Consider the following 54,978-nt stretch of genomic DNA (forward strand, 5'->3'; position numbering starts at 1 on the left):
TCATCGGCGTCCCCGGGCCAGCAGGCAATGCCAATGCCAGCGCTCAGGTCCACCGTCTGGTCCTCGAACGCCAGCGGCTCTTCGAACGAGTGCGTGATGCGCAGCGCCGTGGCGTGGGCGGTGGCGGCATCGGCGCCCTGCAGCAGCACGGCGAATTCGTTGCCGCCCAGGCGGGCCACCATGTTGTCGGGCGATGGCACCTGCTGGCGCAGCCGCTCGGCCACGGCCTGCAGCAGGCGGTCGCCAAACGCATAGCCGAGCACGTCGTTCACGTGTTTGAAGCGGTCCAGGTCGAGCGTGAGCACGGCCAGCGGGTGCTGGGGCGCCGCGCCGCCGGTGCTGTGCGCAATGGCCAACACCACCGCCTCGCGAAAGCGCTCCCGGTTGGGCAGGCCGGTGAGCCGGTCCCAGTAGGCCAGGCGGCGGATCTCGGTTTGCTGCGCACCGATGTCCACCCGCATGTGGTCGAACGAGCGCGCGAGGTTGCCGATCTCGTCGCTGCGATCGGTGTGTTCCAGAGGCACGTCGTATTCACCGCGCGAGAGCCGCTGCGTGGCGGCCAGCAGAGAGCGCAGCGGCGTGGTCAGACGCTGGGCCACCAGCCCCGTGCCCACGGCGAACAGCAGCACACCTGCCACGGTGATGATGGCCAGGAGCACCTGCAGCTGCCTGTAGGGGGCGAGCACTTCGTCCACCGAACGCAGCAGCAGCGCCTGCACCTCGCCCCCCACGCTATCGAGGCGGATGGCGCGGGCCAGCAAAGTGCCCTCGGGCGTCTGCAGCTCCCCGGAGGGCACCCCCTGGCGCTGCAGCAGCGCCAGGGGGCCCGGCGGCAGCGTGCTCACAGGTACCTTGGCGGTGCCGTCCGCGCCCTGGACGACCAGCGCCACGTGCACCGACAGCAGTTGCCGCATCTCGTCGGCCAGCGGCTGGTTGACCGGGAAACCCATCAGCACCCAGCCAATCACCACCGGCGCGCGCAGCGGCACCATCACGAACTGGTAGGGCACACCGTCCATCACCGCGATCTGGCTGCCTTGCGGCTGGGCGGCCAGTGGCGGCACCAGCGCGCGCAAGGTGGCCGGAAACGCCTCCATGTTGCCCGCCAGGCTGACCGCGCGCAGTTCCAGGTCGGTGCCCAGCAGCGCGGTGACCGCCGCTCCGATGCGGCTGCCGTGGTTCTCGAGCACCGACTGGATGGTCTCCTCGTCGCCCGAATTCACGGCCGAGCGAAAACCGTAGTCGGCCGCCAGCAAGGCCGAGCCCTGGCGCAGCTTGTCGGCGTTCTGCTCCAGCAGGCGGCGCCACACGTTTTCATCCAGGTCGAGGGCCTGGGCAATCTGCGCGCGTGCATTGCGGTCGATGGTGGCTCGCACCACCGCAAAGCCCGCAGCCTGCACGATCAACAGCAGCAACAGCGAGAGCCCGACCAGCCGCAGGATCAGGCTGCGCCGCAGCAGGCGCAACTGCATCAAGGCTGCAGCCCCGCCAAACGAACCGATGCGGCAGCGGCCCCCGTGGCGGGCACGGTGAGTGCCTGCTCCTGCGCGGGCGCGCCCACGGGCAACCGTGTGTGCCAGGTGCGCAAGGTGTACGCGCCGGGCGGCACGTTGTCGATCTGCGCCCGGCCCGGTGCGGCAGGTGTACGGGCGTAGTACGGGGTGTCCACCACCAGAATCCAGCCGACCATCTGGTCATGGATGTTGCAGCCCAGCACGGCCACGCCCGGGCTGTCGAACAGCACGGGATTGGAGGGTGTGCCGGTGTAGAGCTTGAGCTCGAACTTCTTGGTCTGCGAGAACGAATAGACGTGGTGGCGCACTGAATCGTGGTTGGGGAAACGCACCTCGGTGCCCACGGGGACCACCAGCACGCCGGGCACGAACTGCCGTTTCTCCTGCGCCATCTCCGCGCCGGCCAGCGGCTTGACCGCCTTGCGCGCATCGGCGGATTCGAGAAACACCACGGCATCGGCCAATGGCTTGCCTGCCGCATCCAGCACCTCCACCTGCACCGTGGTGGCCTGCGCAGCGGTGGACAGGCCTGCCAAACACACCATAGACACCACAGACAACACAACCACGCCGGTCAGGGCCGGCGAAGCCCCGGCGTGCTGGGCATGGCCGCAGGTTGTCATGGTTCGATGGCCATGCCCAGCAGGGGGGCACCTTCACCCACTTTGCCCAGCGGCTTGGCAGCCCCCGTGCGCAGGTCCACGAGGTGCAGCCGGGTCTGGCTGTCCGCGGACGTGCGCACGGCGATCAGGGCAACGTTGCCCACGTCCGAAATATCGAACGCCACGTCGATGAGTGGCGGCAGGCCCAGCGGCCCCACGGTGCGCAGCTGGCCCGTGTTGGGCGATACCACGGGGGTGGTGCCTTCCCGCGAACCCTGCATCACCAGCACGCCGAGCGCGCGGTCGATGGCGTAGTTGGTGGTGATCTTGCTGTCCTGTGTGTTGTAGGTGTAGGCGGCGCCTGCGATGTCAGGTGCGCGGCCGGCGTTGGTGTCGCTCCATGCATAGCGCAGGGTCGGATCGGGCTGCACGCCCTCGACGGCCGGGTCGCCGTCCACGGCGGCACCGGTGTCGGGGTGCAGGCGCAGGTTCTGGCCCGTGTTCGACACCACCCGAATCCGGTCGGCCACGGGATTGAAGTCAAAGCCGAAGGCCGTGCCCCGCAAGCCCACGACGGCCGGTGCGGGGCCCACGGGGCGCAATGCGCCGGTGGGGATGTCGAGCGTGTACAGGCGGCCCGCCTGCGAGAGCGCATAGAGCACACCGCGCGCCACGCGAAAGTCGATGCCCACCAGCCGCTCACCCGCCGGCAGGCCCGTGACGGGACGCCGCTCCAGGATGCGCTCCGGCTGGCCGGCGTGGAAGGTGATGAGTTCGTGCGAGGCCGTCACCGCGACGACCTGTTCGCGCAAACCCGACTCGGGGGACGGCGCCGTGGCACAGCCTGCCAGCAAGGCGCCCATCAGCGCAACGGCAGCCATGGGGCGCACCAGGGAGAAGGAAAACGATTTCATCGGAATGCCTCACATCTGTAACGGGTTTATACCTGATGGGTTGCACCCCTTGGGGGCGATGGGCCACTGTCAAACCATCGATTTGCTATTATTTATATAGCACAATAGCCTTTAAATAAAAGCGCGAAATCCAGTTTTTACCCATAATTCAGCGATACAACTGTCGCCAGCCAGGCAGTAGTTGCGCCATGCAGCCATCCGGGTATTTGTAACAAATGGGCCATGCACATCGGGCATACCACTATCCGCAAGCGTCATGACACATTTTGTAATTTTTGCCTACACTGCCTTGGGACTGCGCACAAAGCAATGCCGGAAGACAGGCAGCTGACACGGGCACCGTTATTGCTTCGCACTTCCCACCCGATTCACTGTCCCCAGAGACACCAAGGAACACCATGCAGGCCGCAACGTCACTGAAATCCCTGTCGATCTCCAGCCGGCTGGGCCTGGGCTTTGGCTGCATGCTGGTGCTGCTGGTGGCGGTGGCCGCCGTGGGCCAGCTCTCGGTGGGCAAGGTGCATGACCAGATGCTCCAGATCACCGGCATCGGCGCCAACAAGTCCAAGCTGGTCAACGGCATGCTGGAGAGCGTGAGTGCCATTGGCATCCAGAGCCGCTCCGCCGCCATGCTCAACGACATCGACCCCAAACAGGCGCGCGGGCAGATCGATGCGGTGGCCAAGACGCTCAAGGACTACACCCGCCAGGAAACCGCCCTGGCCGAACTGCTGACCCCCGCCAGCGCCACCCCCGCCGAGCTCAAGCTGCTGGGCGAGGTGCAGGCGATGGGCAAAAAAACCCGCCCCGAACTCGACGCCGCCATCAAGGCCACCGACGATGGCGACACCGTGAGCGCCACCCTGACGCTGATGACCCGCGTGGCCCCCGCCGAAACCGCGTGGCGTAGCAAGCTCGGCGAGCTCGTCGAACTGCAGAACACGCTGAACGCCGAAGCCACGGCGTCGGCCGAAAACACGCAGAGCCAGGCCCGCGTGGTGGGCGGTCTGCTCGTGCTGCTGGCCATCGGGCTCGGCGCGCTGATTGCGTGGCGCATCACCACCAGCATCACGGCGCCCATTGGCCGTGCCGTGGTGGTGGCCGAGCGCATTGCGCGCGGCGACCTCACCTCGCAAGTCGAAGTGCGCATCCAGGATGAAACCGGCCGCCTGCTCGAAGCCATCGCCGCCATGCAGGAGCGGCTGCGCACGCTGGTCGGCGAGATCGGCCAGACGGCAGACTCCATCCTGGTCGCCAGCTCTGAAGTGGCGTCGGGTAACCTGGACCTGAGCCAGCGCACCGAACAAACATCGCACAACCTGCAAAGCGCGGCCAACTCGCTGGTGGACCTGACCGGCACGGTGTCGCAAAGTGCCGACTCGGCCCGCCAGGCCAACCAGCTGGCCTCCACCGCATCGGACGCCGCCACGCGCGGCGGCGAGGTCGTGTCGCAGGTGGTCCGCACCATGGACACCATCAGCGCCAGCTCGCGCAAGATCGCCGACATCATCAGCGTGATCGACGGCATCGCCTTCCAGACCAACATCCTGGCGCTGAATGCGGCGGTGGAAGCCGCCCGCGCCGGCGAGCAGGGCCGGGGCTTTGCGGTGGTGGCGGGCGAGGTGCGCAACCTGGCGGGCCGATCGGCCAACGCCGCGCGCGAGATCAAGGCCCTCATCGGCGCCAGTGTGGATCAGGTGCAGGAGGGCAGCACCCTGGTGAACCACGCGGGCAAGACCATTGGCGAGCTGGTGCTGTCCGTGCGCCGGGTGTCCGACATCATGGGCGAAATCACGGCTGCCACACAGGAACAGAGCCAGCGCATCGGCCACGTGAGCCACGCCGTGGGCGAGCTGGAGGAAATGACCCAGCAGAACGCAGCCCTGGTGGAAGAAGGCGCTGCCGCCGCCGACAGCCTCAAGGACCAGGCAGGACGCCTGACGCAGATGGTGGGCACCTTCCGCCTCACCCGCGAAGGCAGTGCAGAAAACAGCTGGAGCGCGTCGGCCCCGGCAGCATCCCCCGTCCCGGCGCCTGCACAGCGCGCCAGCCTGCAGGCCTCGCACCAGCCCCGCGGCAAGCTGCCGTCCCTGCCCCGCTGAGCTTCAGCGGCACCCCGGCAGCGCCCCGGTCAGCCGCCGCCTTGGAGTTGAAAGATGCTGGAGCGCAGCGCGGCCAGGTCCAGCACGCGCAGGCCGCCGTATTCCACACGGATGGCGCCCTGCGCCTCCAGCGCGGCCAGCGCCTCGTTCACGCGCTGGCGCGACAGGCCCACCAGGTAAGCAAGCTCCTGCTGCGTGATGCGCAGCACCTCGCCCACCCCCGGGTACAGCACGGGGTTGAACAGCGACGCCAGGCTGCGGGCCACGCGCACATCGGGGTTGTTCAGGCGGTCGATCTCGCGGGCCGCGATGAACTGGCCCAGCCGCTCGTTGAGCTGGTTCATCACAAAGCGGTTGAAGCCGATGGAATGGTCCAGCAGCCAATGGAAGCTGTCGATGGGCAAGCCCGCCACCACGCTTTTGCGCAGTGCCTGGATGTTGTAGCGGTAAGGCTCGCGCTTGATGGTGGTGCCCTCGCCAAACCAGCCACCCGGGGGCAGGCCGGCGTAGGTCATGGTCTGGCCCTGCGCGTTGTCGGTGCTCATCTTGAGCAGGCCCTCGACCACACCAAACCAGTAGGTCACCGGGCGCCCCACGCGGCACACATAATCGCCCGCCTTGGCATCCCCCACCAGCAGCGAGGCGACGGCCCGCTCGCGCTCGACAGGCAGCAGCAGGCGCAGCCAGGGGATGCCGTCCAGCTCGTCCGCCGTGGGGGGGCGCCGCCGCTGGTGCAGTGACAAATCCTGGTTCATGCGTGAGTCCATGGCAGTGCAATATCAACAAGGGTTGGGGGTTCGGGCCCTGAGAATCTGCTCAAAAGGGCGAAGGGGATGCGGGAATACCACGACCCAGATTGTCGTCAGAATGACAAAAAAATGCCAATCGTGACGGGATGATGTCGCCTCCCCAGGCAGCCCATGTGCTGGCCCGGGCCCTTTGAGGAGACCCACATGCCCGCCGACCTTGCCCACACTGCCCCCCGCCCCCCATCCCGCATTGCCCGGCGCCAGCTGCTGGCGGCCGCTGCCATCGGCCTGCCCTGGCTGGGCCTGGGCAGCGCCCGCGCGCAGGAAGGGGCCATCCGGATTGCGCAGTCCACCGCCCTCACCGGCCCGCTGGGCGATCTGGGCTCGGCCATGCACCAGGGCGCCAAGGCAGCGTTTGCGGGCATCAATGCACGGGGAGGCATCCACGGCAAGGCCATCGAACTGGTCACGCAGGACGACACCTACGACGTGCCCAAGGCCCTGGCCAACGTGACGCAGTTCCTGGCCGACCCGGGCACCTTCGCGCTGTTCAACTGCATGGGCACGCCCATGATCGACGCCATGCTGCCCAAGGTGATCGACAGCGGAATCCCGTTCTTCGCGCCTTTCACCGGAGCGCAGCTGAGCCGCACCAAAAGCGCCCGCAACGTGTTCAACATCCGCGCCAGCTATGCGGACGAGGCCGAAAAGCTCGTGCAGCACCTGTCCACCATCGGCATCCAGCGCATCGGCATCGTCTACCAGAACAACTCATTCGGCAAAGAGGTGTTCAGCTCGGCCAAGCAGTCGATGGACCGCCTCAAGCTGCCCGAGGCGCTGACGGTGACGGTCGAGAACAACGCATCGGATGCGGGCGCCGCTGCCACCAAATTGGCGGGCGGCGACCTCGAAGCCATCGTGATCGGCCTGGCGGGCAAGCCCACGCTGGAATTCGTGAAGGCGTTTCGCGCCATCAAGCGCGGCGTGACGCTGTATGCGCTGTCGGTGATGGGCACCCCCGCCACCGTGAAAGCCCTGGGCGCAGATGCCACGGGCATGGCCATCTCACAGGTCGTGCCCCTGCCTTCCAACGTGGTCATGCCGGTGGTGCGGGACTTCCAGGCCGCCTGGAAGGCGTCGGGCGCCACGGCCGACCCATCGCACCTGGCGCTGGAGGGCTACATCAACGCCCGCGTCTTTGCCGAGGCCCTGCAGCGCGCAGGACGCAACCCCACACGCGCCGCTTTCATCGACGCCACCTGGAACCTCAAGAAGTGGGACCTGGGCGGCTTCGAGGTCAACGCCAGCACCCCGGACCGCAATGCGTCACGTTTTGTGGAGCTGACGCTGGTGGGGCGCGACGGAAGATTCCTGCGCTGACATGCTTCCCCGTGCCGCCCTTCCCAGGGGCGGCGCCCGCTGCGTCACTGCGGGGCGTGCCTGGCTTGTGCGGGGCCGGCACCACGTTGCGGGACGCTCGCACTGCCATGAAAACCCGAGATGACAGCGCGGAGTGGACCCTGCGCGCGCAGGCCCGGAGATTCAGCTCAAACGCTATATCTTCAATAGCACACAAATAAAAACAGAAAAGCGCTGGAGCCTTTTTTGGCTTCAAATCCTGGCACCCAGGCGCCTACTGCGCCGCCACCCCATACCGGTAGCCTCGGAACGACCAGACCGTGCGGCCCGGTTCGATCCGCTCCAGCACCAGGCCGGGAGCCGCCTGATCGCCTTCGTGCAGCACCTGCCCGTTGACGATGGCCATGCGGTACGCCGGGTTGTTCGAATGGGTGGCGCCCGTCACTTTGAGCGCGGGCAACTGCGTGCGCAAGGCTTCGGGCAGGTCTGCCTGCGCAAACACGGGGCTGGCGGGTGGCGGTGCCACGCCGGCCTCCGGCGCCGGGCGTGGCGCGGGCGCCAGGGGCGCTGGCGCAGCCACCGGGCTGCGCGGGCGTACGGGCGGCTCGGCCGCAGGCGCTCGGGCGGCCGGGGGTGGGGCCACCACCACGGCAGCGACCGACCGCTCGCGTTCACGCTGGGGTGCGGCACCGGACTTGTCTGCCGGGCGCTTGCTTGCGCTGCGGGGCTCGGAGGGAGCCAGCGGCGCAAGGGCCGGGCTTGGGGCGGGTTCGGGCACGGGTGATGGGGGCGGCAGCGTTGCCGGTGCCGGTGGGGGCAACGTGGCGGTGGCGGGTGCCATGGCGGCGGGCGCAGGCGCAGCGGGGGCCGCAGCCACCACCACATCCGCCACCGGGGCCTGGGGCCGCAGGGCCCACCAGGTGCCACCAGCCGCCAGCACGGCCGCGCCCACCACGCCCGCAGCGACCAGCCACAGGTTGGTCGGCCCGGCCCGGCCGGGCAAAGGGGAGGCGCCGGTGGCCGGCGCCGCCTGCGTGTGCAACCCCGGCACGGCGCCTCGGCCGCGTTCGGCATCGGCACGCCGCAATGCATCAAGGATGTAGGACATGGTTAAGGCGTGTTCCGCAGGCGCGGCTCGTTCACGCCAGTGGCGCGGTTGAGCAGCATGAGAGTGAGGGGGCCCGCGCGGCCGTCGGGCGTCACGCCCTGGGCCAGCTGGAACCGGTGGATGCGCGACTGGCGCTGGGCGGGTGTCACCGGCTTGCTGCCAGGGCCCGAGCCACCCGCGGCTTTGCTGGCCAGCCGCTGGTCCAGCCAGGCGGCGCCTGCCGGTGAGTCGGTGATCTCGCCACGGTCGGGCATGCCCACCGGTGCGCGCCACAGCGTCGCAATCTCGCCGCGCCAGACCTGGGCCAGCTCGGCCACCGGCACCCGCAAGGTGCGGCCGCCGCCTTCGAGCGCGGCGTTGTCGCCGTCCAGGCCGCGCAGCACCACCAAGACGGGGACCTCTGCGTCTTCCGAAGGATAAAGCGCCAGCAGCACAGGCCGGTCGATCTGGCGCACCAGGTTCAGGCCCGCACGGCGGTTGCGGTAGCACCGCAGGCCTTCACGCGGCAGGGTGGTGCAGGCGTCAGCGCCCGCAGGCAACGCCGCCCCCCAGGCCGAGGCCAGCGCCTGCCAGGCCGGTGCATCGGTCGCGGGCTGGGCCAGCACAAACTGGTCCAGCGCGGAAGGCGGCGCCACCTGCGCAGCGGGCACAGCGGGCGTGCCCGATGGGGTTGGGGTCACCGACGCAGCAGCCACAGGGGCCATGGCCACAGCAGCGGATGACGCTGCGGACGCAGGCAGCACCGCGGCAGGCGCCACGGCTGCCGGGGGTTTGGTGGCCGGGCTGGATGCCGTACGCTGCGCCACGGTGGCGCCAGGACCTGTGGCGGCCACCTGCGCGCCACGGTGCGCGGGCCAGACCCCCATGCCCCATCCCGCAGCCGCCACCGCCGCAGCGCCTGCGACGGCGCCCAGGCCCGCCAAGGCCCAGCGCGGCAGCGTCCCCGGCCGCGCACTGCGCGCTGCAGCGGCGGATGCCGGTGCGTCAAACACCTCGCGCGCGGCGCGGTTAACGATGGCCCGGGTCACCTGCCGTGCCCCGGCCGCATAGGCTCCCAGCAACGCCCGGTCGCACAGCAGATTGATGCGCCGTGGCACGCCATGCGAGAGCGCATGCACACGCTGCATGGCCCGCCGGTCAAATGGCAGCGGCCCGGTGAGCCCGGCCACGGCCAGGCGGTGGGCGATGTACTGCTGTGTCTCTTGCGGGCTCAGTGCGCCCAGGTGAAAACGCGCAATCACGCGCTGCGCCAGCTGTTCCATTGAAGGCGTCGCCACCATGGCGCGCAATTCGGGCTGGCCGATCAGGATGATCTGCAGCAGCTTGCGCTCGCTGGTCTCCAGGTTGGTGAGCAGACGCAGCTGCTCCAGCACGTTGGCCGAGAGGTTCTGTGCCTCGTCGATGATGAGGACCGTGTTGCGCCCCGCCCCGTGCGCCGCCAGCAGCGACGCATTGAGCGGATCGATGTAGTCCTTGACCGTCTCCACCCCACCCGGCACGGTGGGCTTGTGCGGCACCCCGAACTCGTCGCAGATGGAGCGCAACAGCTCCCGCACCGTGAGCTTGGGGTTGAAGATGTAGGCCACGTTGCAATGCGACGGGATCTGCTCCAGAAAGCAGCGGCACACCGTGGTCTTGCCCGCCCCCACCTCGCCCGTGAGCAGTACGAAGCCACCCCCCGCATCCAGGCCATAGAGCAGATGCGCCAGAGCCTCCCGATGCCGCTCGCTCATGAAAAGATAGCGCGGGTCGGGTGCTATGGAGAACGGCGGGTGCTGGAGACCGAAGAACGGGGCGTACATGCCGTGAGGATACCGCCCCCGCGTGAAGGGCCCGCCGATACCCTGCCCGCCACTGCTGCCAAGCCGGCCCCGGCCAGGGATCAGGGTTAGACCCGAGGAGTAGTTTCCCGTAAATTGTCGTCGGCAAGACAAGATGGCGTCAAAGTCAGTCCTAGCATCCGATCCATACACCCATACGCAGCCACAAGGCCGCGATCCCGGCAGTCACCGGACGGACACCTCTTATCTTTAGGAACCTGCAATGTTGACCACGTTCCCGCAATTGCTGCTCAAGCATGCCGCCGAGCGCCCCACGGCTCCGGCCCTGCGCGAAAAAGAATACGGCATCTGGCAGGCCCACAGCTGGGCCGACCTGGCACGCCTGGTGGAACAGGTGGCCGCCGGCCTGCACCTGGCCGGCCTTGCGCGCCACGAACACATGGTGGTGATCGGCGCCAACCGCCCGCGCCTGTACGCCACCATGCTGGCTGCCCAGTCGCTGGGCGCCATTCCGGTGCCGCTGTACCAGGATGCCGTCGGGGCCGAATGCGTGTTCCCGCTCAACAACGCCGAGGTGCGCTTTTGCCTGGTGGAAGACCAGGAGCAGGTCGACAAGCTGCTGGAGATCCGCGAGCAGTGCCCCCAGATTTCGAACATCTACTTTGACGACCCGCGCGGCCTGCGCAACTATGAAGAAGAAGGCCTCGCGTCGCTGGACTCCCTGATCGAAGCGGGCAAGGCGCATATTGCCAAGAACCCTCAGTGGTTCCGCAACGAAGTCGCCAAGGCCCAGCCCGGCGACGTGGCGGCCATGTTCTTCACCTCCGGCACCACGGGGAACCCCAAGGGTGTGGTGCACACCCACAGCACGCTGCTCGACCGCGCCTCCGCCGGGGCTGAGTTCGACAAGCTCACGGGCAGCGAAGAGGTGCTGGCCTACCTGCCTCCCGCATGGATCGGCCAGAACATCTTCAGCTACGCGCAATGGCTGGCCTGCGGCTACGTGGTGAATTGCCCCGAGTCGGCCAGCACCGTGACCATCGACCTGAAGGAAGTCGGCCCCACTTACTACTTTGCCCCCCCGCGCATCTTTGAAGGCCTGCTCACCAGCGTGATGATCCGCATGGAAGACGCAGGCACCCTCAAGCGCAAGATGTTCCAGGCCTGCATGGCAGTGGCGCAGCGCGTGGGCCCGGCCCTCATGGACGGCGAAGCCGTCAGCACCCTCGACCGCATCAAGTACGCGCTGGGCAATGTGCTGGTGTACGGCCCGCTGCGCAACAACCTCGGGTTCAGCCGCGTGCGCGTGGCCTACACGGCGGGCGAGGCCATCGGCCCCGATCTGTTCACCTTCTACCGGTCCATCGGCATCAATTTGAAGCAGCTGTACGGCTCCACCGAGACCGCCGTGTTTGTCTGCCTGCAGCCCGACAACCAGGCCCGTGCCGACACGGTGGGCGTGCCGATCCGCGGCGTGGAGATCAAGGTGGCCGACAACGGCGAGATCCTGGTCAAGTCAGCCGGCCTGCTCAAGGAGTACTACAAGAACCCCACGGCCACGGCCGAAGTGCTGACGGCCGACGGCTGGTACCACACCAGCGATGCGGGCTTCCTCGACGCACACGGCCACTTGAAGATCATCGACCGCGTGAAGGACGTGGGCCGCATCAAGGGCGGCGCCAACGACGGCGCCATGTTCGCGCCCAAGTATGTGGAGAACAAGCTCAAGTTCTTCCCGCACATCAAGGAAGTGGTCGCCCTGGGCGACGGCCGCGAGAAGGTGTGCGTGATGGTCAACATCGACTTCGACGCCGTGGGCAACTGGGCCGAGCGCCGCAACCTGCCCTACGCCGGCTACACCGACCTGGCGCAAAAGCCCGAGGTGTACGAGCTGATCCGCGAGTGCGTGGAAAAGGTCAATGCCGACCTGGCGACCGACGCCATGCTGGCGGGCAGCCAGGTCAGCCGCTTCCTGGTGCTGCACAAGGAACTGGATGCCGACGACGGCGAACTCACGCGCACCAACAAGGTCCGCCGCGGTTTTATCGCCGACAAGTACGGCGTGCTGGTCGAGGCCCTGTACGCAGGCCGCACCGAGCAGTTCATCGAGACCCAGGTCAAGTTCGAGGACGGCCGCACCGGCAGCGTGAGCGCGACGCTCAAGCTGTCGGACACCAAGACCTTCTCGCCCGTCAAGGCCGCCGCATGAAACCCGCTCTCTACCCGCCCGAGCAGCAACACCCCACCATGACCAAAAAGAAGATCGGTGACGTCATCCTGGACGTCAAGAACATCAGCCTGCGGTTTGGCGGCGTGAAAGCGCTGACCGACATCTCGTTCAACGTCAAAGAGCACGAAATCCGCGCCATCATCGGCCCCAACGGCGCGGGCAAGAGCTCCATGCTCAACTGCATCAACGGCGTATACACGCCGCAGGACGGCTCCATCACCTTCCGCGGCAAGACGTTCTCGCACATGAACTCGCGCCAGGTGGCCGAAATGGGCGTGGCGCGCACCTTCCAGAACCTGGCGCTGTTCAAGGGCATGAGCGTGATCGACAACATCATGACCGGCCGCAACCTCAAGATCAAAAGCAACCTGTTCCTGCAGGCGCTGCGCTGGGGCCCTGCCGAGCGCGAGGAGATCGCGCACCGCGAGAAGGTCGAGCACATCATCGACTTCCTGGAAATCCAGGCCCACCGCAAGACCCCCGTGGGCCAGCTGCCCTACGGCCTGCAAAAGCGCGTGGACCTGGGCCGTGCCCTGGCCATGGAGCCGCAGGTGCTGCTGCTCGACGAGCCCATGGCCGGCATGAACGTGGAGGAAAAGCAGGACATGTGCCGCTTCATCCTGGACGTGAACGATGAGTTCGGCACCACCATCGTGCTCATCGAGCACGACATGGGCGTGGTGATGGACATCAGCGACCGCGTGGTGGTGCTCGACTATGGCAAGAAGATCGGTGACGGCACGCCAGACGAAGTGCGCAACAACGAAGACGTGATCAGTGCCTACCTCGGCACCTCGCACTGAAGCCACAGACGGCGCAGGAGACTAAGACATGGGATTTTTTCTGGAAACACTGCTGGGCGGCCTCATGGCCGGCATGCTGTATTCGCTGGTGGCGCTGGGCTTTGTACTGATCTACAAGGCCTCGGGCGTGTTCAACTTTGCGCAGGGCGCGATGGTGCTGTTTGCGGCCCTCGCCATGGCACGTTTTGCCGAGTGGATCCCCCAGTGGACCGGACTGGACAACAAGATTGCAGCCAACCTGATCGCCTTTGTGCTGGCAGGCGCGGTGATGTTTGTGGTGGCCTGGGTGATCGAACGCATGGTGCTGCGCCACCTCGTCAATCAGGAAGGCGCCACGCTGCTCATGGCCACACTGGGCATTGCCTATTTCATTGAAGGCCTGGGCCAGACCCTCTTTGGCGGCAACATTTACAAAATCGACATCGGCATGCCCAAGGAGCCGCTGTTCGCTCTGGACAACCTGTTCCCCGGCGGCATTCTGATCAACAAGGAAGACGTGATCGCCGCCGCCATCGCCGCTGCGCTGGTGGTGGCCCTCTCCCTGTTCTTCCAAAAGACCTCCACCGGCCGCGCCCTGCGCGCCGTGGCCGACGACCACCAGGCCGCCCAGTCCATCGGCATTCCGCTCAACCGCATCTGGGTGATCGTGTGGTGTGTGGCCGGTGTGGTGGCCCTGGTGGCCGGGATGATCTGGGGCAGCAAGATGGGGGTGCAGTTCTCGCTGGCCACCGTGGCGCTGCGTGCACTGCCCGTGGTGATCCTGGGCGGCTTGACCTCCGTACCCGGCGCCATCATCGGCGGGCTGATCATCGGCGTGGGCGAGAAGCTGTCCGAGGTGTACCTGGGGCCGTTTGTCGGCGGGGGCATCGAGATCTGGTTTGCGTATGCGCTTGCATTGGTGTTCCTGCTGTTCAGGCCTCAGGGGCTATTCGGCGAGAAGATCATTGATCGTGTGTAACCCATAGCAAGAACAACAAGGAGAACCACATGCTCTACCGTGAAAATGGTCAGTTCAAAACCAGCTACCGGGCCGATCAGCAGATCTTCCCGATCGCGCAGGACCGCATCATGATCGCGCTGCTGCTGGCCGTGGCCTTTGTGGCTGTGCCCATGCTCTCCAGCGACTACTTCTTTCGCGCCATCCTGATCCCGTTCGTGATCATGTCGCTGGCGGCCCTGGGCGTAAACATCCTGGTGGGCTACTGCGGCCAGATCTCGCTGGGCTCGGGTGCCTTCATGGCGGTGGGGGCCTATGGCGCCTACAACTTTTTCATGCGGCTGCCGGGCTTGCCGCTGATCCCCGCGCTCATCCTGGGCGGCCTGTGTGCCACGTTCTTCGGCATCCTGTTCGGACTGCCCAGCCTGCGTGTGAAGGGGCTGTACCTTGCGGTGGCCACCCTGGCGGCGCAGTTCTTCAGCGACTGGATGTTCCTGCGCATCAAGTGGTTCACGCTCGACACGCCCTCGGGCGCGATCTCGGTGTCCAACCTGCAGGTGTTTGGTTTGCCCATTGAGAGCGCCACCAGCAAGTACCTGTTCTGCCTGGCGATCCTGGTCATCGTGGCCTTGCTTGCCAAAAACCTGGTGCGCGGCGCCATTGGCCGCGAGTGGATGGCCATCCGCGACATGGACGTGGCAGCGGCGGTGATTGGCATCCGCCCCATGTACGCCAAGCTCAGCGCGTTTGCCGTCAGCTCCTTCATCGTCGGCGTGGCCGGTGGCCTGTGGGCCTTCGTCTACCTGGGCGCCTGGGAGCCCGGCGCGTTCTCGGTAGACATGTCGTTCCGGCTGCTGTTCATGGTGATCATCGGCGGCATGGGCTCCATCATGGGCAGCTTCTTTGGCGCGGCCTTCATCGTGGTGCTGCCCATTGCGCTGAACCAGTTTCTGCCACTGTTCCTGGGTCTGTTTGGCATCAGCATCTCCACCGCCGGCATATCGCACGCCGAGCTGATGATTTTTGGCGGCCTGATCGTGTGGTTCCTCATCGTGGAGCCCCATGGCCTGGCCAAGCTGTGGTCCATGGGTAAGCAGAAGCTGCGTCTTTGGCCTTTCCCCCACTGATTTCCCTCGTGCTTCAACACATTCATCCAAAGGAGACATCCATGAAGCTTTCGAAACTCGTGATTGCTGCCGCAGTGGTCGCTGCAGGCGCCTCGGCGGTGAGCACCAGCGCTTTCGCGCAGCCCAAAGAACAGTTCATTCCCGTGCTGTCGTACCGAACCGGCCCCTACGGCCCTAACGGTGCGCCCTGGGCCAATGGCTACGTGGACTACCTCAAGCTGGTGAACGCCCGTGGCGGTATCAACAGTGTGAAGCTGACGTTTGAAGAGTGCGAAACCGGCTACGACACAGCACGCAGCGTGGAATGCTATGAGCGCTTGAAGGGTAAAAACGGCGGTGCCGCTCTGGTGCAGCCCCTGTCCACTGGCGCAACCTACGCGATTACCGAGAAGGCCCCTACCGACAAGGTCCCTCTGGTGACGATCGGCTACGGCCGCAGCGAAGCGGCCGATGGCACCATCTTCAAATGGAATTTTCCGCTGGCCGGAAACTACTGGGTAGCTGCCGACGCCATCGTGCAGGACATTGGCAAAAAGGAAGGCGGCCTCGACAAGCTCAAGGGCAAGAAGATTGCCCTGGTCTACCACGACAGCCCCTACGGCAAGGAGCCCATCCCCATGTTGCAGGAACGGGCGAAGATGCATGGCTTTGAGCTGCAATTGCTGCCCGTGACCGCCCCTGGCGTGGAACAAAAATCCACCTGGCTGCAGATCCGCCAGTCGCGCCCTGACTATGTCGCCCTGTGGGGCTGGGGCGTGATGAACTCCACCGCCATCAAGGAAGCACAGGCCACTGGCTACCCGCGCGAGAAGATGTATGGAGCGTGGTGGTCCGGCGCCGAACCCGATGTGAAGGACCTGGGCGACGGTGCCAAGGGCTACAACGCTGTGGCCATGCAGCACGGTGCGGAGCCCCAGTCCAAGCTGGTCAAGGAGGTGCTTGCCCAGTTGCACGACAAGGGCCAGGGCACGGGACCCAAGGACGAAGTCGGGCAAGTGCTGTACATGCGTGGCGCCATGAGCGCGATGCTGGGTGTGGAAGGCATCCGCGCTGCGCAGGACCGTTTTGGCAAGGGCAAGGTCATGAACGGCGAACAAGTGCGCTGGGGCCTGGAAAACCTGAACCTCACGCAACCCAAGCTGGATGCCCTGGGCTTCGCAGGCGTGATGCGCCCCATCAGCACCTCGTGCACCGACCACATGGGCGCCGCCTGGGCCCGCATTCACACCTGGGACGGCAAGGCCTGGAAGTTCACGTCCGATTGGTTGCAGGCCGATGAGCAGATCCTCAAGCCGCTGGTGAAGTCCATTGCAGCCAAGTACGCGGCCGAGAAGAAACTGACGCCGCGCACTCCGGCGGACTGCCAGTCTTGATTCGGTACATCCCCCTGAGGCGCTGACGCGCCTTCCCCCTTCCCGAATCGCTGCGCGATTCGGGAAGGGGGACGCCACCGGTGCGGCGGGGTGGCCCTTGCACGGTGGCCCTGGCATTGGGCGGCGACCGTATCAACGGCCGGTGACGAAGCGGTTGCTCCCACGCGGGGCAGCCGCCAATCCAAAGGGTTGTGCAACAGCAGCTCTTTGGATTGGCACAGCGAAGGCAACATCATGGAACCGAAAAACATCGTTCTCAACGTCAACGGCATCGAGGTCATCTACAACCACGTGATCCTGGTGCTCAAGGGTGTCTCCTTGCAGGTGCCGCAGGGCTCCATCGTGGCCATCCTGGGGGGCAACGGGGCGGGCAAGACGACCACATTGCGCGCCATCTCCAACCTGCTGCAGGGGGAGCGCGGCGCGGTCACCAAGGGCTCGATCGAGCTGCGCGGCGAGCGCATCGAAAACCTCTCGCCTGCCGACCTCGTCAATCGCGGCGTTGTGCAGGTGATGGAGGGGCGGCATTGTTTTGCCCACCTGACCATTGAAGAGAATCTGATGACGGGCTCGTACACCCGCACCAGCAAGGCCGAGATCGCGGCCAATCTGGAGAAGGTCTACAACTACTTTCCGCGCCTCAAGACGCGCCGCACCTCGCAGGCGGCATACACGTCGGGCGGCGAGCAGCAGATGTGCGCCATCGGCCGCGCGTTGATGGCCAACCCCAGCATGGTGCTGCTCGACGAGCCCTCCATGGGCCTGGCGCCGCAGATCGTCGAAGAGGTGTTCAACATCGTGAAGGACCTGAACACCAAGGAGAAGGTCACCTTTCTGCTGGCCGAGCAGAACACCAACATGGCCCTCAAGTATTCGGACTACGGCTACATCATGGAAAGCGGCCGCGTGGTGATGGACGGCGCCGCGAGCGACCTGGCCAACAACGAGGACGTCAAGGAGTTCTACCTGGGCGTGGGGGGCGGGGAGCGCAAGAGCTTCAAGGATGTGAAGAGCTACAAGCGCCGCAAGCGCTGGCTGGCCTGACGTGCCCCCTGTGGCGCTGGCGCGCCTTCCCCCTCAGGGGGACGCACCCAGTGGGCTGGCAGAGCCAGATCCACGGGTGCGCTGGGAGGGGGCCACGACGGTGGCAACGATTGCGCCACAGATGGCAAAGATAGATCAGAACTCCTTTTTTCATAGCTGCTTGCGCTTTATGGACAAGCGCTAGAGGCCCATTTCATTCACAACCACCGCATAGGAACCCATGGCATGAGCACGTTTTACGACGCCCTGGAAACCCGCGACCCTTCAGCGCGCGAGGCCGCACTGCTTGCCGCTCTGCCCACCCAGGTGGCCCACGCCCAGGCGGCGTCGCCCGCATTTGCGGGCATCTTGGCTGGCGTCGATGCGTCGGCAGTCACGACCCGCGCGGCACTGGCGCAGCTGCCCGTCACGCGCAAGTACGAGCTGCTGGAGCGCCAGCAAGCGCAGCGCGCGAGCAATGTATTCGGCGGGTTTTCGGCGCTGGGCTTTGGCGCGGGCATGCCGCGCGTGTTCGCCAGCCCCGGCACCATCTACGAACCGGAGGGCACGCGCCGCGATTACTGGCGCATGGCGCGCGCCATCTACGCGGCAGGTTTTCGGCCCGGCGAGCTGATCCACAACAGCTTCAGCTACCACTTCGTGCCCGCAGGCTCGATCATGGAAACCGGCGCCCACGCGCTGGGCTGCACGGTGTTTGCGGGTGGCACGGGCCAGACCGAGCAACAGGTGCAGGCCATGGCCGAGCTGCAACCTGCGGGTTATATCGGCACGCCCAGCTTTCTCAAGATCATTGTCGAAAAGGCTGCCGAGATGGGCGTGGCGCTGCCCACGGTGAACAAGGCCCTGGTGTCCGGCGAAGCCTTTCCGCCCTCGCTGCGCGACTGGTTTACCGAGCGCGGCATCGCGGGCTACCAGTGCTACGCCACGGCCGACCTCGGCCTGATCGCGTACGAGACCAGCGCGCGGGAAGGCCTGGTGCTCGACGAAGGCGTGATCGTCGAGATCGTGCGCCCCGGTACCGGCGACCCGGTGCCCGAGGGCGAGGTGGGCGAGCTGGTGGTGACCACGCTCAACCCCGACTACCCGCTGATCCGCTTTGGCACCGGCGACCTCTCGGCCGTGCTGCCAGGCACCTGCCCCACGGGCCGCACCAACACGCGCATCAAAGGCTGGATGGGCCGCGCCGACCAGACGACCAAGGTGCGCGGCATGTTCGTGCACCCCGGCCAGATCGCGACCATCGCACGGCGCTTTCCGCAGGTGCTGCGCGCACGCCTGGTGGTCAGCGGCGAGATGGCCAACGACCAGATGGTGCTGCAGGTGGAAACCGTGGAAACCGCCGAAGGCCTGGCGCGCCAGCTGGGCGACGCCATCCGCGAAGTGACCAAGCTGCGTGGCGACGTGCAGATGGTGGCCCCGGGCACTCTGCCCAACGATGGCAAGGTCATTGAGGACGCACGCAGTTATAAGTAGGCAGCACACCCTGTGCCGCCTTTCGGCGCCTCGGTGCGGCCACCAGATGCGGCAGCCCTTCGGAGCAGTCCAAGCCCGCGCAGGCAGGCTCGGAACCGCAGCTCCTCAGCCCCGGAGGGGGACGCCACCCGTGGCTTGGCAAAGCCAGTTCCACGGTGGCGCTGGCGTTGGGCCACGCCTGTTTCGACGATGAGGGGTATGGGCGCGCTGCAAATGCGCGCAAACGTGGGTACTTTCCGCTCCATCCGGTGGTTTGCGGCAGCGCAAGAAGTGCCCACTTCGCGCGGCGCCAGGCCGCAGTGTTTACCCTAGCATTGCTCATATATTAATAGCACACAACGCTTTCCAGATAAGCGCCACGAGCCTGTTTTACTTAAAGACCATGCCACCGGTGTGCTACGTAATATCCGCAATGTTCCCGCAAACCCCCCTCGCTATCATGGCCCGTCATTCACAGGAGCAACCCATGAAAAAAACTCTGAAACTTGCACTGATCGCCGCGGCCGCAGCCACCGCTTTTGGCGCCAGCGCCCAAGACTATCCCGCCAAGGACAAGACCGTCACTATCGTGGTTCCTTTTGCTGCCGGAGGCCCGACCGACCGCGTGGCACGTGATCTGGCCGAAGCCCTGCGCAAGCCCCTGGGCGCCACCGTGGTGGTGGACAACACGGCCGGTGCCGGCAGCTCGATCGGCGCTGCACGCGTCGCCCGCGCCGCACCGGACGGCTACACCCTGCTGCTCAATCACATCGGCATGTCCACCATGCCCGCGCTGTACCGCAAGCTCGCCTTCAGCGTACCCAACGACTTTGAATACCTGGGCATGGTCAACGATGTGCCCATGACGCTGATCGCACGGCCCACCATGCCCGCGAACAACTTCAAGGAACTGACGGCCTGGATTCAGCAGAACAAGGGCAAGATCAACCTGGGCAACGCGGGCCTGGGCGCAGCGTCGCACCTGTGCGGCCTGATGTTCCAGAGCGCCATGCAGGTGGACATGACCCCCGTGCCCTACAAGGGCACTGCCCCCGCCATCACCGACCTGATCGGCGGCCAGATCGACCTGCTGTGTGACCAGACCACCAACACCACGCCGCAGATCGAGAGCAAGAAGGTCAAGGCCTATGCCGTGACCACCACCAAACGCCTGTCCACCCCGGCCCTGAAGGATCTGCCCACCCTGGCGGAGTCGGGCCTGAAGGACTTCAACGTCAGCATCTGGCACGGCCTGTACGCCCCCAAGGGCACGCCGGCACCGGTCGTTACCAAGATCAATGAAGCCCTCAAGATCGCCCTGAAAGACCCCGACTTCATCAAGAAGCAGGAAGGCCTGGGCGCTGTGGTCGTCACCGACAAGCGCATGGAACCTGCCGAGCACAAGAAGTTTGTGCAGGCCGAGATCGACAAATGGGGCGCGGTGATCAAGGCTGCGGGCACCTACGCAGACTGATCCCTCTTCTCGCTGCAGATCACCAGGTAATTGATTCGCAAGCCGCCTCGGCCCCCAGGGTCAAGGCGGCTTTTTTACGGATGAAATCCGCCACACGCCATGGTCGGCCTTGGGGTTATCCACCTGCACCAATTCACAGGCACCGCGTAGAACAGACAGCACCCCCACACGACCGACGAAAGGACCCCCGCATGACATGGCTCGCCCGTGAACGCCGCCGCACCATTGCCACCCTGGGCATGCTCGCACTGGGCTGCGCAGCACCCGGGCTGCACGGCGCCCATGCCCAAGCGGCCTGGCCCACCAAGCCCGTGCGCATCGTCGTGCCCTTTGCCCCTGGCGGCACCACCGACATCCTGGCACGCGCCATGGCACCGGAACTCACGCGCGCCTTCGGCCAGCAGTTCTTCGTGGACAACCGTGCCGGAGCCGGTGGCAATGTGGGTGCAGAGATCGTGGCCAAATCACCCGGCGACGGATACACCCTGCTCATGGGCACTGTGGGCACGCACGGCATCAACCGCGCGCTGTATGCCAAGCTGCCCTACGACCCCATCAAGGACTTTGTGCCCATCACGCTGGTGGCCGCCGTGCCCAACGTGATGGTGATGAACGCCGATAAGGCCAAGGCCCAGGGCATCACCAGCGTGCAAGACTTCATCCGCGTGGCCAAGGCCAGCCCCGGCAAGATGAACATGGCCTCCAGCGGCAATGGCACCTCGATCCACCTTGCAGGCGAGTTGTTCAAGAGCATAACGGGCACCTTCATGCTGCACTTGCCCTACCGGGGCTCGGGCCCGGCACTGCTGGACATGGTGGCAGGCAACGCGGACGTGATGTTCGACAACCTGCCTTCGTCCATGGCACAGATCAAGGCGGGCAAGCTAACGGCCCTGGCAGTGACCAGTTCGCAGCGCTCCAGCGCGTTGCCGGATGTGCCCACCGTCGAGCAGGCCGGTGGCCCGACGCTCAAGGGCTACGAGGCAAGTTCGTGGTTTGGTCTTCTGGCCCCCGCTGGCACGCCGCAGGACGTCGTGAACCGTATCCAGCAGGAGGTGGCCAAGTCGCTGGCCACACCCGCGATGAAGGAACGGCTCCTGGCCCAGGGTGCGATCCCGGGCGGCAATACGCCGGCCGAGTTCGCCAAGCACATCGACAACGAGCACAAGAAATGGGCGCAGGTGGTGAAGACGTCGGGCGCAAAAGTGGACTAGCGGACGCCACAACCCGTCTGCACCCCACGCCTCGGGCCTGCGGCTATCTGGCCACAGGGCATCACAAGGAGACGCCTCAGGCCTTGTGCTCCGCGTGCGCCCATGAACGCCATGCCCACAAGATTGCGTCTGTCACGCCATGGGATGGCGGATGATGGTCTTCCATTTCTCGGGGGTCGCCCTGCGGATGTCGCTGAGATAGATCTCGTGGTGCTTGCCCGCCCTCACCGCCTGCGCGTCGATGAACCCGTGAAGGCGCTCGATGACCGGCCCCTCCTCCGAAAAGGGACCGATGTGCAACACCTGCGCACAACGCCCTTCAGCAAAGGCCTCCAGCCGCATGCGATCCACGCCCGGCAATTTCTTCTTTCGCTTCACCTCGGCCATGGCCTCGGAGATCACATCCTGCGGTACCAAGGCAGGCTGCATGATCATCATCGTCCATTGCCACTGGGCCCTGTCGTTGGCAACAAAAGCTGACATGTCATCCGCCCACCACAGGCCTTCCAGCGGCATCACTGCATAGTCGACGGCGTCCACACCCTTCTTGACCATGAATTTGGCGGTGTACGACACCGCGAACAAGGCTTCCACGGCCTGCGCATAGGGCTCCGACGTGGTGGGGTCCCCTGTGCCGTCGATCATCAGGAAGTTGAACGTGGGCACCTCCACTTCCACCACGCTCTTGTGCGAGGGTTGGTACAGAGACTTCAGCTCTTTTTTCAAGTCAATTTTTGACACTTGCTCGGCCCATGGATGCGGGGGCGCCAGAAGCGCCGCCTGATTTTTTCAGCGATGCGTCCGCTTCTTTTTGGAGGCCGCCCCTTTTGCAAAAAACCGACGTGAACATCGCGCTGAGTCCCGACGGTTGATGGCCCCCGGGCGCCATTCGCAGGCTCACACCCCCCAGACCACATCCGCCTCTTCGGCGGCGCTCTTGCGCAGCATCTCGATGAACGGCGCAGCCCGCTGGCGCAGCCGCACCGCATCCACACCGCCGCCTTGTTCGTCCTCGTCTTCCTGGCCCTCGGCCACCGGTGGCTGGGCCTCGCTGGCCAGCACGGCGGCCTCCAGTGCGGCAATGGCGCCAGGAATCTGCGCAGCGGTCACGATGCCATTGGCGCCAGGTGTCTTGCCGATGATCTGCAGGATCTGGCGGCCCTGTGGCTCCAGCATGATCAGATCGGCGGCGGCGCGGGACTTGAATTTGTAGAGCATGGCGAAGCGTTTTCCTTGGTGCGGTTTTCAGCCCGCGTAAATGTAGTCGCGGGTGAATGGATAGTCGGATTGTGCGCCGGGCATGGCCCCCGTGGCCACCTGGCCGTCGGGCTTGGCGGCCAGCATCTGGTGCAGGGCCATCCAGCCACGCTCGAACCCCAGGGCACTGCCCGCCAGGTACAAGCGGTACGCACGCAATACCTTATCACCCTGCTCTGCGCCGGACTGTGCGGCGAGCACTTCGCGCGCCGCAGGCAATTGTGCTTCCAGAGCGTCAGACCACGCCCACAGCGTGCGGGCGTAGTGTGGTCGCAGGTTCTCGGTGTCCACCATCTCCAGGCCAGCACGGGCCGTGTCGTGCAGCACCGCGCCCACATGGACCAACTCCCCCCCTGGGAAGATGTATTGCTCGATGAAATCACCCATGCCCGCACCCAGCTGCGCGTTGTCCGCGCCGCCCGCCGTGATGCCGTGGTTCAGCACCAGCCCGCCGGGCCGCAGCAGGCGCGCCACCGTCTCGAAGTAACGCGGCATCTGCGCGCGGCCCACATGCTCGAACATGCCGATCGAGGCGATCTTGTCGAAGGGCTTTTCCACCTGCAGCTCGCGGTAGTCCACCAGCTGCATCCGCACGCGCCCCTGCAGCCCGCGCTCGCCAATGAGCCGCTCCACATGCGCATGCTGGTTGCGCGAGAGCGTGATGCCCGTGGCATCCACGCCGTAGTGCTCAGCCGCCCACAGCAGCAGGCCACCCCAGCCCGCGCCAATGTCCAGAAAGCGGTCCCCGGGTTGCAGCTGCAGCTTGCGGCAGATGTGATCGAGCTTGGCCTCCTGGGCCTGGGCGAGCGTCAGGTCCGGTGAACGGTAATAGGCGCACGAGTAGACGCGGCGCGGGTCCAGCCACAGCGCATAGAAGTCGTCCGACAGGTCGTAGTGAAACTGCACATGGCGCGCATCGTGCGCCAGCGTGTGCACCGCCATGGAACGCGCCCGGGCCAGCACACGCTGCCACCAGCCGTGGTGCTGGTCGCGGGCAGGGTCGCGCGTGAGCAACCCCGCAGCGGCAGCCATCAGGTCGCGCATGCCCCCTTCGAGCGCTACCCGCCCTTCCACGATGGCCGCGCCCACGTTGCCGATCTCGCCCGTAGCCAGCGCCACCAGCGCCATGCGGTCGCGAAACCGCAAGGTGACGGCAGGCTCGGGCGCGCCCAGCTGCTGGCCAGCCGGCAACTGAACGGCCATGGGCACCGGCAAGGTCGCCAGCCGCCCCTCCAGGGTGTGCAGCAAGTGCTTCATGCAACACATCTTGAAAAGATTGCTGCACTGCGTCAACACCCCGCGCCGGCAGCAGGGTTTCGCCGGGAACGCCCCATTGACAGTATTTTGTTTAAGCCTAAACTATTTTCCCATGAACATCCTCTGCATTGGCGGCGGGCCCGCAGGCCTGTACTTCGCACTGCTCATGAAGCAGCAAAACCCTGCCCACCGGGTCACGGTGGTGGAACGCAACCGGCCCTTTGACACCTTCGGCTGGGGCGTGGTGCTGTCCGACCAGACGCTCGACAACCTGCGCGCGGCCGACGCGCCCTCGGCCGCGCTCATCGGCGATGCGTTCAACCACTGGGACGACATCGAGGTGTTCTTCAAGGGCCGCAGCGTGCGCTCCTCGGGCCACGGCTTTTGTGGCATCGGGCGCAAGCGGCTGCTCAACATCCTGCAGGACCGCTGCCTGGCGGTGGGCGTGGAGCTGGTGTTCGAGACCGATGTGGCCGACGACCAGGCGCTGGCCGCGCAGTACGGCGCCGACCTAGTCATCGCCAGTGACGGCCTCAACAGCCGCATCCGCACCCGCTACGCCGCCACCTACCAGCCCGACATCGACCTGCGCCAGTGCCGATTTGTGTGGCTGGGCACACACAAAAAACTCGATGCTTTTACGTTTGCTTTCGAGCAGACGGAGCACGGCTGGTTCCAGGCGCATGCCTACCAGTTCGATGCCGATACCTCCACCTTCATCATCGAAACGCCCGAGGCAGTGTGGAAGGCGCATGGCCTGGACGCCATGGAGCAGCCCGAGGCGATTGCGTTCTGCGAGAAACTGTTTGCCAAGTACCTCGACGGCAACGCCCTCATCAGCAACGCCACGCACCTGCGCGGCTCGGCCAACTGGATTCGTTTTCCGCGCGTGATCTGCAACACCTGGGTGCACCGCGAGGCCATCCAAGGCAAGCGGGTGCCCATCGTGCTGATGGGCGATGCAGCGCACACGGCGCACTTCTCGATCGGCAGCGGCACCAAGCTCGCGCTCGAAGACGCGATCGACCTGGCCAACGAGTTCGCCACCGGGCTGCCCATCGACGAGGTGCTCACCCACTACGAGGCGCGCCGCAGCGTCGAGGTGCTCAAGATCCAGAACGCCGCGCGCAACAGCACCGAGTGGTTCGAGAACGTGGGCCGCTACACCGGCATGCCCATCGAGCAATTCGCGTACTCGCTGCTCACGCGCAGCCAACGCATCAGCCACGAGAACCTGCGGCTGCGCGACGCGGCGTGGCTGGAGGGCTATGAAGCGTGGCTGGCGGGCGGCAAGGCTGCGGTGCCGCCGATGCTCACACCGTTCACACTCAAGGGCGTCACCCTCAAGAACCGCATCGTCGTCTCGCCCATGGCCACCTACAGCGCGGTCGATGGCGTACCGCAGGACTTCCACCTGGTGCACCTGGGCGCCCGGGCCCTCGGCGGCGCGGCACTGGTGATGGTGGAGATGACCAGCCCCACGCCCGAGGGCCGCATCACCCCCGCCTGCACCGGGCTGTGGAACGATGCGCAGCAGGCCGCCTTCACGCGCATCGTGCATTTCGTGCACGGCAGCAGCACCGCCAAGATCGGCCTGCAGCTGGGCCACAGCGGCCCCAAGGGCTCCACGCGCGTGGGCTGGGAAGGCACGGACGAACCGCTGCCCCATGGCAACTGGCCCCTGCTCGCTGCCAGCGCGCTGGCCTATGGCGAACAGAACCAGACACCTGCGGCGATGACCCGCACCGACATGGACCGGATGACCGCCGCGTTTGTGGACAGCGCCCGGCGCGCGCTGGCCTGCGGCTTCGACTGGCTGGAACTGCACTGCGCACACGGCTACCTGCTGGCCAGCTTCATCAGCCCCATCACCAACCAGCGCACGGATGCATACGGCGGCAGCATCGACAACCGCTGCCGCTACCCGCTCGAAGTGTTCGCCGCCGTGCGCGCCGTGTGGCCCGAGGACAAGCCGCTCTCCGTGCGCATCTCGGCCCACGACTGGGCGCCGGGCGGCACCACGCCCGACGACGCGGTAGAAATTGCGCGCCTGTTCAAAGCTGCGGGTGCCGACCTGATCGACGTGTCGTCCGGCCAGACCACGCGCGCCGCCAAGCCCGTGTACGGCCGCATGTACCAGACGCCGTTTGCCGACCGCATCCGCAACGAAGTGGGCATTGCCACCATGGCCGTGGGTGCGATCACCGAGGCGGACCATGCCAACAGCATCATTGCCGCCGGCCGCGCCGACCTGTGCGCCATTGCCCGCCCCCACCTGGCCGACCCGGCCTGGACGCTGCACGCCGCCGCGCAGTTGAGCCCCGTGGCCGCAACGCACACCGACTGGCCGGTGCAGTACACCAGCGGCCGCGACCAGATGCTGCGCGAGATATCCAAGCAAAAACAGCTCGCAACGCTTGCCAATCAAACGCAATCAGCTACTAAAAGCAGAGCACCCGAGGAAGAAGGCTAGCCATGGACCTCGAAGCCCGCCTGCACGGCGCTGCCCCCAGCGAGCACCCCGAAGCGCTGCGCCTGTGGCTGCGTTTGCTCACCTGCACGCAGCTCATCGAAAAACAGGTGCGCAGCAACCTGCGCGCGCAGTTCGACACCACGCTGCCGCGCTTTGACCTGATGGCGCAGCTCGAACGCGCGCCGGACGGCATGAAGATGAAAGAGCTCTCCCGCCGCATGATGGTGACGAGCGGCAACATCACCGGCATCACCGACCAGCTCGTGGCGGAAGGCCTGGTGGAGCGCCTGGACGTGGAAGGCGACCGCCGTGCCTACCTCGTGCGCCTCACGCCGCAAGGCCGCCAGCAGTTCAACGACATGGCGCGCCAGCACGAGCAGTGGATCGTGGAGGCGTTTGCCACGCTGGGCGAACGCGACATCGCCACCTTGCACCGCCTGCTGGGCAAGGTGAAAGAACACACCCAAGACAACTCTTTGGAGACAGCCGAATGAAACACTTCATCGGGGCCAGCAACCCCATGCGCGAGCAGTTCAACCCAGAGGCCCGCTACGTGGCCGAGCATTTTGCGTGGAGCTTCGACGGCGGCGTGGGCACCGTCACGCTCAACCGGCCGGACCGCAAGAATCCGCTCACCTTCCAGAGCTACTCGGAGCTGCGCGACTTCTTCTACGCGCTGCGGTTTGCCACCGACGTGAAGGCCATCGTCGTCACCGGCGCGGGTGGCAACTTCTGCTCGGGCGGCGACGTGCACGAGATCATCGGCCCGCTGACCACCATGACCATGCCCGAGCTGCTGGAGTTCACGCGCATGACGGGCGACCTGATCAAGGCCATGCGCGCCTGCCCGCAGCCCGTGCTGGGCGCCATCGACGGCATCTGCGCCGGTGCGGGCGCCATGATGGCGCTGGCCTGCGACATGCGCTACGGCACCGAGGCGACCAAAACGGCCTTTCTCTTCACCCGCGTGGGCCTGGCCGGTGCCGACATGGGCGCCTGCGCACTGCTGCCCCGCATGATCGGCCAGGGCCGCGCCAGCGAGCTGCTGTTCACCGGCCGCGCGATGACAGCGCACGAGGGTCTCGCCTGGGGCTTCTTCAACGATTTGTATGAGAGCGCCGACCTGCTGGCCAACGTGCAGGCCACGGCGCGCACGCTGGCCGACGGCCCCACCTTTGCCCACGGCATGACCAAGACCATGCTCAGCCAGGAGTGGAGCATGACCATCGAGCAGGCCATCGAGGCCGAGGCGCAGGCGCAGGCGATCTGCATGCAGACCGAAGACTTCCGGCGTGCGTACGAGGCGTTTGCCGCCAAGCAAAAGCCCGTGTTCCAGGGAGATTGAACCCATGCACGTTGCAACGCCCCCGGCCCCCCGCCCGCCCTCCACGGCGCACCTGTCCCTGCCCTTCTTCGACGACGCCCACCGCGCGCTGGCCGAGGGCCTGGTGCCCTGGGCTGCCGCACAGCAGGTCGATGAAACCGACGACCGCGCCGCCTGCCGCGACTGGGTGCAGCGCCTGGGCGCGGGCGGCTGGCTGCGCTACTGCGTGCCCGCCGCACACGGCGGCGCCCTGCCCGCGCTCGACTCGCGCGCGCTGGTGGTACTGCGCGAGACACTGGCCTACCACTCGCCGCTGGCGGACTTTGCGTTTGCCATGCAGGGCCTGGGCAGCGGCGCCATCACGCTGGCCGGCAGCCCGACGCAGCAGGCGCACTACCTGCAGGGCGTGGCGCGCGGCGAGCTGATCGCGGCTTTCGCGCTGAGCGAGCCCGAAGCGGGCTCTGACGTAGGCGCTATGCAAACAATAGCTACCAGCGCTTATCCATCAAGCGCTAGTGGCCAAATTGGCTCATATTCCCTCACCGGTACCAAGACCTGGATCAGCAACGGCGGCATTGCCGACTTCTACTGCGTGTTCGCCAAGACCGACCCCGCCGGCGGCACGCGGGGCATCAGCGCCTTCATCGTCGACGCGGACACGCCGGGCCTGGATGCCTCAGAGCACATCCACGTGATGGCGCCGCACCCCCTGGCCACGCTGCAGTTCAGCAACTGCACCGTACCCGCCACCGCACTGCTCGGTGAAGAGAACGGCGGGTTCAAACTGGCCATGCGCACGCTCGACATCTTCCGCGCATCGGTGGCCGCCGCCGCCCTGGGCATGGCGCGCCGCGCACTGGCCGAGGCCGTGCACCACGCCCGCCAGCGCCGCATGTTCGGCCAGACGCTGGCGGACTTCCAGCTCACCCAAGCCAAGATCGGCGAGATGGCCGCGCTGGTGGACAGCGCCGCGCTGCTGACCTACCGCGCGGCCTGGCTGCGCGACACGGGCCAGGCCCGGGTCACGGCCGAAGCCGCGATGGCAAAAATGACCGCCACCGAAAACGCCCAGCGCGTCATCGACATGGCACTGCAACTGCACGGCGGGCGCGGCGTGGAAGTCGGCAGCAAGGTCGAGTCGCTGTACCGCGACATCCGCTCACTGCGCATCTACGAAGGCGCCACCGAAGTGCAGCAACTCATCATCGGCAAGGCCGTTTTGCAGGAGTGATCGCATGAAAGCCTCTTCCGAACCCTCGGCCCAGCCCGACCATTTCGTGCACGACCGGCTGCCACCCGCATCCGCCTTGCCGACCATGCGCTACGACCTGCCCGAGCAGCAGATCGCTGCCCAGGCCAACCTGGTGCAGGCCCTGTTTGAGCAGGCCGAGCGCGCCGGCCACATCGACCGCCCGCTGCTGCGCGGCCCGCACCGCACGTACACCTACCGCGACGCCTGGACCGAGGCCGCGCGCATCGCCGAGGTACTGATGCAGGACCACGGCCTCGTGCCCGGCAACCGCGTGCTGCTGCGCGGCGGCAACACGGTGGAGATGGCGCTGGCCTGGCTGGGCACCGTCTACGCGGGGCTGGTGGCAGTGGCCACCATGCCACTGCTGCGCGCGGGCGAGCTGGCCAGCATCATTGAACGCGCACAACCCACGCTGGCGCTGTGCGACGGTCGCCTGCTGGCCGAGCTGCAGGCCGCCCAAACGCAGCACCCCGTGCTGGCCGCCATCGTGCCGTTTCACACCGCGCCCGACGCGGCCGACCTGATCCAGCGCGCGCAGGCCAAGCCGGGCACCACACCGCCCTGCCCCACATCGGCCGACGACATCGCGCTGATGGCCTTCACCTCCGGAACCACCGGCGCACCCAAGGCCGCCGTGCACACGCACCGCGACGTGCTGGCGGGCTGCGAGGCCTGGCCGCGCCACGTGCTGCGGGCCACGCCCGACGACATCGTGGCCGGATCGCCACCGCTGGCCTTCACCTTCGGGCTGGGCGGCTTGCTCGTCTTCCCCATGTGGGCCGGGGCCAGCGTGTACTTCCCGGACCAACCCTACACCCCTGAGACCATGGTCACCCTGATGCGCGATGCGGGCGTCACCATCTGCTACACCGCGCCCACGTTCTACCGGCAGATGGCGCCGTTCGCCCAACAGATCGGTCTGCCGCAGCTGCGCATCAGCGTGAGCGCCGGCGAGGGCCTGCCCGACGCAACGCGCCAGCTGTGGAAGAACGCCACCGGCATCGACATGACGGACGGCATCGGTGCCACCGAGATGTTCCACATCTTTGTCTCGTCGGCGGGCGGCGAAAGCCGCCCTGGCGCCATCGGCAAGGTCGTGCCCGGCTACACCGCCAAGGTGGTCGACGACGGTGGCCATGAGGTGCCGCTGGGCACGGTAGGGAAGCTGGCCGTGATCGGCCCCACGGGCTGCAAGTACCTCGACGACCCGCGCCAGGCCAAGTATGTGAAGGACGGCTGGAACTACCCGGGCGACGCGTTCACGCAGGACGCCGACGGGTACTTCTTCTACCAGGCGCGCGACGACGACATGATCATCACCGCCGGCTACAACGTGGGCGGCCCCGAGGTCGAAGACGCCCTGCTGCGCCACCCCGCCGTGGCCGAGTGCGGCGTGATCGGCGTGCCCGACGAGGAGCGCGGCATGGTGGTCAAGGCCATCTGCGTCTTGAAGCCCGGCCACACAGGCGATGCAGCCATGGTCAAGACCTTGCAGGACCATGTGAAAGCCACCATCGCCCCGTTCAAATACCCGCGCGTGGTGGAGTTCGTCGCGACCCTGCCCCGCACCGAAACCGGCAAACTGCAGCGCTTCAAGCTGCGCCAGGGCGCTGCGGCTCCTTCCTCTACAAAAACAACATGATGATGAACACAGTATTGCAACCCGAGGGCTGGGTGGCCCCCAAGGGCTATGCCAACGGCATGGCCGCACGCGGCACCATGGTCTTCACCGGCGGCCAGATCGGCTGGAACGCGCAGCAGCAGTTCGAGAGCGACGACTTCATCGCCCAGACCCGGCAAACCCTGCTGAATGTGCGTGCGGTGCTGGAGGCCGGTGGTGCCGGCCCCGAGCACCTGGTGCGGCTGACCTGGTATGTGACCGACCGCAACGAATACAACAGCCGCCTGAAGGAGCTGGGTGCTGTCTACCGCGAGGTGCTGGGCAAGAACTTCCCGGCGATGGCGTGTGTGCAGGTGGCGGGGCTCATGGAAGAGCGCGCGAAGATCGAGATTGAAGCAACCGCCGTAATCCCGGACTGAGCTTTTCCAGCCACCGCTGCAGCGCTTGCCCGTACAGGATGAACGCCAGCGCCGCCCCAATCAACGGCAGCGCGGCAAACACCCAACCCGTCAGCAGCTCGCCGCCCAGCGCCACGCCCACCAGCAGCGCCACCGCAGGGTTCACGAACGAATAGCTGCCCGCCAGCGCGGCCGACGTGTTCTGCAGCAACCACAGATACGCATTGAGCGCCACCAGCGTGCCAAACACCAGCAGATAGACCCACGCCGCCCACGACTTGGCGCTGACCTGGCCCAGAGCCGAGAGCGGCTCGAACCACAGCGCCACCACCAGCCCCATCGCGCCGCCCGCAAACCACTGCGCGGCCGAGGCCATGGCAGGTGCGGGCAACGAGAGCTTGCGCGATGCATACGAGCCGATGCTCCAGCACAGCGGCGCACCAAAGGCCAGCAGCGCACCGAGCCAGGTGGCCGAAAAATCCCCCTCCAGCGCCAGCAGCAGCGCGCCCACCACGCCCAGCGCCAGGCCGATCCAGCTGGTGAAAGGCACCCGCTCGCCGCCCCAGCGCGACCACAGCGCCAGCCACATCGGCATGGTGGTGACCACCGTGGCCATGAGGCCCGAACCAATGCCCAGCTTTTGCGCAAAGCCCATCAGGTTCATGGCCAGAAACACCATGCAGCCGCCAACCACCGCCGAATTGCGCCACTGCACCCGCGTGGGCAGTGCATGGCCTTGCCACAGCGCAATCAGCAACATCACGCCGCCCGCGCACAGAAAACGGATGGCGTTCATGAGCAGCGGCGGCATGGTCTGCACCGCAATGCCGATGGCGAAATAGGTGGTGCCCCACACCACATAGACCAGCAGCAGTGCCATGGCGACGGCCCAGCTTCGCTGTGATCGGGGTTGCGCGTTGAAAATTGCCGGCATATTCTTCACCTTACCGAATAATTTATGGAAACCGCGAGGTTTTCGGAATTTTTACCAAAATCAATCGAATATGCAAGCAAATATTCAGACAGACGACATGGATGCCAGAATTATTTCGGCATTGGGAGCGGATGGCCGACGCTCCTATGCCGACGTGGGGGCCGAAGTGGGACTGTCCACGGCCGCCGTGCACGAACGCGTGAAGAAGCTGCTGGACAAGGGCGTGATCCGCCGTTTTTCGATCAGCGTGGACCCGGAGCGCGTGGGGCTCAACTTCACCGCCTTCGTGGCCATCCGCAACGACGGCGGCATCCATTGCCGTGACGTGGCACCGCGCCTGCGCGCCATGCCCCAGGTGGAAGAACTTCACAGCGTGGCGGGCGAATACGACTTTCTGGCCAAGGTGCGCACCACGCATGCGCGCGCACTGGAGGATGTGATCTACGAAATCAAGGCCATTGCCGGTGTGGCCCGCACCACCAGCACCGTGGTGCTCAACACCGAGTTCGAGGACCGGCCGCTGGACCTGGGCTGGATGAGCGGGGACAAGGGTGGCTGAGGTCGATTTGCAGCCGACGATTTCCAAGTCCGACAGGCTCCTAGCACCCGCAATGGCCCACGATGCACCCTCCACCGCCTATCGGTATGCGGTGTCTTTTGCCCCCAACCCCGGCAGCCTGGGCTGGCTGGCCGGCAGCCATTGGCTGGGCCGCTGCGCAGCCTTGCTGCAGCCCCTGCAGCAACTGGGTATTGCAGGGGTTTCCGCTGACGACCTGCACCGGCTGACGGCCGCACCGCGCCGCCGTGGCTGGCAGGCCCCGCTCCTGGCGCCTTTTGCGCTGGCACCCGGCACGGACTGGCTCACGCTGCACCACGCCGTGCAGGCGCTGGCCCACAGCCTCATGCCCTGTGTATTGCCAACCCTGCATGTAGAGCGCGTGGGCGACGTTCTGGCGCTGGTGCTGCCTGCGTCCCACGCCGCCAACAGCGCCTTGCAGGAAACCGCTGCAGCCGGCCATGCCGCGCTGCACCGCCTGGCCGCTCCGCCATCCGGCACCGAACCGTTGCGCAGCGAACATCCGCTGGCGCAGCAGGCGTTCCGCTTTCACCTGCCCCTCACCGGCCCGTTGCAGCAGGTGGATGCGCGGACGCAGGCCCTGGTTTTTGATGCCGCGCAGGAATATTTCTCTGACCTGCCCCCGCTGAAGTTCAACAGCCTGGCCCTGTTTGCCGAGCCCACGCCGGGCGCTGACTTTGTGCTGCTGGACCACGTGGAGATGGCACCTTAGCCCTTGGAACAGCGCCTGGCACAGCTTGCCACCCGCCCACAGCCAATTCAATGACCACCACCGACACCGCCATGCCTTCCATCACGATCTATCACAACCCCAAATGCGGTACGTCCCGCAACACGCTCGCCATGATCCGCAACAGCGGCGTGGAGCCCGAAGTCATCGAATACCTCAAGACCCCACCTGACCGCGCCACCCTGCTGGCGCTGATCGCCGCCACGGGTGAACCGGTGATCCACGCCGTGCGCACCAAGGAAGCGGTCTTCACCGAGCTGCAACTGGACGCGCCGGGCGTGACCGATGCGCAGCTCGTCGAAGCGATGCTGCAGCACCCCATCCTCATCAACCGCCCCATCGTGGTCACGCCCCTGGGCACACGGCTGTGCCGCCCGTCCGAGAAGGTGCTGGATATCCTGCCCGCCCCCCAGCAAGGCGCCTTTACCAAGGAAGATGGCGAAGTCGTGACCAATGCCCAGGGCCAGCGTGTCTGAGGCCGTAGCGCACTGCGGCGCATGACCGCCGCCTCACAACGCTGGACCGTGGCGCGCCTGGGCACGGCCCAGACCTTGTCCTGGGCCTCGTCCTACTACCTGCCCGCCATGCTGGCCGTGCCCATGGCGCGCGATCTGGGCGTGGCCACCCCCACCGTGTTCGCAGCGTTCTCGGTGGCGCTCATCGTGTCGGCGTTGCTGGGGCCGGTTGCGGGTCGGACCATCGACCGCCATGGCGGGCGACCGGTGCTGGTGGGCACCAACCTGCTGTTTGCCGCCAGCCTGGCGGGCATGGCGCTGGCGCAAGGCCCCGTGGGCCTGTTTGCCGCCTGGGTGCTGATGGGCGTGGCCATGGGGTCCGGCCTGTACGAGGCCGCGTTTGCCACGCTGGTGCGCCTGTACGGCCAGGGCGCACGCAGTGCCATCACCGGCATCACGCTGATTGCGGGTTTTGCCAGCACCGTGGGCTGGCCGCTGTCGGCCTGGATGGAAGTGCAATGGGGCTGGCGCGGCGCATGTGTGGGATGGGCAGCATTGCATTTGCTGGTGGGCTTACCGCTGAACGGCTGGTTGCCGCGCATCGCGTCCGAAGAGAAGGGCCCAACCACAGGAGCCGGTACACACTCTTCCACCGCCGCCACAACAGCCACACCTGCATCGCCCGCTCCCGACCACGCGCTGCGCACCACCGTGCTCCTGTCCTTCGTGTTTGCCGTCACCTGGTTCACCAGCACTGCCATGGCGGCCCATCTGCCACGCCTGCTGCAGGCCAGTGGCACATCGTTGCAGACGGCGGTGACCATGGCGGCGCTCGTGGGCCCGGCCCAAGTGGCGGCGCGGCTGCTGGAGTTTGGCTTCCTGCGCCGCCTGCATCCATTGCTGTCAGCCCAGCTGGCGGCGGTGGCCCACCCGGTGGGCGCGGCCTTGTTGATGGTGGTGGGCGGGCCCGCAGCCGCGGTGTTCACGGTGTTGCACGGGGCCGGCAACGGCATCCTGACCATTGCCAAGGGCACGCTGCCGCTGGTGCTGTTTGGGCCTGCAGGCTACGGCGCCCGCCAGGGCCTCATGATGGTGCCTGCCCGCGTGGCACAGGCCTTTGCCCCCGTGCTGTTCGGCATGCTGATCGATGGTGTGGGCGCTGCCGCCCTGTGGGCCACCACGCTGCTGGGGTTGGCAGCGCTGGGAGCGTTGTGGGTGTTGCGGCCCGTGGCGCAGCGCTGATCAACCGCGCGGCGCCACAAACTCCGCCCGCGCCTTGAGCGCTGGGGCGCGCGAATGGCAACCCTCCAGGTGGTCGTTCACCAGCCCCATGGCCTGCATGAAGGCATACACCGTGGTGGGGCCCACAAAACTCCAGCCGCGTTTTTTCAGGTCCTTGGACATGGCGATGGACGCGGGCGACGTGGACAGGGTGCGCGCCACCTCGCGCGTGAGGCGCTCGGGCCGGTCGGCGGCGGCAGGCTCGTAGCGCCACGCGTAGTGTGCGAGTGAGCCGAACTCGCGCCGCAGCTCCAGCACGCGCCGTGCATTGTTGATGGTGGACTCGATCTTTCCCCGGTGGCGCACAATGGCCGCGTCCTGCACCAGGCGCTCGACATCGGTGGGGCCGAAAGCGGCAACCTGCTCAGCATCGAAGTTCGCAAACGCTGCGCGAAACCCCTCGCGCTTGTTCAGGATGGTCAGCCAGCTCAGGCCCGACTGGAAGCCCTCCAGGCAGATCTTCTCGAACAGCCGCCGGTCGTCCGCCACCGGAAAGCCCCATTCCTGGTCATGGTAGTGGCGGTAAAACGGCGTGGCCTGGCACCAAGTGCAGCGCGGGCAGCCGGCCTCGTCGGCAAACAGGCCCTCGGGCAAGTCAGGCAGGTCACGCGGCGGAGAGGTGGGTTCAACGGTCATGCGTGGCATTCTAGAAACTGCACCGGCCACGCTGCTGACACCCCTTCGGACGCCCCACGCGATCTGCCCATAAACTGCCCGCATGCGCCAGTTTCTCCCCCGCCTGCGAGCCTTGCCCCCCCTGATGATCAGCCTTGCCCTGGCGGGCTGCGCCAGTACCACCAGCCCCACCAGCATGCTGGGCTACTACTGGCAGTCGGTGCAGGGGCACATGCAGATCATGCAGGCGGCCGAGCCGATCGACCGCTGGATCGCCCGCACCGACGTCCCACCTGCCCTGCGCGAGCGGCTGCAGCTGGCGCAGCGTGCCCGCACCTTTGCCGTGGCCGAGCTGGGCCTGCCCGACAACGCCAGCTACCGCCGCTATGCGGACCTCAAACGCCCCGCCGCCGTGTGGAACGTGGTGGCCGCGCCGCCGTACTCCCTCACGCTGCACACCTGGTGCTTCCCGGTCACGGGTTGCATTGGCTACCGGGGCTACTTCACCGAGGGCGCCGCGCAGGCCGAGGCGGCTGAACTGGCCGCGCAAGGCCTGGAGGTGGAGGTGTATGGCGTGCCCGCGTACTCCACGCTGGGCTACATGAACTGGGCGGGGGGCGATCCGCTGCTCTCCACCTTCATCGCCTGGCCCGAGGGCGACTTTGTGCGCCTGTTGTTCCACGAGCTGGCGCACCAGGTGGTCTATGCCAAGAACGACACCTTGTTCAACGAGTCGTTCGCCACGGCCGTGGAGCGCATCGGCATTGCGCAGTGGCTCGCAACCCAGTCCACCCCGCAGGCGCGCGAGGCGTTTGCCACCAGCGAGGCGCGGCGCAGCGCCTTCCGCGCGCTGACGCGCGCCACACGCGCCCGGCTGGCAGCCATTTATGAACAAAAAGAGGCCCCAGCGCTTGGTGGTAATGCGCTAGAAGCTATGAAAATTGAAGCAATGGAGGCTTTTCGCACCGACTACGCAGCCCTGCGCGCACGCTGGCTGGGTACACCAGGCGGCCCCGCCCCCCAGGCCACCACGGCCCAAGTGACGGGCTACGACCGCTGGGTGGCCAAGGCCAACAACGCCAGCTTTGCCGCCCAGGCCGCCTACGACGAACTGGTGCCCGGATTCGAAGCCCTGTTTGAGCGCGAAGGCCGCGACTGGCCCCGGTTTTATGATGCCGTACGACAACTGACGCAGCAGCCCCAGCCTCAACGCCACGAGGCCTTGCGCGCACTGCGGCCTTCCCAGACAACGCCCTAAGGAGACGACCCATGCCCGACATCCACATCCACCGCGACCACCACCTGGGCTTCAAGGAAGCCCGCAAGGTCGCCTTCTCCTGGGCCGAAAAGGCCGAAGAAAAATTCGACATGGAATGCACCTACGAAGAAGGCGAGAAGGAGGACCTGCTGACCTTCACCCGCTCGGGCGTCAAGGGCACACTGCTGGTGGATGCCCACCAGTTCGAGATGAAGGCACAGCTCGGTTTTCTGTTCGGCGCGTTCAAGGACCGCATCGAGGCCGAAATTGGCGAACAGCTCGACGCCCTGCTCAATGCGCCCCACCCCGGCGCCAAGAAGCCCGCTGTCGACAAGAAGAAACACGCGGCGGAGGCGGGTGCAGACAAGCCGGCCACCAAAGCAGCGGCGAAACCCGCACCCAAGGCCAAGAAGGCGTAGCCGCCGGGGCCCTGACCATGACATCCACCGCCACGGACTCTGCTACCTACAGCCCGGCATTCGACACCCTCTCCACACTGCTCCACACCCGCTACAGCTGCCGCGCCTTTCTGCCCGAACCCCTGCCACGCGCGACCATCGAGCGCATCCTGGCCACAGCGCAGCGCACGGCCTCGTGGTGCAATGCGCAGCCCTGGCAGCTCACCATTGCCAGTGGCGCCACGCTGGAGCGCCTGCGCAGCGCACTGTCGGCCCACATGGCCACAGCGGCCCCTGCGCCCGACCTATCCTGGCCCCGCGAATACCGGGGGGTGTACCAGGAGCGGCGGCGCGAATGTGGCTGGGGCCTGTACGAAGCGCTGGGCATTGCCAAGGGCGACCGCGAGGCCTCGGCCCGCCAGGCGGCGCAGAACTTCACGATGTTCGGCGCACCGCATGTGGCCATCGTCACCAGCGACGAGGCGCTGGGCGTCTATGGTGCGGTGGACTGCGGCGCGTATGTGAGCAACTTCATGTTGGCCGCGCACAGCCTGGGCGTGGGCTCCATCGCACAGGCTGCGCTGGCCTCCTACCCCGGCGTGCTGCGCGACGTGCTGGGCATTGGCGAGGACCGCACCATCGTCTGCGGCATCTCGTTCGGCATGGCGGACCCGGAACATCCGGCCAACCATTTCCGCACCACGCGTGCCGATCCGGCGGGCAGCGTGGTGTGGCGGGACTGACCGAGCGGATATCAGGCGGCAGCGCGCAACAAGGGGCTGCGCGTGCGCAGCACCCCGAACAGGTCCTTGGGGTCTGACAGTTCGGGAATCAGTTCCATGGGCTGGCCCATGCCCAACTCGGTGGCCGCGTCGCGCAGGAACCGCAGCGCAGAAAAGTCCTCCAGCGCAAAGCCCACGGAGTCGAACACCGTCACCGCCGCATCGCTGGCCCGGCCCGCACGCTGGCCCGCCAGCACCTCCCACAGCTCGGTCACGGCAAAGTCGGCCGGCAGTTGCTGGATGTCGCCTTCGATGCGCGTCTGCGGCGCGTATTCGACAAATACCTGCGCCTGGCGCAACACATCGGCATGCAGCTCCGTCTTGCCAGGGCAATCGCCCCCCACTGCGTTGATGTGCATGCCCGGTGCCAGCATGTCGGGCGTGAGGATGGTGGCATTGGTCTTGTCCGCCGTCACCGTGGTCACGATGTCGGCGCCGCGCACGGCCTCGGCCGTGCTGGTGCAGACCACGGTGCGCAGGCCCGTGCCTTGCAGGTTGGCCTGCAGCTTGGCGGTGGCGGCCGGGTCGGTGTCAAACAGCCGCAGGGTGTCGATGCCCAGCAGGTGGTGGAAGGCCAGCGCCTGGAACTCGCTTTGGGCGCCGTTGCCGATCAGCCCCATGGTGCGAGCGCCGGGGCGGGCCAGAGCGCGGGCGGCCACGGCCGACATGGCGGCGGTGCGCAGGGCGGTGGTGAGTGTGAGCTCACTCAACAGCAGCGGCGCCCCCGTGGCCACATCGGCCAGCACGCCAAACGCCATCACCGTGGACAAGCCCCAGCGCGTGTTCTTGGGGTGGCCGTTGACGTACTTGAACGCATAGGTCTGGTCGTCGGCAATGGGCATCAGCTCGATCACGCCGTCGCGCGAATGGCTGGCCACACGCGCCGATTTGTCGAAGGCGTTCCAGCGCAGGTAGTCGGCATGCAGGTAGTCGGCCATGCCGCGCAGGCAGGCCTCGACGCCCTTGCGTTGCACCAATGCGATGACATCGGGCGCACTGAGGTAAAGGGTGGAAAAGTGATTTTTGGAAGGCATGGTGCTTGTCTCCGGGTGGGATAGAAGCAGTGTCCTGGAGCGTCGCAGCAATGGGAATCGCCCAAACTGCCGCATATTGCAGGCCGGTTTGCCGGTATGGCAGGGGAATTTGCCACTTTGCACAATAGCCGGCGCCCACGCCCTGGTGGCGTGGGCGCGCTATCCTCCCCCTACCGGGCGCAATCTATGCCCTTCCGACAACATTCCGCACCATGACGCCTTCGGACATCCTCATCAGCGAAGTCGGTCCACGCGACGGCCTGCAGTCCGTGAAGGCCACCATGCCCACTGCCGACAAGCTGCGCTGGATTGATGCGCTGGTGGCGGCCGGCCTGCGCGAGATCGAAGTCGGCTCGTTTGTCCCGGCGCGCCTGCTGCCCCAGATGGCCGATGTGGCCGAGGTGGTGCGCCATGCGCTGGCCCACCCCGGCGTCACCGTGATGGCGCTGGCGCCCAACCTGCGCGGCGCCGAGGCAGCCTTGGCGGCGGGTGTGCACAAGGTCACGCTGCCGGTGTCGGCCAGCGCCGCGCATTCGCTGGCCAATGTGCGCAAGACGCGCGAGGCCATGGTCGAGGAAGTGCGCGCCGTGGTCCACCTGCGCGATACACAGGCTCCCGCCATGCTGGTGGAGGTGGGGTTGTCCACGGCCTTTGGCTGCACGCTGCAGGGCGAAGTGCCCGAGGACGATGTGATCTGGCTCGCGGGCCTGTGCGCCGAGGCGGGCGCCGACGAGGTGGGGCTGTCCGACACCACCGGCATGGCCAACCCGGCGCAGGTGCGCCGCCTGTTCACGCGCCTGCGCGCCGAGCTGGGCACCCGGGCCGGGGCGGCCCACATGCACAACACGCGGGGCCTGGGGCTGGCCAATTGCCTGGCGGCCTACGACGTGGGGGTGCGCACGTTCGATGCGTCTCTGGGCGGCCTGGGCGGCTGTCCCTATGCGCCGGGCGCATCGGGCAACGTGGTGACAGAAGACCTGGTGTTCATGTTCGAGGCCATGGGCATTGGCACAGGCGTCGACCTGGAGCGCCTTATGGCCGCACGTGCGCCGCTGCAGGCGGGGCTGCCGGGCGAGCCGATCTATGGCATGACGCCAGAGGCGGGGTTGCCCAAAGGGTGGGCGCCCGGCGCAATGCGCCGTTGAAGCTGTTGTCCTGGAATGCAAAAAAGGCGACCTCGGTCGCCTTTTTGTCTTTCTGGCCAAGCGGCCAGACGCGTGGGTGTCAGCTCAGCGAGGTGATCAGGTCGATGTACTGCTGCTTGGCTGCATCGGCCTCGGTGCCCTTCAGGTTGTTCCAGGCGTCCCACTTGGCGCGGCCCACCATGTCGGAGAAGCTGGGCTTCTTCTCGGTGTTATCGCCAGTCGTGGCCTGCTTGTACAGCGCGTAGATCTTGAGCAGCGTGGCGTTGTCGGGGCGCTCGCTGAGGTTCTTGGAATTGGCCACAGCGGCTTCGAAGGTGGCGTTCAGGTCGGCCATGTCGGTTGCTCCTTGGATGGAAATCGAAAGATGAGGAAGGGGGAGGGAAAGAACGGTGTTGGCAAGAGGTTGCTGCGTTGTATCTTACGGGCTGCGCGCCGCGCCAAGCGGTGCGATCCATAGAGGCAAGCCCCCAAAAAACACGGCTTGTGCCAACCGGGATGAAGCCACGTGCTGGTTACTTGCCAGGAAACGGACGATTCATCCTTGTTTGCGCCAGTCCTTACAAACACAACAGGTGTACATCTGATGGTGACCCGCATTCCAGCCCCCAGCGCCACCGCCCTCGAAGGCGCAGCCCCCACATCGCGCAAGGTGCGCGCCCAGGCCCCCGATGTGGCCCGCCGAGCCGCCCAGGCCCTGCCCCCGGCCGCCCGCAAGGCCGCCACCGTGGTGCAGAAGAACGTACGCCGTGCCGCCACCGGCATGCTGGGCCTGTCGGGCGAGCGCATGAGCAAGGTCGATACCGCCTGGCTGCGCATGGACTCGCACAGCAATCTCATGATGATCAACGGGGTGTGGACCCTCTCGCCCGGCATCGGCTGGGACGCGCTGTGCGAACGCGTGCAGCAGCGCCTGCTGCAGTACCCGCGTTTTCGCCAGCGTGTGGTGGAAGACGCGGCGGGCGCCACTTGGGTGGAAGACCGCAACTTCGACATCGCTGCCCACGTGCTGCGGGAGAAGCTGCCCCACCAGAAAGGCCACAGCATGCAGCGCGCGCTGCAGGACCGTGTGGGCGAACTCGCCATGCAGCCGCTGGATGCGCGCCGCCCCCTGTGGCAGATGCACCTGATCGAAGACTTCGTGGGCGACGACGGTCAGCCGGGCAGTGCGCTCATCGTTCGCATCCACCACTGCATTGCGGATGGCATCGCGCTGATCTCGGTGACCATGTCGCTGGTCGATGGCGGCTCCGAGCCACCCAAACGCAAGCCGCGCGCGGACAAAGAGGCCGCCACGGCCGAGGACTGGATCGCCGACGCACTCATCAAGCCCTTTACTGGCCTCACGGTGAAGGCGCTGGACCTGGCAGGCGATAGCGCGGCCAAGTCGCTGCAGATGCTGGGCGACCCAGAAAAAGCCATGCACCACGGGCTGACCGGCACCATGGACATGGCGCGCGTGGCCTACCAGCTGGTCAGCGATGCCGCAGCTCTCGCGCTGATGCCCGACGACTCGCCCACGCGCCTGAAGGGCCAGCCGGGCAGCGCAAAGCGCGTGGCGTGGTGCCCGCCCATTCCGCTGGAAGAGGTCAAGGCCATCGGCAAGGCGCTCAACTGCTCGATCAACGATGTGCTGCTGTCCTGCGTGGCAGGGGCCATCGGCGGCTACCTGCGCAGCCAGGGCGACGATCCCACAGGCCAGGAGATCCGCGCCATGATCCCCGTCAACCTGCGTCCCATGGAAGAAGCCTGGAAGCTGGGCAACCGCTTCGGCCTGGTGCCCCTGGTGCTTCCCATCGGCATGGCCAACCCGGTGGAGCGGGTGTACGAGGTGCGCAAGCGCATGAACGCGCTCAAGGGCAGCACCCAGCCCATCCTGGCGTTTGCCATGCTGGCCGTGGCGGGCCTGATGATCAAACCCGCGCAGGACGCATTGCTCAACCTGTTTGGCCGCAAGACCACGGCGGTGATGACCAACGTGCCCGGCCCCAAGGAGCAGCTCACGCTGTGCGGCTCGCGCGTCACGCAGTGCATGTTCTGGGTGCCGCAGTCGGGTGACATCGGCCTCGGGGTCTCCATCCTGAGCTATGGCGGCGGCGTGCAATTTGGCGTGATCACCGACACCACCCTGTGCCCCGAGCCGCAGCGGATCATCGATGCCTTTGCGCCCGAGTTCGACCAGCTGTCGCTGCTCACGCTGATGCTGCCGTGGGGCGAATGAGGTGGCGATCAGCTGAGAACCCTGCGGCACTTCGCGGCCTGGTCGCCCCTGCGCGGCGATCTCTGGTGAAAAACACCGCCCTGCCGCTCGCGCTATGGACGGTGGGGGCCTGTGCGCAGGCGGCCGTGATCGAGGAGCATGCAGAGCGCCCGTATGCCGTGAATGCACACCCCTCCGAAACGCTGCGGCAGGCACTCAACGCAGCCACCCCCATCACCACGAACGGGCAGCGCTTTCACGGCCACACCCGGTGGAATGTCCGCTGGACCTTCCGCTGGCAAAGCGAAGCATCAGGCCAGTGCCGCATCACGGAGGTCACTACACGTTTGCGCACCGAAGTGCAGTTGCCTGAGTTGCGGCGCGCCACCCCCTCCCAGCAGGCGGTGTTTGACCGATACGTGCCAGCCCTGTCACGCCACGAGCAAGGCCACGTGCAGTTCGGCCGCGACGCCGCCCGTGCCGTCGACCAAGGCATTGCACAACTTCCTGCCGCATCCAATTGCGCGGCGCTGGAGCGCCAGGCCAATGAGCTTGGCCACCGTCTGCTGCGCGAGCATGCAGAGCGCGAGAAACAGTACGACCGCGACACGCGCCACGGCGCATCGCAAGGCGCCAAGCTGGAGTGAGCCAGCCAAGAACGAACTAACCAAGCAAGCAGGCTTGTGCGTTATCCCCGTACCGCACTGCGGAAAGCCGCCGACAGCGCTCCCAGCGCATCGCGCGGGCGGCCGTCCGTGATGCGTGTGTGCAGCAGCACCGGCAGGCGCGGCAGCTCGGGCAAGCCCAGGCGCGTGCCGACCTCCACCGCCCCTAGCGGCAGCATGCGCGGCGCAAGCGCCGCCACGCCCAGCCCGGCCATCACCGCTGCAGTCACTGCGGCGATCCCCCCACCCACAAACACCTCGGCCCACGCGATGCCAGCCGCGTCGAGCGACCGCCCCGCCATCGCCCGCACACCGCAGGGCTCGGCCAGCGTGGCCAGCGGCAACGGCTCGCCCGCGCGGTGCTGCCAGCCGGGGGCCGCAAACCAGCCAAACGGTTCCTCGGCCAGCAGCTCGCCGTCGCTGCGGCCCACATGCATGCGGGCCAGCACGGCATCGAGCTCACGCCGGTCGAAGGCCTGCAGCAGGTCGCCCGACGACCCGATGCGGATCTCGATCAACAGCTGCGGGTCCTGCGCATTCATGCGGGCGATCAGCGCGGGCAGCTCGGGCCCGGCCACGTGGTCGCTGATGCCGATGGTCAGGCGCTGGCGGGCCTGGACGAAAGAGGTCAATGCGCGGTCGTGCACGGCCAGAAGCTCGCGGGCATGTTCGAGAAACGCCGCGCCCCGGGCCGACAGCTGCACGTGCCGCGGCGTGCGTTCGATCAGCCTGCAGCCCAGTCGGGCCTCCAGCCGCTGCAGCTTGAGGCTGACCGCAGCCTGCGCCGTGCCCATGGCCTCGGCCGCGCGGGTGAAGCTGCCCAGCTCGGCGATGCGCACGAAGGCCTCGACGGCATCGAGGTCCAGGGATCGCTCAACCATTTGATTTCGAAATTTCTGAAATAGGTATCCATAGCATATTCATATGGATAGCATTTCGCCAGCTTCTTCTTGTTTGTTGTTCACCAAGGACCCTGCGATGCCCCTCATCCACATTGCCCTGCGCGCCGGCAAGCCCGTGGCCTACCGCCAAGCCATTTTCGACACGCTGTACCGCGCGATGCGCGAGACCTTCAACGTGCCCGAGGACGACCAGTTCATGACCATCACCGAGCACGACGCCGCGAACTTCCGCTACAGCCCCACCTACCTGGGCGTGGCGCGCAGCGACGATGTGGTGTTCATCCAGATCACCGCCAACAACACGCGCGGGCTGGAGCAGAAGAAGGCGCTGTTCGCGCGCATCGCACAGTTGCTGGGCGAAAGCCCGGGCCTCCGGCCCGAAGACGTGTTCGTGAACATCGTGGAAGTGGCCAAGGAGAACTGGTCGTTCGGCCACGGCCTGGCGCAGTACGCGCAGCCTGCGTAGCGCAGCACTCGGCACCCGCAGCGCAGGTGGGCGGCAAAGGCCTCAGGCCTCCGCCAGCGACGCGGACAGCTCCCACACCGCCTCGGCCATGGGCGACATTTCGGCGCGCTGGCGGTACAGACGGATCTGCACCGGCAGGCTCCAGTCGCTGCCGCCCGCGGCCACCAGCGTGCCGGCCTTGAGTTCATCGGTGATCAGGCTTTCGGGCAGCCAGGCCACGCCACGGCCTTCGAGCGCCATAGTCTTGAGCAACACCGCATGGTGCGCGGTGAACACCACCGACACGCCCTGCGGCATGGCGGCGTCCGGCCCCTCGCTGAACAGATGGCGCATGCGCGATCGCATGATGCGCCCCAGGCCCGAGGCCTCGCTGTAGGCCAGCACGGGCACCGCGTCCTGCTGCACGATGGCGTGCAGCGGGCGGCCCGGCGACTTGGGCATGGGCGCGCTCACCGGCAGCAGCACATCATCCGACAGGCGCAGCACCGGGTACTGCGCCTCGTCCAGCCGGCCCGGCACGTCCGGGTGGCCGTGGCACAGCACGAACTGCACGCGGCGCTGCAGCATCAGGTCCTCGCAGGCATGCGAGCTGTCGGACATGGTCTGGATGGGGCCCATCTGCAGCCGGGCTTCGATGCCCACCAGCCAGCGCGGAAAGAAGGTGAGCGACAGCACGTGCGTGGCCGCAAACCGCAGGCTGGCCGCGGCCACGTCGTGCGCGGCGCGGGCCTTGATGCGCGCAGCCTCCAGGTTGGCCAAGATGGCTTCGAGCAGCGGCAGGAACCGCTGGCCCGCCGGCGTGAGCGCCGCGGGGTGCGCGCTGCGGTCGAACAGCTCGACCCCCACCCAGTCCTCCAGCGCCCGGATGTGGCGGCTGAACGCGGGCTGGGCAATCGAGCGCGCCTCGGCCGCGCGCGAGAAATTGCCGGTCTCGGCCAGGGCCAGAAAGTCCTCCAGCCACTCCAGATCCAGCGGTCGGTTGCCAGGGCCCATGGGTGCGTTCCCGCCTTGCGATAGTTGTATGCGATTGAAGTATTGGACCGCTGGCGCGCCACGGGAAATGATCCACCCCGTCGTTCACCAGCTTTCCCCTACGGAGACAAAAAAGCATGCCTGCCATCTCGAATTATCGCGGGATCATCCCCGCCATCTCGTGCCCCTTCACCCCTGACCACCGCATCGACGAGCCCGCGCTGCGCAAGCTCGCGTCCTGGCTGGCGGGCCACGAAGGCGTGGTCGCCATCATGACCAACGGCCACACGGGCGAGGTCTTTTCGCTGACGCCGGCCGAGCGCGCCGAGGTCACCCGCATCGTGGCCGACGAGCTCAAGGGCCTGGCACGGCCTGTGCCGGTGATCTCCTCCATCGTCTGCGAGGGCCTGGCCGATGCGGCCGAGCATGCCCGCGCCGCCGTCGAGGCGGGCGCGGTGGCGCTCGACGTGATGCCCCCGCACCACTGGCTGCGCTTCGGTTTCACGCCCGGCCACGCGCTGCAGTACTTCGAGGCCATCCACAAGGCCGCACCCAGCGCCGACCTGATCTGCCACGTCTACCCCGCCTGGACGCGCGCCTCGTACTCGTCGCAGCTGCTGGCCGACCTGGCCCGGTTGCCCTATCTGCAGGCTTTCAAGGTGGGCCAGCGCGACATGAACAAGTACGCCCGCGACATCCAGGCGATCCGCGAGGCCGATGCGTCCAAGGCCATCCTGACCTGCCACGACGAGTACCTGCTGGCCTCGATGGTGCAGGGCGTGGACGGCGCGCTGGTGGGCTTCGCCACCTTCATCCCGCAGCTCATCATCGATTTGTGGAACGCGGTGAAGGCCGGTGATTTGAAGAAGGCCATGGCCGTGCAGGCCGTCATCACGCCCCTGAAGGACGCGGTGTACGGCGGCGGCGAGCCCACCGGCGAGGCCCATGCCCGCATGAAGGGCGGCATGTACCTGGCGGGCGTGCTGGACGACGCCACCGTGCGCCCGCCCACCGAGGCGCCCAACGCGAAGGAAGTCGAAGCCCTGCGCGCTGCGGTGAAGCAGGCGGGTCTGCTCAAGCGCTGAGTGATGGATGTGAGCGGGGTATCTCAAGTCAATCCCCCGCGTTGGTAGTTCTCGAACAAAAAAACGGAGACAAGACACCATGCAACGCAAACATTTCCTTCGCGCAGCTCTGCGCACGGCCTTTGGCGCAGCCGCGCTCGCGATGGCGGCCAGCGCCTTTGCACAGGCCTACCCCGCCAAGCCGGTGCGGGTGGTCATCCCCTTCCCGCCGGGCGGCACGCTCGACACCGTGGGCCGCCAGTTGGCGCAGAAGCTGGGCGAGCAGATGGGCCAGAACTTCATCGTGGAGAACAAGCCCGGCGGCAACGGCGTGATCGGCGGCGACGTGGTGGCCAAGGCCCCGGCCGACGGCTACACGCTGCTGTTCAACGCGTCCACCTTCACCACCGCGCCGATGACCATGAAGTCCGTGCCCTACGGCGTGGTCAAGGACTTCACGCCCGTCGCGCTGGTGGCCAAGGCCCCGCTGTCGGTGGCCATCAACAAGAACCTGCCGGTCACCGATATCAAGTCGCTGATGGCGTACGCCAAGGCCAACCCCGGCAAGATGACCTTCGCCGTGGGCTCCATCGGGTCGGCCGGGCACCTGTCGACCGAACTGCTCAAGCGCGCCGGCCAGCTCGACTACCTGATCGTGCCGTACAAGGGCACGGCGCCTGCGTTCCAGGACCTGATCGGCGGGCAGATCGACGGCTTCATCGACCCCATTCTCGGCTCGCTGCAGTACCACAAGAGCGGCATGCTGCGCGTGGTGGCCGTCACCTCCGCCCAGCGCGCGGCCAGCCTGCCCGACGTGCCCACGGTGGGCGAGACGATTCCGGGCTACGAGTTCTACAGCTGGTATGGCCTGTGGGGCCCGGCCAAGCTGCCGACGGACATCACCCAGCGGCTGAACACCGAGGTGAACAAGGCCCTGGCCGAGATGACACCCAAGCTGCGCGAGCAGGGCCTGCTGACCACGCCGGGCAGCGTGGAGGACTTCGCCAAGTTCCAGCGCAGCGACATGGAGCGGTCCCAGAAGATCGTCACCGAGGGCAACATCCGTGTCGAGTAATGCCGGCCACGCCGTCGTTACTGGCGCCAGCAGCGGCATAGGCCGCAGCATCGCCGAATCGCTGCTGGCAAACGGCTGGCGCGTGACAGGCCTCGACGTGGCCCAGGCGACGGTCGTGCATCCGTCGTTCACCCACACGCCTGTCAACCTGGCCGATGGCGCAGACATCGCCCGCGTGGCCACCACACTGCCCGGCGTGGACGCGCTGATCCATGCGGCCGGCGTACTGCGCGTTGGGCCGCTGGGCCAGCTCGACCATGCGGGCGGCGAGCTGATGTGGCGCCTGCATGTGGATGCCGCCACCCGCCTGGCCGACGCCATCGTGCCCGGCATGGCCCAGCGCGGCCGGGGGCGTGTGGTGTTCATCGGCAGCCGGGTGGCGCAGGGCATGGCAGGGCGCGGGCAGTACGCCGCGACCAAGGCCGCGCTGATCGCTCTGGCGCGCAGCTGGGCCGCCGAGGTGGCCGCGCAGGGCGTGACGGTGAACGTGGTCTCCCCCGCGGCCACGGCTACCGGCATGTTGAACGACCCGGCGCGTGCCGGAAGTGCGCCGCGCCTGCCGCCCATCGGCCGGCTGATCGAGCCGGCCGAGATCGCCGCGCTGGTGGGCTTTCTTCTTTCCGCCCCTGCCGCCGCCATCACGGGGCAGGACATCGCGATCTGCGGAGGCTCATCGCTCGCCCGCTGATCGCTTGTTTCGTCGCCCTTCCTTTTTTGTTTCATCCACCACCACGACCACCATGAAGATCGTCAACATCCTCGAATCGACCCGTCCCATCAAGTCGGACATCCGCAACGCCTACATCGACTTCTCGAAGATGACGCTCAGCCTCGTGGCCGTGGTCACCGACGTGATCCGCGACGGCAAACCGGTGATCGGCTACGGCTTCAACTCCAACGGCCGCTATGGCCAGGGCGCGCTGATGCGCGACCGCTTCATCCCGCGTGTGCTGGAGGCGGAGCCCGCCAGCCTGCTGGACGCCACCGGCGAGAACATCGACCCGCACAAGGTCTGGGCGCAGATGATGATCAACGAGAAGCCCGGCGGCCACGGTGAGCGCTCGGTGGCGGTGGGCACCATCGACATGGCGGTGTGGGACGCCACGGCAAAAATAGCGGGCAAGCCACTGTTCCAGCTGCTGGCCGAGCGCTACGGCAACGGCACGCCCAACCCGCGCGTGTTCGTCTACGCCGCCGGTGGCTACTACTACCCCGGCAAAGGGCTCGAAGCGCTGCAGCGTGAAATGGAAAGCTACCTGGCGCGCGGCTACTCGGTGGTCAAGATGAAGATCGGCGGCGCGACGCTGGCCGAGGACTGCGAGCGCATCGAGTCGGTGCTCAAGATCCTGGGCCCGGGCCAGCAGCTGGCGGTGGACGCCAACGGCCGGTTCGACCTGGCCACCGCCATCGACTACGGCAAGGCCCTGTCGCAGTACCCGCTGTTCTGGTACGAGGAAGCCGGCGACCCGCTGGACTATGAGCTGCAGGCCAAGCTGGGCGAGGTCTACAAGGGCCCGATGGCCACAGGCGAGAACCTGTTCTCGATGCAGGACGCGCGCAACCTGATCCGCCACGGCGGCATGCACAAGGACCGCGACTGGCTGCAGTTCGACTGCGCACTGAGCTACGGCCTGGTGGAGTACCTGCGCACGCTCGACATGCTCAAGGAACACGGCTGGTCCCCCAGCCGCTGCATCCCGCACGGCGGCCACCAGATGTCGCTGGCCATTGCCGCAGGCCTGGGCCTGGGCGGCAACGAGAGCTACCCGGACTTGTTCCAGCCCTACGGCGGCTTCCCCGATGGCGTGAAGGTCGAGAACGGCTATGTCACGCTGCCGCCACTGCCGGGCATCGGCTTCGAGGGCAAGTCGGACCTGATCGCGGAGATGCGGGCGCTGGCGTCTTGACAGTGCAATAAGGCTCCAGCGCTTGTCAAGCAAGCGCTGACAGCTATGAAATTTGAAGTGACTGCGTCGGCGGCCACTTCAGTTTCCGATGTCTGACGGAGTCACCCAGCGGGCGCAACACCAAGACAACCCGGTTGGGATTACGCCGCGGCGAGCCGTTCCTTGGCCAGCTTTGTGCCCTCTGCCAACGCTTTCAGCTTGCGCCAAGCGACGTCCCGCCCCATGGGCGCCAGACCACAATTCGTGCAAGGGAACAGCCGCTCCTTGGGCACGAACTCCAGTGCCCGGGCGATGGTGTCCGCCACTTCCTCGGGGGTTTCGACCACGTCGCTCGCCACATCGATCACGCCGACCATCACGTCCTTGCCGGCCAGCAGCTTCATCAGGTCGGGCGGCACATGGGAATGGATGCATTCCAGGCTCACCTGGTCGATGCTGCTCTTGGCCAGCGCGGGGAACACTGCCTCGTACTGGCGCCATTCATCGCCCAGGGTGCTCTTCCAGTCGGTGTTGGCCTTGATGCCGTAGCCGTAGCAGATGTGCACCGCCGTCGTGCAGGTCAGGCCCTGCGCTGCGCGCTCCAGCGCCTGCACGCCCCAGTCGGCGGCGTCCTTCATGTAGACGTTGAAGGCGGGTTCGTCGAACTGGATGATGTCCACGCCATCGGCCTGCAGCGACAGCGCTTCCTGGTTGAGCAGCTCCGCAAACGCGAAGGCCATCTTGACCTTGTCTCCGTAAAAGCGGTCTGCCACGGTGTCGACGATGGTCATCGGGCCAGGCAGGGTGAACTTCAGTTTTTTGCTGGTGTGCGCGCGCGCCAGCTGTGCCTCGAAGGCATGCACGCGGCCCTTCAGGCGCAGGGCCGAGACCACCTGAGGCACCATCGCGTCGTAGCGGTTGTCGCGGATGCCCATCTTCACCTTGTGCTCGAAGTCGATGCCTTCGACCTGCTCGAGGAAGCCGTGCACAAAGTGCTGGCGCGATTGCTCGCCGTCGCCCACGATGTCCAGGCCCGCGTCTTCCTGGGCCTTGATCCACAGCAGGGTGGCGTCGGCCTTGGCCTGGCGCAGCGCATCGCCCTCGGCCATCCACTGGGGCCAGAGCTTGTTGGTTTCAGCCAGCCAGGCGGGTTTGGGCAGGCTGCCTGCGATGGAGGTTTCAAACATCTGACAATTCCTTTGAAGCAAAGAGGGGTGGGTGAGCATATTCCGGGAGACTGGCCCGGTGATGGAAGCCGAGTATTCAGTGGGCGTGGGCAGCATCAGCAGCAGCCCATTGCTCCAGGACTTTCTTGTACGGCCTGATGAAGTGCTCCTGCGCAAACTTGCCCTGCTTGACCGCCAACTGGCTGCGCTCTTCCCGGTCATACACGATCTGCGTCAACGAGTAATCCTGGTTCTTCAGGCTCGGTTGGTAGAGTTTTCCTGCCGCTGAATTGGCGTTGTAGATCTCGGGGCGGTAGATCTTCTGAAAGGTTTCCATCGTGCTGATGGTGCCGATCAACTCCAGGCTCGTGTAGTCGCCCAGCAGGTCTCCGTGAAAGTAGAACGCCAGCGGCGCGACGCCATTCGCCGGCATGAAGAATCGGACCTGCATCCCCATTTTTGCGAAGTATTGGTCGGTCCAGGACAGCTCGCTCTGTTGGTACTCGATGCCCAATACCGGGTGCTGGTTGCCGGTGCGTCGATAGGTCTTGCTGGTCGAAGCGCTGATGCAGATGACGGGCGGCTTGCCGAAGCGCTCCTTGTAGAGGCGCGAGTTGGCGAACTGCTGGAACAGCTTTCCATGCAGGTCGCCAAAATCATCGGGGGTACTGAATTGCGCGCGATGGGCGTTGTACTCAGGAAGCAGCACGCTGAAGTCGTAGTCGCGCACGTAGGAGGAAAAATTGTTCCCGGCAATGCCAGGGATGCGTTGGTTCGCTGTCTTGTCGAGGATGCAGGTTTTCAGTATCTCGATCAGCGGAAAAGCAGCATGGCCAGCCTTGGCATTCACGCTCATCTCGACCGAGATGATCTCGAGCTCGACGCAGTAGCGGTCCCCCGTCGGGTTGTCCCAATGCGCCAGGTCGTTGAAGCGGTTGTCAATCATCTTCAGCGTGTTGCGCAGGTTCTGTTGCCGACTGGCTCCCCGGGCCAGGTTGGCAAAGTTGGTGGTCATGCGCGTGCTGTCCGATGGCTCATAGTTTTCATCGAAACATATGCTTTTGAGGCTGAAGCTGAGTTCGTCGTTCATGGCGGTCCAGTGGCTTGAATGGATGGAGGGGAAGGGCCGGTGCTTGTTTCAGGCCAGCGCCACTTCGTCGGCCAGCGAGGGCTGGGCGTGGCGCGCCAACGGCATGAGCGGCAATGCCCGCTGGACGGCCAGTCTGGCCCGGTCGATCAGGGCCTGGTTCTGCAACTGGTAGTCCACAAAATCCTTGTCGGTCGCATACACGCCCAGCGGCAACGTGCGCGCCTGGAAGAAGCTGAACAGCGGCCGCAGCTGGTGGTCAATCACCAGCGCATGGCGCTCGCTGCCGCCAGTGGCGGCCAGCAGCACCGGCGTGTCGATCAAGGCGTCCTGGTGAACGAAGTCGAAGAAGTGCTTGAACAGCCCCGCATAGGAGCCGCGGTACACCGGTGTCGCCACCACCAGGATGTCGGCCTGCTCGACCGCCGCCAATTCCCGCTCTACGGCGTTGGGCAGTTGAGAGCGCCAGACCGCGCCAGCGAACATCGGTGCGAGCTGGCCCAGGTCGACCAGGCGTTGTTCGCAGGGACGCTCGTCGGCGATGAGGTCCAGCAGGTGCTCTGCCAGGGCAGCGGACCTGGAGGGGCGCTGCAGTCCGCCGGAGACTGCGACGATGCGCAGGGGATGTGCTGTATGTGCGTTCATGGGAGGGGATGCTAGTGGCTGCAAACCATGAAGTAAAATGGTCTTATTTCATCATTCCATGAATAAGGTTCATTAAAATGCTCGAACGCATTCACCTCAGCATCGTTCAGCAGGTTGAGAAGCAAGGGTCATTGACGGCCGCGGCGGGCGTGTTGAACCTCACCCAGTCGGCCCTGAGCCACAGCATGAAGAAGCTGGAGCAGCAACTGGGCACCGACGTGTGGTTGCGCGAAGGTCGAAGCCTGCGCCTCACGCAGGCCGGCCAGTACCTGCTGGCAGTGGCCAACCGCGTGCTGCCGCAGCTGGACCTGGCCGAAGAGCGCCTGGGCCAGTTTGCACAGGGCGAACGCGGTGCGCTGCGCATCGGCATGGAATGCCACCCTTGCTACCAGTGGCTGCTCAAGGTGGTGTCCCCTTATCTGGCCGCATGGCCCGACGTGGACGTGGACGTCAAGCAGAAGTTCCAGTTCGGCGGGATCGGCGCGCTCTTCGGCTTCGAGATCGACCTGCTGGTCACGCCCGACCCATTGTTCAAGCCAGGGCTGAAGTTCGAACCGGTGTTCGACTACGAGCAGGTGCTCGTGGTGGCCAAGGGCCATGCCCTGGCTTCGGCGGCCTATGTGAAGCCCCAGCAGCTGACACAGGAAGTGCTCATCAGCTACCCCGTCGACATCGAGCGCCTGGACATCTACAGCCAGTTCCTGTTGCCGGCCGGTGTCACGCCCAAGCGCCACAAAGCCATCGAAACCACCGACATCATGCTGCAGATGGTGGCCAGCGGCCGCGGGGTGGCCGCCCTGCCGCGCTGGCTGGTTCAAGAGTACGCGGCCAAGATGGATGTGGTGCCTGTCCGGCTGGGCGTGCGCGGCATCGCCAAGCAGATCTTCCTCGGGGCACGCGAGACGGACACCGCCATTGACTACGTGCGGGCCTTCATCGAACTGGCCCGCACCGCGGTGCCTACGTCGCAGAGCAGGTGAAGCTCTCGGCCTTGGCTGGATCACCCGTGCCGTTGTAGCGCGGGAACTTCGGGTACTCGCACGCCGGGCGCTGCGCCACCGGCGTTGTGGTGCCGGGTGCGAATTTGGTGGCCACCAGCTTGTCGGGCGCGGTGCTCTTTTCCACCCAGGCATCCATGGCCGCCAGCAGGTCGATGGAGCGGGGCTCGGTGCCCGCGCCGTCCAGGTCATGCCCGTTGGAGGGCGAGGTGACCATGCGCGCAAAGCCCTGCACCTTGCTGGCGCCCAGGCGCTGCTTGACCGAGTCGAAGTACTCCGCCGTGCGGTACACCGACACGCAGGTGTCGCCCACGCCATACCAGATCAGCAGCTTGCCGCCGTTGTCGGCAAAGGCGGAGATGTCGGGGTCGGTCGCGTCGATCATCTCGGCCAGCCGCGCGTACTGCGCCTGGTACTGCGTGGGGTCGTGGCTCAGGATGTTGGCGTTGGGGTTGCCCTCCACCAGGCGCGCGGCTTCCGTCACGGCCATGTGGTTGAACGAATCAGGCGCATCGAAGCTGGTGCCGAACATGTACGACTGCCAGTCCGAGGTGGACGCCCCGCCCCGGCCGTAGCGCGGATAGCCCACGGCGCCGCGCGACAGGGTCACGGGCGTCTTGTGGTCGCTGTAGATGAGGCGGATCGATTCGATCTGCCCGGCAGTCAGGCAGGTGTCGCTGTCGGCCCCTTTGCACAGCAGGTCGGTGGGCACATAGCTGCAGGCCTCGACGTTGCCGATGATGCCGTCCTTCAAGCCGTCCAGGCCATCGCAGGCGGCGGTTTCGGCCTTGGCGTAGAGCGCGATCTTGGCGGGGCTGAGCCAGTTGTCGCGGCTCTTGAAGATGTGCCGCAGCACCGTGGGGCCCAGGTTGACCTGGTGCGCCTGCTGGCTGATGGCGGGCTCCATGGCCACCACGCCGTCGTAGTCCTTGGGGTACTTCTGCGTGGCGATGAGGCCGGAGCGCCCGCCGTTGGAATGGCCCATGTGGTAGCGCCGCGCGGGGCGCTTGCCATAGAACTCGGTGGCGATTGCCGTGCCGACCTCGAGCACGAAATGGTTGGCGTCGAACGCATGGTTGCGCAGCGCGACATCGCTCTTGCCCCAGGCGAAGCCGCGAATCTGGTGGCCCGAGTCGGAGCTGATCTTCACGTACGGGTGGGCCGATGGGCCCACGAGCTGCTGGTACCACGGGTCGTCGGTGGGGATGAAGCCGTCGAAGCCGCCGCCGCCGATGGTCAGCGTCTTGCCGTTCCACTGCGCGAGCGTGGGCAGCTCCACCG

52 protein-coding genes (2 of these 52 only partly in view) are annotated in these 54,978 nt (G+C 66.4%); 33 read left to right on the top strand and 19 right to left on the bottom strand.

What is annotated here, in order from left to right:
- The 3 genes in view from ARADN35_RS0113185 to ARADN35_RS0113195 are tightly spaced (each overlapping or abutting the next) and all read right to left on the bottom strand, a layout consistent with a single transcriptional unit that may run on beyond the window.
- Positions 1-1,472, bottom strand: the 5' portion of a protein-coding gene (locus ARADN35_RS0113185; protein WP_010462848.1) for a putative bifunctional diguanylate cyclase/phosphodiesterase. It extends 871 nt beyond the left edge of the window; the window shows 1,472 of its 2,343 coding nt (coding positions 1-1,472); it begins with the start codon at positions 1,470-1,472; the stop codon falls past the left edge of the window.
- Entirely contained in the window at positions 1,472-2,137 is a 666-nt protein-coding gene (locus ARADN35_RS0113190; RefSeq protein ID WP_010462850.1) for a methylamine utilization protein, read from the bottom strand. Before ARADN35_RS0113190 ends, ARADN35_RS0113185 begins: the two co-directional genes overlap by 1 nt.
- A complete protein-coding gene (locus tag ARADN35_RS0113195) occupies positions 2,134-3,030 on the bottom strand; it encodes a DUF4394 domain-containing protein (protein WP_010462852.1) in 897 nt (298 codons plus the stop codon). The genes ARADN35_RS0113190 and ARADN35_RS0113195 overlap by 4 nt, the downstream gene beginning before the upstream one ends.
- A 398-nt stretch (positions 3,031-3,428) precedes the next feature.
- Here ARADN35_RS0113195 and ARADN35_RS0113200 point away from each other — a divergent pair, with 398 nt between their 5' ends.
- Complete coding sequence (locus ARADN35_RS0113200) at positions 3,429-5,132, top strand: methyl-accepting chemotaxis protein (protein WP_010462853.1); 1,704 nt, start codon at positions 3,429-3,431, stop codon at positions 5,130-5,132.
- 29 nt (positions 5,133-5,161) lie between these two features.
- Here the strand turns inward: ARADN35_RS0113200 and ARADN35_RS0113205 are convergent, their stop codons facing one another.
- On the bottom strand, positions 5,162-5,887 hold the full coding sequence (locus ARADN35_RS0113205; RefSeq protein WP_010462856.1) for a Crp/Fnr family transcriptional regulator: 726 nt from the start codon (positions 5,885-5,887) through the stop codon (positions 5,162-5,164).
- A gap of 198 nt (positions 5,888-6,085) precedes the next feature.
- Between ARADN35_RS0113205 and ARADN35_RS0113210 the strand changes: the two genes are divergently transcribed.
- On the top strand, positions 6,086-7,261 hold the full coding sequence (locus tag ARADN35_RS0113210) for an ABC transporter substrate-binding protein (RefSeq protein WP_010462858.1): 1,176 nt from the start codon (positions 6,086-6,088) through the stop codon (positions 7,259-7,261).
- A 253-nt stretch (positions 7,262-7,514) separates the two neighbouring features.
- Here ARADN35_RS0113210 and ARADN35_RS0113215 read toward each other — a convergent pair whose 3' ends face one another.
- On the bottom strand, positions 7,515-8,348 hold the full coding sequence (locus tag ARADN35_RS0113215) for a general secretion pathway protein GspB (protein ID WP_010462861.1): 834 nt from the start codon (positions 8,346-8,348) through the stop codon (positions 7,515-7,517).
- A gap of 2 nt (positions 8,349-8,350) precedes the next feature.
- On the bottom strand, positions 8,351-10,150 hold the full coding sequence (locus tag ARADN35_RS0113220) for an AAA family ATPase (protein ID WP_029413999.1): 1,800 nt from the start codon (positions 10,148-10,150) through the stop codon (positions 8,351-8,353).
- Between the two features lie 241 nt (positions 10,151-10,391).
- Between ARADN35_RS0113220 and ARADN35_RS0113225 the strand changes: the two genes are divergently transcribed.
- From ARADN35_RS0113225 to ARADN35_RS0113265, 9 genes are all read left to right on the top strand, one after another.
- Entirely contained in the window at positions 10,392-12,338 is a 1,947-nt protein-coding gene (locus tag ARADN35_RS0113225) for an AMP-dependent synthetase/ligase (RefSeq protein WP_010462865.1), read from the top strand.
- A 38-nt stretch (positions 12,339-12,376) separates the two neighbouring features.
- Positions 12,377-13,162: an ABC transporter ATP-binding protein gene (locus tag ARADN35_RS0113230; RefSeq protein WP_010462867.1), complete on the top strand. Its 786-nt coding sequence runs from the start codon at positions 12,377-12,379 to the stop codon at positions 13,160-13,162.
- Between the two features lie 28 nt (positions 13,163-13,190).
- Complete coding sequence (locus ARADN35_RS0113235) at positions 13,191-14,120, top strand: branched-chain amino acid ABC transporter permease (RefSeq protein ID WP_010462868.1); 930 nt, start codon at positions 13,191-13,193, stop codon at positions 14,118-14,120.
- A gap of 29 nt (positions 14,121-14,149) precedes the next feature.
- Positions 14,150-15,226, top strand: a complete 1,077-nt coding sequence (locus ARADN35_RS0113240; RefSeq protein ID WP_010462870.1) for a branched-chain amino acid ABC transporter permease — start codon at positions 14,150-14,152, stop codon at positions 15,224-15,226.
- 41 nt (positions 15,227-15,267) lie between these two features.
- Positions 15,268-16,599, top strand: coding sequence for an ABC transporter substrate-binding protein (locus ARADN35_RS0113245; RefSeq protein WP_010462872.1), 1,332 nt, complete (start codon positions 15,268-15,270; stop codon positions 16,597-16,599).
- 234 nt (positions 16,600-16,833) lie between these two features.
- Positions 16,834-17,643, top strand: a complete 810-nt coding sequence (locus ARADN35_RS0113250; RefSeq protein WP_010462875.1) for an ABC transporter ATP-binding protein — start codon at positions 16,834-16,836, stop codon at positions 17,641-17,643.
- A gap of 225 nt (positions 17,644-17,868) precedes the next feature.
- On the top strand, positions 17,869-19,116 hold the full coding sequence (locus ARADN35_RS0113255) for a phenylacetate--CoA ligase family protein (RefSeq protein ID WP_010462877.1): 1,248 nt from the start codon (positions 17,869-17,871) through the stop codon (positions 19,114-19,116).
- A gap of 466 nt (positions 19,117-19,582) precedes the next feature.
- Complete coding sequence (locus ARADN35_RS0113260; RefSeq protein WP_010462879.1) at positions 19,583-20,569, top strand: tripartite tricarboxylate transporter substrate-binding protein; 987 nt, start codon at positions 19,583-19,585, stop codon at positions 20,567-20,569.
- 191 nt (positions 20,570-20,760) lie between these two features.
- Positions 20,761-21,783 (top strand): Bug family tripartite tricarboxylate transporter substrate binding protein, encoded by a 1,023-nt coding sequence (locus tag ARADN35_RS0113265; protein WP_010462881.1) that lies wholly within the window; start codon positions 20,761-20,763, stop codon positions 21,781-21,783.
- A gap of 132 nt (positions 21,784-21,915) precedes the next feature.
- Here the strand turns inward: ARADN35_RS0113265 and ARADN35_RS0113270 are convergent, their stop codons facing one another.
- The 3 genes from ARADN35_RS0113270 to ARADN35_RS0113280 form a co-directional block, all read right to left on the bottom strand.
- A complete protein-coding gene (locus ARADN35_RS0113270; RefSeq protein ID WP_010462882.1) occupies positions 21,916-22,509 on the bottom strand; it encodes a GyrI-like domain-containing protein in 594 nt (197 codons plus the stop codon).
- 171 nt (positions 22,510-22,680) lie between these two features.
- The gene (locus ARADN35_RS0113275; protein WP_010462884.1) at positions 22,681-23,001 is read right to left on the bottom strand and encodes a DUF1840 domain-containing protein; all 321 of its coding nucleotides are present in this window, start codon (positions 22,999-23,001) and stop codon (positions 22,681-22,683) included.
- A 27-nt stretch (positions 23,002-23,028) separates the two neighbouring features.
- On the bottom strand, positions 23,029-24,297 hold the full coding sequence (locus ARADN35_RS0113280; protein WP_010462886.1) for a class I SAM-dependent methyltransferase: 1,269 nt from the start codon (positions 24,295-24,297) through the stop codon (positions 23,029-23,031).
- 112 nt (positions 24,298-24,409) lie between these two features.
- Here ARADN35_RS0113280 and ARADN35_RS0113285 point away from each other — a divergent pair, with 112 nt between their 5' ends.
- Genes ARADN35_RS0113285 through ARADN35_RS0113310 form a run of 6 tightly spaced genes read left to right on the top strand, consistent with a single transcriptional unit; the run spans position 24,410 to position 31,386 of the window.
- On the top strand, positions 24,410-26,770 hold the full coding sequence (locus tag ARADN35_RS0113285; protein WP_010462888.1) for a bifunctional salicylyl-CoA 5-hydroxylase/oxidoreductase: 2,361 nt from the start codon (positions 24,410-24,412) through the stop codon (positions 26,768-26,770).
- 2 nt (positions 26,771-26,772) lie between these two features.
- The gene (locus tag ARADN35_RS0113290) at positions 26,773-27,264 is read left to right on the top strand and encodes a MarR family winged helix-turn-helix transcriptional regulator (RefSeq protein WP_010462889.1); all 492 of its coding nucleotides are present in this window, start codon (positions 26,773-26,775) and stop codon (positions 27,262-27,264) included.
- The gene (locus ARADN35_RS0113295; RefSeq protein WP_010462891.1) at positions 27,261-28,115 is read left to right on the top strand and encodes an enoyl-CoA hydratase family protein; all 855 of its coding nucleotides are present in this window, start codon (positions 27,261-27,263) and stop codon (positions 28,113-28,115) included. The genes ARADN35_RS0113290 and ARADN35_RS0113295 overlap by 4 nt, the downstream gene beginning before the upstream one ends.
- 4 nt (positions 28,116-28,119) lie before the next feature.
- Complete coding sequence (locus tag ARADN35_RS0113300; RefSeq protein ID WP_010462893.1) at positions 28,120-29,325, top strand: acyl-CoA dehydrogenase family protein; 1,206 nt, start codon at positions 28,120-28,122, stop codon at positions 29,323-29,325.
- 4 nt (positions 29,326-29,329) lie between these two features.
- A complete protein-coding gene (locus tag ARADN35_RS0113305) occupies positions 29,330-30,988 on the top strand; it encodes an AMP-binding protein (RefSeq protein ID WP_010462895.1) in 1,659 nt (552 codons plus the stop codon).
- Positions 30,988-31,386 (top strand): RidA family protein, encoded by a 399-nt coding sequence (locus ARADN35_RS0113310; RefSeq protein ID WP_029414001.1) that lies wholly within the window; start codon positions 30,988-30,990, stop codon positions 31,384-31,386. Before ARADN35_RS0113305 ends, ARADN35_RS0113310 begins: the two co-directional genes overlap by 1 nt.
- Here the strand turns inward: ARADN35_RS0113310 and ARADN35_RS0113315 are convergent.
- Positions 31,331-32,299 carry an EamA family transporter gene (locus ARADN35_RS0113315; RefSeq protein WP_029414002.1) on the bottom strand — a complete coding sequence of 323 codons (969 nt, stop codon included), beginning with the start codon at positions 32,297-32,299 and terminating at the stop codon, positions 31,331-31,333. The two genes, ARADN35_RS0113310 and ARADN35_RS0113315, sit on opposite strands and share 56 nt — an antisense overlap.
- A 97-nt stretch (positions 32,300-32,396) precedes the next feature.
- On the opposite strand from ARADN35_RS0113315, the gene ARADN35_RS0113320 reads away from it, so the two are divergent.
- The 4 genes from ARADN35_RS0113320 (at position 32,397) to ARADN35_RS0113335 (ending at position 35,303) form a co-directional block, all read left to right on the top strand.
- Positions 32,397-32,858, top strand: coding sequence for an Lrp/AsnC family transcriptional regulator (locus ARADN35_RS0113320; protein WP_010462900.1), 462 nt, complete (start codon positions 32,397-32,399; stop codon positions 32,856-32,858).
- Positions 32,859-32,910: 52 nt separating this feature from the next.
- A complete protein-coding gene (locus ARADN35_RS0113325) occupies positions 32,911-33,588 on the top strand; it encodes a DUF1045 domain-containing protein (RefSeq protein ID WP_010462901.1) in 678 nt (225 codons plus the stop codon).
- A gap of 71 nt (positions 33,589-33,659) precedes the next feature.
- Positions 33,660-34,082, top strand: coding sequence for an arsenate reductase (glutaredoxin) (gene arsC, locus ARADN35_RS0113330; RefSeq protein ID WP_010462904.1), 423 nt, complete (start codon positions 33,660-33,662; stop codon positions 34,080-34,082).
- Between the two features lie 21 nt (positions 34,083-34,103).
- Positions 34,104-35,303, top strand: a complete 1,200-nt coding sequence (locus tag ARADN35_RS0113335) for an MFS transporter (RefSeq protein WP_010462906.1) — start codon at positions 34,104-34,106, stop codon at positions 35,301-35,303.
- Here the strand turns inward: ARADN35_RS0113335 and ARADN35_RS0113340 are convergent, their stop codons facing one another.
- Complete coding sequence (locus ARADN35_RS0113340; protein WP_010462908.1) at positions 35,304-35,978, bottom strand: DNA-3-methyladenine glycosylase I; 675 nt, start codon at positions 35,976-35,978, stop codon at positions 35,304-35,306. It abuts the gene before it with no gap.
- An 82-nt stretch (positions 35,979-36,060) separates the two neighbouring features.
- On the opposite strand from ARADN35_RS0113340, the gene ARADN35_RS0113345 reads away from it, so the two are divergent.
- From ARADN35_RS0113345 to ARADN35_RS0113355, 3 genes are read left to right on the top strand one after another with little or no spacing between them, the layout of a single operon-like run.
- A complete protein-coding gene (locus tag ARADN35_RS0113345) occupies positions 36,061-37,215 on the top strand; it encodes an aminopeptidase (RefSeq protein WP_010462910.1) in 1,155 nt (384 codons plus the stop codon).
- 11 nt (positions 37,216-37,226) lie between these two features.
- Positions 37,227-37,634, top strand: coding sequence for a polyhydroxyalkanoic acid system family protein (locus ARADN35_RS0113350; protein WP_010462912.1), 408 nt, complete (start codon positions 37,227-37,229; stop codon positions 37,632-37,634).
- A 17-nt stretch (positions 37,635-37,651) separates the two neighbouring features.
- Positions 37,652-38,356, top strand: a complete 705-nt coding sequence (locus tag ARADN35_RS0113355; RefSeq protein ID WP_010462914.1) for a nitroreductase — start codon at positions 37,652-37,654, stop codon at positions 38,354-38,356.
- 11 nt (positions 38,357-38,367) lie between these two features.
- Here the strand turns inward: ARADN35_RS0113355 and ARADN35_RS0113360 are convergent, their stop codons facing one another.
- Positions 38,368-39,429 (bottom strand): ornithine cyclodeaminase, encoded by a 1,062-nt coding sequence (locus ARADN35_RS0113360; RefSeq protein WP_010462915.1) that lies wholly within the window; start codon positions 39,427-39,429, stop codon positions 38,368-38,370.
- 212 nt (positions 39,430-39,641) lie between these two features.
- Here ARADN35_RS0113360 and ARADN35_RS0113365 point away from each other — a divergent pair, with 212 nt between their 5' ends.
- Positions 39,642-40,574, top strand: coding sequence for a hydroxymethylglutaryl-CoA lyase (locus ARADN35_RS0113365; protein WP_010462917.1), 933 nt, complete (start codon positions 39,642-39,644; stop codon positions 40,572-40,574).
- Positions 40,575-40,653: 79 nt separating this feature from the next.
- Here ARADN35_RS0113365 and ARADN35_RS0113370 read toward each other — a convergent pair whose 3' ends face one another.
- Positions 40,654-40,908, bottom strand: a complete 255-nt coding sequence (locus ARADN35_RS0113370; RefSeq protein WP_010462918.1) for an acyl-CoA-binding protein — start codon at positions 40,906-40,908, stop codon at positions 40,654-40,656.
- Positions 40,909-41,157: 249 nt separating this feature from the next.
- Here ARADN35_RS0113370 and ARADN35_RS0113375 point away from each other — a divergent pair, with 249 nt between their 5' ends.
- Together ARADN35_RS0113375 and ARADN35_RS0113380 are read left to right on the top strand one after the other, a co-directional pair.
- Positions 41,158-42,792, top strand: a complete 1,635-nt coding sequence (locus ARADN35_RS0113375) for a wax ester/triacylglycerol synthase family O-acyltransferase (RefSeq protein ID WP_010462919.1) — start codon at positions 41,158-41,160, stop codon at positions 42,790-42,792.
- A 65-nt stretch (positions 42,793-42,857) separates the two neighbouring features.
- Positions 42,858-43,418, top strand: coding sequence for a DUF922 domain-containing Zn-dependent protease (locus tag ARADN35_RS0113380; protein ID WP_010462920.1), 561 nt, complete (start codon positions 42,858-42,860; stop codon positions 43,416-43,418).
- 41 nt (positions 43,419-43,459) lie between these two features.
- Here the strand turns inward: ARADN35_RS0113380 and ARADN35_RS0113385 are convergent, their stop codons facing one another.
- Complete coding sequence (locus ARADN35_RS0113385) at positions 43,460-44,317, bottom strand: LysR substrate-binding domain-containing protein (RefSeq protein ID WP_010462922.1); 858 nt, start codon at positions 44,315-44,317, stop codon at positions 43,460-43,462.
- A 97-nt stretch (positions 44,318-44,414) separates the two neighbouring features.
- On the opposite strand from ARADN35_RS0113385, the gene ARADN35_RS0113390 reads away from it, so the two are divergent.
- Positions 44,415-44,804: a tautomerase family protein gene (locus tag ARADN35_RS0113390; protein ID WP_010462923.1), complete on the top strand. Its 390-nt coding sequence runs from the start codon at positions 44,415-44,417 to the stop codon at positions 44,802-44,804.
- 42 nt (positions 44,805-44,846) lie between these two features.
- On the opposite strand, the gene ARADN35_RS0113395 is transcribed toward ARADN35_RS0113390, so the two are convergent.
- Entirely contained in the window at positions 44,847-45,797 is a 951-nt protein-coding gene (locus ARADN35_RS0113395) for a LysR family transcriptional regulator (protein ID WP_010462925.1), read from the bottom strand.
- Positions 45,798-45,913: 116 nt separating this feature from the next.
- Between ARADN35_RS0113395 and ARADN35_RS0113400 the strand changes: the two genes are divergently transcribed.
- The 4 genes from ARADN35_RS0113400 (at position 45,914) to ARADN35_RS0113415 (ending at position 49,822) form a co-directional block, all read left to right on the top strand.
- Positions 45,914-46,861 carry a dihydrodipicolinate synthase family protein gene (locus ARADN35_RS0113400; RefSeq protein WP_010462927.1) on the top strand — a complete coding sequence of 316 codons (948 nt, stop codon included), beginning with the start codon at positions 45,914-45,916 and terminating at the stop codon, positions 46,859-46,861.
- A 79-nt stretch (positions 46,862-46,940) separates the two neighbouring features.
- Positions 46,941-47,915, top strand: coding sequence for a Bug family tripartite tricarboxylate transporter substrate binding protein (locus ARADN35_RS0113405; RefSeq protein WP_010462929.1), 975 nt, complete (start codon positions 46,941-46,943; stop codon positions 47,913-47,915).
- Positions 47,905-48,603 carry an SDR family NAD(P)-dependent oxidoreductase gene (locus ARADN35_RS0113410; protein WP_010462931.1) on the top strand — a complete coding sequence of 233 codons (699 nt, stop codon included), beginning with the start codon at positions 47,905-47,907 and terminating at the stop codon, positions 48,601-48,603. Before ARADN35_RS0113405 ends, ARADN35_RS0113410 begins: the two co-directional genes overlap by 11 nt.
- Before the next feature lie 52 nt (positions 48,604-48,655).
- Positions 48,656-49,822, top strand: a complete 1,167-nt coding sequence (locus ARADN35_RS0113415) for a mandelate racemase/muconate lactonizing enzyme family protein (RefSeq protein ID WP_010462933.1) — start codon at positions 48,656-48,658, stop codon at positions 49,820-49,822.
- A gap of 140 nt (positions 49,823-49,962) precedes the next feature.
- Here ARADN35_RS0113415 and ARADN35_RS0113420 read toward each other — a convergent pair whose 3' ends face one another.
- From ARADN35_RS0113420 to msuE, 3 genes are all read right to left on the bottom strand, one after another.
- A complete protein-coding gene (locus ARADN35_RS0113420) occupies positions 49,963-50,988 on the bottom strand; it encodes a methionine synthase (protein ID WP_010462935.1) in 1,026 nt (341 codons plus the stop codon).
- Between the two features lie 76 nt (positions 50,989-51,064).
- Positions 51,065-52,057: a DUF1852 domain-containing protein gene (locus ARADN35_RS0113425; RefSeq protein ID WP_010462937.1), complete on the bottom strand. Its 993-nt coding sequence runs from the start codon at positions 52,055-52,057 to the stop codon at positions 51,065-51,067.
- Between the two features lie 48 nt (positions 52,058-52,105).
- Positions 52,106-52,699 (bottom strand): FMN reductase, encoded by a 594-nt coding sequence (msuE, locus tag ARADN35_RS0113430; protein ID WP_010462939.1) that lies wholly within the window; start codon positions 52,697-52,699, stop codon positions 52,106-52,108.
- Positions 52,700-52,776: 77 nt separating this feature from the next.
- Here msuE and ARADN35_RS0113435 point away from each other — a divergent pair, with 77 nt between their 5' ends.
- Positions 52,777-53,679, top strand: coding sequence for a LysR family transcriptional regulator (locus tag ARADN35_RS0113435; RefSeq protein WP_010462941.1), 903 nt, complete (start codon positions 52,777-52,779; stop codon positions 53,677-53,679).
- Here ARADN35_RS0113435 and ARADN35_RS0113440 read toward each other — a convergent pair.
- A protein-coding gene (locus ARADN35_RS0113440) for a tannase/feruloyl esterase family alpha/beta hydrolase (RefSeq protein ID WP_010462944.1) crosses the window boundary here: on the bottom strand, positions 53,660-54,978 show its 3' portion. The gene runs 361 nt beyond the window's last position; the window shows 1,319 of its 1,680 coding nt (coding positions 362-1,680); the start codon falls outside the window, past its right edge; its stop codon occupies positions 53,660-53,662. The genes ARADN35_RS0113435 and ARADN35_RS0113440 overlap by 20 nt on opposite strands.

This window comes from Acidovorax radicis N35, from assembly GCF_000204195.1.
In the GTDB taxonomy this organism is placed as follows: domain Bacteria; phylum Pseudomonadota; class Gammaproteobacteria; order Burkholderiales; family Burkholderiaceae_C; genus Acidovorax; species Acidovorax radicis.

What these genes read in the sequence shown, in the direction of transcription:
- ARADN35_RS0113190 (WP_010462850.1), bottom strand. Translation starts at nt 2,137, where the DNA reads ATGACAACCTGCGGCCATGCCCAGCACGCCGGGGCTTCGCCGGCCCTG.
- ARADN35_RS0113195 (WP_010462852.1), bottom strand. Translation starts at nt 3,030, where the DNA reads ATGAAATCGTTTTCCTTCTCCCTGGTGCGCCCCATGGCTGCCGTTGCG.
- ARADN35_RS0113200 (WP_010462853.1), top strand. Translation starts at nt 3,429, where the DNA reads ATGCAGGCCGCAACGTCACTGAAATCCCTGTCGATCTCCAGCCGGCTG.
- ARADN35_RS0113205 (WP_010462856.1), bottom strand. Translation starts at nt 5,887, where the DNA reads ATGAACCAGGATTTGTCACTGCACCAGCGGCGGCGCCCCCCCACGGCG.
- ARADN35_RS0113210 (WP_010462858.1), top strand. Translation starts at nt 6,086, where the DNA reads ATGCCCGCCGACCTTGCCCACACTGCCCCCCGCCCCCCATCCCGCATT.
- ARADN35_RS0113215 (WP_010462861.1), bottom strand. Translation starts at nt 8,348, where the DNA reads ATGTCCTACATCCTTGATGCATTGCGGCGTGCCGATGCCGAACGCGGC.
- ARADN35_RS0113220 (WP_029413999.1), bottom strand. Translation starts at nt 10,150, where the DNA reads ATGTACGCCCCGTTCTTCGGTCTCCAGCACCCGCCGTTCTCCATAGCA.
- ARADN35_RS0113225 (WP_010462865.1), top strand. Translation starts at nt 10,392, where the DNA reads ATGTTGACCACGTTCCCGCAATTGCTGCTCAAGCATGCCGCCGAGCGC.
- ARADN35_RS0113230 (WP_010462867.1), top strand. Translation starts at nt 12,377, where the DNA reads ATGACCAAAAAGAAGATCGGTGACGTCATCCTGGACGTCAAGAACATC.
- ARADN35_RS0113235 (WP_010462868.1), top strand. Translation starts at nt 13,191, where the DNA reads ATGGGATTTTTTCTGGAAACACTGCTGGGCGGCCTCATGGCCGGCATG.
- ARADN35_RS0113240 (WP_010462870.1), top strand. Translation starts at nt 14,150, where the DNA reads ATGCTCTACCGTGAAAATGGTCAGTTCAAAACCAGCTACCGGGCCGAT.
- ARADN35_RS0113245 (WP_010462872.1), top strand. Translation starts at nt 15,268, where the DNA reads ATGAAGCTTTCGAAACTCGTGATTGCTGCCGCAGTGGTCGCTGCAGGC.
- ARADN35_RS0113250 (WP_010462875.1), top strand. Translation starts at nt 16,834, where the DNA reads ATGGAACCGAAAAACATCGTTCTCAACGTCAACGGCATCGAGGTCATC.
- ARADN35_RS0113255 (WP_010462877.1), top strand. Translation starts at nt 17,869, where the DNA reads ATGAGCACGTTTTACGACGCCCTGGAAACCCGCGACCCTTCAGCGCGC.
- ARADN35_RS0113260 (WP_010462879.1), top strand. Translation starts at nt 19,583, where the DNA reads ATGAAAAAAACTCTGAAACTTGCACTGATCGCCGCGGCCGCAGCCACC.
- ARADN35_RS0113265 (WP_010462881.1), top strand. Translation starts at nt 20,761, where the DNA reads ATGACATGGCTCGCCCGTGAACGCCGCCGCACCATTGCCACCCTGGGC.
- ARADN35_RS0113275 (WP_010462884.1), bottom strand. Translation starts at nt 23,001, where the DNA reads ATGCTCTACAAATTCAAGTCCCGCGCCGCCGCCGATCTGATCATGCTG.
- ARADN35_RS0113280 (WP_010462886.1), bottom strand. Translation starts at nt 24,297, where the DNA reads ATGAAGCACTTGCTGCACACCCTGGAGGGGCGGCTGGCGACCTTGCCG.
- ARADN35_RS0113285 (WP_010462888.1), top strand. Translation starts at nt 24,410, where the DNA reads ATGAACATCCTCTGCATTGGCGGCGGGCCCGCAGGCCTGTACTTCGCA.
- ARADN35_RS0113290 (WP_010462889.1), top strand. Translation starts at nt 26,773, where the DNA reads ATGGACCTCGAAGCCCGCCTGCACGGCGCTGCCCCCAGCGAGCACCCC.
- ARADN35_RS0113295 (WP_010462891.1), top strand. Translation starts at nt 27,261, where the DNA reads ATGAAACACTTCATCGGGGCCAGCAACCCCATGCGCGAGCAGTTCAAC.
- ARADN35_RS0113300 (WP_010462893.1), top strand. Translation starts at nt 28,120, where the DNA reads ATGCACGTTGCAACGCCCCCGGCCCCCCGCCCGCCCTCCACGGCGCAC.
- ARADN35_RS0113305 (WP_010462895.1), top strand. Translation starts at nt 29,330, where the DNA reads ATGAAAGCCTCTTCCGAACCCTCGGCCCAGCCCGACCATTTCGTGCAC.
- ARADN35_RS0113310 (WP_029414001.1), top strand. Translation starts at nt 30,988, where the DNA reads ATGATGAACACAGTATTGCAACCCGAGGGCTGGGTGGCCCCCAAGGGC.
- ARADN35_RS0113315 (WP_029414002.1), bottom strand. Translation starts at nt 32,299, where the DNA reads ATGCCGGCAATTTTCAACGCGCAACCCCGATCACAGCGAAGCTGGGCC.
- ARADN35_RS0113320 (WP_010462900.1), top strand. Translation starts at nt 32,397, where the DNA reads ATGGATGCCAGAATTATTTCGGCATTGGGAGCGGATGGCCGACGCTCC.
- ARADN35_RS0113325 (WP_010462901.1), top strand. Translation starts at nt 32,911, where the DNA reads ATGGCCCACGATGCACCCTCCACCGCCTATCGGTATGCGGTGTCTTTT.
- arsC (WP_010462904.1), top strand. Translation starts at nt 33,660, where the DNA reads ATGCCTTCCATCACGATCTATCACAACCCCAAATGCGGTACGTCCCGC.
- ARADN35_RS0113335 (WP_010462906.1), top strand. Translation starts at nt 34,104, where the DNA reads ATGACCGCCGCCTCACAACGCTGGACCGTGGCGCGCCTGGGCACGGCC.
- ARADN35_RS0113340 (WP_010462908.1), bottom strand. Translation starts at nt 35,978, where the DNA reads ATGACCGTTGAACCCACCTCTCCGCCGCGTGACCTGCCTGACTTGCCC.
- ARADN35_RS0113345 (WP_010462910.1), top strand. Translation starts at nt 36,061, where the DNA reads ATGCGCCAGTTTCTCCCCCGCCTGCGAGCCTTGCCCCCCCTGATGATC.
- ARADN35_RS0113350 (WP_010462912.1), top strand. Translation starts at nt 37,227, where the DNA reads ATGCCCGACATCCACATCCACCGCGACCACCACCTGGGCTTCAAGGAA.
- ARADN35_RS0113355 (WP_010462914.1), top strand. Translation starts at nt 37,652, where the DNA reads ATGACATCCACCGCCACGGACTCTGCTACCTACAGCCCGGCATTCGAC.
- ARADN35_RS0113360 (WP_010462915.1), bottom strand. Translation starts at nt 39,429, where the DNA reads ATGCCTTCCAAAAATCACTTTTCCACCCTTTACCTCAGTGCGCCCGAT.
- ARADN35_RS0113365 (WP_010462917.1), top strand. Translation starts at nt 39,642, where the DNA reads ATGACGCCTTCGGACATCCTCATCAGCGAAGTCGGTCCACGCGACGGC.
- ARADN35_RS0113370 (WP_010462918.1), bottom strand. Translation starts at nt 40,908, where the DNA reads ATGGCCGACCTGAACGCCACCTTCGAAGCCGCTGTGGCCAATTCCAAG.
- ARADN35_RS0113375 (WP_010462919.1), top strand. Translation starts at nt 41,158, where the DNA reads ATGGTGACCCGCATTCCAGCCCCCAGCGCCACCGCCCTCGAAGGCGCA.
- ARADN35_RS0113385 (WP_010462922.1), bottom strand. Translation starts at nt 44,317, where the DNA reads ATGGTTGAGCGATCCCTGGACCTCGATGCCGTCGAGGCCTTCGTGCGC.
- ARADN35_RS0113390 (WP_010462923.1), top strand. Translation starts at nt 44,415, where the DNA reads ATGCCCCTCATCCACATTGCCCTGCGCGCCGGCAAGCCCGTGGCCTAC.
- ARADN35_RS0113395 (WP_010462925.1), bottom strand. Translation starts at nt 45,797, where the DNA reads ATGGGCCCTGGCAACCGACCGCTGGATCTGGAGTGGCTGGAGGACTTT.
- ARADN35_RS0113400 (WP_010462927.1), top strand. Translation starts at nt 45,914, where the DNA reads ATGCCTGCCATCTCGAATTATCGCGGGATCATCCCCGCCATCTCGTGC.
- ARADN35_RS0113405 (WP_010462929.1), top strand. Translation starts at nt 46,941, where the DNA reads ATGCAACGCAAACATTTCCTTCGCGCAGCTCTGCGCACGGCCTTTGGC.
- ARADN35_RS0113415 (WP_010462933.1), top strand. Translation starts at nt 48,656, where the DNA reads ATGAAGATCGTCAACATCCTCGAATCGACCCGTCCCATCAAGTCGGAC.
- ARADN35_RS0113420 (WP_010462935.1), bottom strand. Translation starts at nt 50,988, where the DNA reads ATGTTTGAAACCTCCATCGCAGGCAGCCTGCCCAAACCCGCCTGGCTG.
- ARADN35_RS0113425 (WP_010462937.1), bottom strand. Translation starts at nt 52,057, where the DNA reads ATGAACGACGAACTCAGCTTCAGCCTCAAAAGCATATGTTTCGATGAA.
- msuE (WP_010462939.1), bottom strand. Translation starts at nt 52,699, where the DNA reads ATGAACGCACATACAGCACATCCCCTGCGCATCGTCGCAGTCTCCGGC.
- ARADN35_RS0113435 (WP_010462941.1), top strand. Translation starts at nt 52,777, where the DNA reads ATGCTCGAACGCATTCACCTCAGCATCGTTCAGCAGGTTGAGAAGCAA.